General features: G+C 53.4%; 49 protein-coding genes and 1 riboswitch. Of the genes, 29 read left to right on the forward strand and 20 right to left on the reverse strand.

Annotation, left to right across the window (positions count from 1 at the left end; genetic code table 11):
- Positions 1-491: 491 nt before the first annotated feature.
- Complete coding sequence (locus tag RAC90_RS08840; RefSeq protein ID WP_006122329.1) at positions 492-710, reverse strand: YdgH/BhsA/McbA-like domain containing protein; 219 nt, start codon at positions 708-710, stop codon at positions 492-494.
- 584 nt (positions 711-1,294) lie between these two features.
- On the opposite strand from RAC90_RS08840, the gene RAC90_RS08845 reads away from it, so the two are divergent.
- From RAC90_RS08845 to aceK, 6 genes are all read left to right on the forward strand, one after another.
- A complete protein-coding gene (locus RAC90_RS08845) occupies positions 1,295-2,365 on the forward strand; it encodes an ABC transporter substrate-binding protein (RefSeq protein ID WP_110268089.1) in 1,071 nt (356 codons plus the stop codon).
- Entirely contained in the window at positions 2,334-3,092 is a 759-nt protein-coding gene (locus tag RAC90_RS08850) for a substrate-binding domain-containing protein (protein WP_263757158.1), read from the forward strand. The genes RAC90_RS08845 and RAC90_RS08850 overlap by 32 nt, the downstream gene beginning before the upstream one ends.
- A 138-nt stretch (positions 3,093-3,230) precedes the next feature.
- Positions 3,231-4,160: a homoserine O-succinyltransferase gene (metA, locus tag RAC90_RS08855; protein ID WP_033738928.1), complete on the forward strand. Its 930-nt coding sequence runs from the start codon at positions 3,231-3,233 to the stop codon at positions 4,158-4,160.
- 262 nt (positions 4,161-4,422) lie between these two features.
- Positions 4,423-6,021, forward strand: coding sequence for a malate synthase A (gene aceB / locus RAC90_RS08860; RefSeq protein WP_375124248.1), 1,599 nt, complete (start codon positions 4,423-4,425; stop codon positions 6,019-6,021).
- Between the two features lie 17 nt (positions 6,022-6,038).
- Complete coding sequence (gene aceA, locus RAC90_RS08865; RefSeq protein ID WP_058702324.1) at positions 6,039-7,340, forward strand: isocitrate lyase; 1,302 nt, start codon at positions 6,039-6,041, stop codon at positions 7,338-7,340.
- A 58-nt stretch (positions 7,341-7,398) separates the two neighbouring features.
- Complete coding sequence (gene aceK / locus RAC90_RS08870) at positions 7,399-9,219, forward strand: bifunctional isocitrate dehydrogenase kinase/phosphatase (RefSeq protein WP_375124249.1); 1,821 nt, start codon at positions 7,399-7,401, stop codon at positions 9,217-9,219.
- Here aceK and uxuR read toward each other — a convergent pair.
- The 3 genes from uxuR to RAC90_RS08885 form a co-directional block, all read right to left on the reverse strand.
- Positions 9,177-9,947 (reverse strand): Uxu operon transcriptional regulator, encoded by a 771-nt coding sequence (gene uxuR, locus RAC90_RS08875; RefSeq protein WP_375124250.1) that lies wholly within the window; start codon positions 9,945-9,947, stop codon positions 9,177-9,179. The genes aceK and uxuR overlap by 43 nt on opposite strands.
- Before the next feature lie 207 nt (positions 9,948-10,154).
- On the reverse strand, positions 10,155-11,417 hold the full coding sequence (uidC, locus tag RAC90_RS08880; RefSeq protein ID WP_375124251.1) for a glucuronide uptake porin UidC: 1,263 nt from the start codon (positions 11,415-11,417) through the stop codon (positions 10,155-10,157).
- Between the two features lie 104 nt (positions 11,418-11,521).
- Positions 11,522-13,051 carry an MFS transporter gene (locus RAC90_RS08885; protein ID WP_054634679.1) on the reverse strand — a complete coding sequence of 510 codons (1,530 nt, stop codon included), beginning with the start codon at positions 13,049-13,051 and terminating at the stop codon, positions 11,522-11,524.
- 586 nt (positions 13,052-13,637) lie between these two features.
- On the opposite strand from RAC90_RS08885, the gene RAC90_RS08890 reads away from it, so the two are divergent.
- Positions 13,638-14,816 carry a serine hydrolase domain-containing protein gene (locus RAC90_RS08890; protein ID WP_375124252.1) on the forward strand — a complete coding sequence of 393 codons (1,179 nt, stop codon included), beginning with the start codon at positions 13,638-13,640 and terminating at the stop codon, positions 14,814-14,816.
- A gap of 90 nt (positions 14,817-14,906) precedes the next feature.
- On the opposite strand, the gene iclR is transcribed toward RAC90_RS08890, so the two are convergent.
- The 6 genes from iclR to pgi form a co-directional block, all read right to left on the reverse strand.
- Positions 14,907-15,737, reverse strand: coding sequence for a glyoxylate bypass operon transcriptional repressor IclR (iclR, locus tag RAC90_RS08895; protein ID WP_039339083.1), 831 nt, complete (start codon positions 15,735-15,737; stop codon positions 14,907-14,909).
- Positions 15,738-16,096: 359 nt separating this feature from the next.
- On the reverse strand, positions 16,097-18,187 hold the full coding sequence (locus tag RAC90_RS08900) for a YjbH domain-containing protein (protein WP_006121538.1): 2,091 nt from the start codon (positions 18,185-18,187) through the stop codon (positions 16,097-16,099).
- On the reverse strand, positions 18,187-18,930 hold the full coding sequence (locus RAC90_RS08905; RefSeq protein WP_367143492.1) for a capsule biosynthesis GfcC family protein: 744 nt from the start codon (positions 18,928-18,930) through the stop codon (positions 18,187-18,189). The genes RAC90_RS08900 and RAC90_RS08905 overlap by 1 nt, the downstream gene beginning before the upstream one ends.
- Complete coding sequence (locus RAC90_RS08910) at positions 18,927-19,574, reverse strand: YjbF family lipoprotein (protein ID WP_006121542.1); 648 nt, start codon at positions 19,572-19,574, stop codon at positions 18,927-18,929. The genes RAC90_RS08905 and RAC90_RS08910 overlap by 4 nt, the downstream gene beginning before the upstream one ends.
- A gap of 192 nt (positions 19,575-19,766) precedes the next feature.
- Positions 19,767-20,012: an exopolysaccharide production protein YjbE gene (yjbE, locus tag RAC90_RS08915; protein WP_006121543.1), complete on the reverse strand. Its 246-nt coding sequence runs from the start codon at positions 20,010-20,012 to the stop codon at positions 19,767-19,769.
- A 558-nt stretch (positions 20,013-20,570) separates the two neighbouring features.
- A complete protein-coding gene (gene pgi / locus RAC90_RS08920) occupies positions 20,571-22,217 on the reverse strand; it encodes a glucose-6-phosphate isomerase (RefSeq protein WP_033738948.1) in 1,647 nt (548 codons plus the stop codon).
- A gap of 399 nt (positions 22,218-22,616) precedes the next feature.
- Positions 22,617-22,810, forward strand: a riboswitch (Lysine riboswitch).
- A gap of 110 nt (positions 22,811-22,920) precedes the next feature.
- Here pgi and lysC point away from each other — a divergent pair.
- Together lysC and panS are read left to right on the forward strand one after the other, a co-directional pair.
- The gene (gene lysC / locus RAC90_RS08925) at positions 22,921-24,273 is read left to right on the forward strand and encodes a lysine-sensitive aspartokinase 3 (RefSeq protein WP_006121545.1); all 1,353 of its coding nucleotides are present in this window, start codon (positions 22,921-22,923) and stop codon (positions 24,271-24,273) included.
- A 115-nt stretch (positions 24,274-24,388) separates the two neighbouring features.
- The gene (gene panS, locus RAC90_RS08930; RefSeq protein ID WP_375124253.1) at positions 24,389-25,321 is read left to right on the forward strand and encodes a ketopantoate/pantoate/pantothenate transporter PanS; all 933 of its coding nucleotides are present in this window, start codon (positions 24,389-24,391) and stop codon (positions 25,319-25,321) included.
- 39 nt (positions 25,322-25,360) lie between these two features.
- Here the strand turns inward: panS and RAC90_RS08935 are convergent, their stop codons facing one another.
- Together RAC90_RS08935 and RAC90_RS08940 are read right to left on the reverse strand one after the other, a co-directional pair.
- Positions 25,361-26,986 carry a Na/Pi cotransporter family protein gene (locus tag RAC90_RS08935; protein ID WP_006121547.1) on the reverse strand — a complete coding sequence of 542 codons (1,626 nt, stop codon included), beginning with the start codon at positions 26,984-26,986 and terminating at the stop codon, positions 25,361-25,363.
- Positions 26,987-27,366: 380 nt separating this feature from the next.
- Positions 27,367-28,179, reverse strand: coding sequence for an alkaline phosphatase family protein (locus RAC90_RS08940; RefSeq protein ID WP_367143488.1), 813 nt, complete (start codon positions 28,177-28,179; stop codon positions 27,367-27,369).
- A 574-nt stretch (positions 28,180-28,753) separates the two neighbouring features.
- On the opposite strand from RAC90_RS08940, the gene psiE reads away from it, so the two are divergent.
- The 3 genes from psiE to ubiA all read left to right on the forward strand — a co-directional run bounded on the left by psiE (position 28,754) and on the right by ubiA (position 30,656).
- Complete coding sequence (gene psiE / locus RAC90_RS08945; protein WP_006121549.1) at positions 28,754-29,164, forward strand: phosphate-starvation-inducible protein PsiE; 411 nt, start codon at positions 28,754-28,756, stop codon at positions 29,162-29,164.
- Between the two features lie 83 nt (positions 29,165-29,247).
- Complete coding sequence (gene ubiC / locus RAC90_RS08950; RefSeq protein WP_006121550.1) at positions 29,248-29,760, forward strand: chorismate lyase; 513 nt, start codon at positions 29,248-29,250, stop codon at positions 29,758-29,760.
- Positions 29,761-29,789: 29 nt separating this feature from the next.
- Entirely contained in the window at positions 29,790-30,656 is an 867-nt protein-coding gene (gene ubiA / locus RAC90_RS08955) for a 4-hydroxybenzoate octaprenyltransferase (RefSeq protein WP_217271717.1), read from the forward strand.
- Positions 30,657-30,757: 101 nt separating this feature from the next.
- Here the strand turns inward: ubiA and plsB are convergent, their stop codons facing one another.
- Positions 30,758-33,184 (reverse strand): glycerol-3-phosphate 1-O-acyltransferase PlsB, encoded by a 2,427-nt coding sequence (gene plsB, locus RAC90_RS08960; protein WP_039339074.1) that lies wholly within the window; start codon positions 33,182-33,184, stop codon positions 30,758-30,760.
- 128 nt (positions 33,185-33,312) lie between these two features.
- Between plsB and RAC90_RS08965 the strand changes: the two genes are divergently transcribed.
- The 4 genes from RAC90_RS08965 to RAC90_RS08980 all read left to right on the forward strand — a co-directional run bounded on the left by RAC90_RS08965 (position 33,313) and on the right by RAC90_RS08980 (position 36,218).
- Entirely contained in the window at positions 33,313-33,681 is a 369-nt protein-coding gene (locus RAC90_RS08965; RefSeq protein WP_006121553.1) for a diacylglycerol kinase, read from the forward strand.
- 106 nt (positions 33,682-33,787) lie between these two features.
- Positions 33,788-34,402 (forward strand): transcriptional repressor LexA, encoded by a 615-nt coding sequence (gene lexA, locus RAC90_RS08970; RefSeq protein ID WP_006121554.1) that lies wholly within the window; start codon positions 33,788-33,790, stop codon positions 34,400-34,402.
- A 109-nt stretch (positions 34,403-34,511) separates the two neighbouring features.
- Positions 34,512-35,834: an MATE family efflux transporter DinF gene (gene dinF, locus RAC90_RS08975; RefSeq protein WP_375124255.1), complete on the forward strand. Its 1,323-nt coding sequence runs from the start codon at positions 34,512-34,514 to the stop codon at positions 35,832-35,834.
- Positions 35,835-36,005: 171 nt separating this feature from the next.
- Complete coding sequence (locus RAC90_RS08980; RefSeq protein ID WP_006121556.1) at positions 36,006-36,218, forward strand: CsbD family protein; 213 nt, start codon at positions 36,006-36,008, stop codon at positions 36,216-36,218.
- A 71-nt stretch (positions 36,219-36,289) separates the two neighbouring features.
- Here RAC90_RS08980 and zur read toward each other — a convergent pair whose 3' ends face one another.
- Positions 36,290-36,811 carry a zinc uptake transcriptional repressor Zur gene (zur, locus tag RAC90_RS08985; protein WP_058702332.1) on the reverse strand — a complete coding sequence of 174 codons (522 nt, stop codon included), beginning with the start codon at positions 36,809-36,811 and terminating at the stop codon, positions 36,290-36,292.
- A 420-nt stretch (positions 36,812-37,231) separates the two neighbouring features.
- On the opposite strand from zur, the gene RAC90_RS08990 reads away from it, so the two are divergent.
- From RAC90_RS08990 to pspG, 3 genes are all read left to right on the forward strand, one after another.
- Positions 37,232-38,503: a conjugal transfer protein TraF gene (locus RAC90_RS08990; RefSeq protein WP_375124256.1), complete on the forward strand. Its 1,272-nt coding sequence runs from the start codon at positions 37,232-37,234 to the stop codon at positions 38,501-38,503.
- Positions 38,504-38,602: 99 nt separating this feature from the next.
- On the forward strand, positions 38,603-39,598 hold the full coding sequence (gene dusA / locus RAC90_RS08995; protein ID WP_033738964.1) for a tRNA dihydrouridine(20/20a) synthase DusA: 996 nt from the start codon (positions 38,603-38,605) through the stop codon (positions 39,596-39,598).
- 161 nt (positions 39,599-39,759) lie between these two features.
- On the forward strand, positions 39,760-40,026 hold the full coding sequence (pspG, locus tag RAC90_RS09000; protein ID WP_006121560.1) for an envelope stress response protein PspG: 267 nt from the start codon (positions 39,760-39,762) through the stop codon (positions 40,024-40,026).
- A gap of 181 nt (positions 40,027-40,207) precedes the next feature.
- Here the strand turns inward: pspG and RAC90_RS09005 are convergent, their stop codons facing one another.
- On the reverse strand, positions 40,208-41,191 hold the full coding sequence (locus RAC90_RS09005) for a quinone oxidoreductase (protein WP_375124257.1): 984 nt from the start codon (positions 41,189-41,191) through the stop codon (positions 40,208-40,210).
- 96 nt (positions 41,192-41,287) lie between these two features.
- Between RAC90_RS09005 and dnaB the strand changes: the two genes are divergently transcribed.
- The 6 genes from dnaB (at position 41,288) to RAC90_RS09035 (ending at position 46,213) form a co-directional block, all read left to right on the forward strand.
- Positions 41,288-42,694, forward strand: a complete 1,407-nt coding sequence (dnaB, locus tag RAC90_RS09010; protein WP_006121562.1) for a replicative DNA helicase — start codon at positions 41,288-41,290, stop codon at positions 42,692-42,694.
- A 126-nt stretch (positions 42,695-42,820) separates the two neighbouring features.
- The gene (locus RAC90_RS09015; protein ID WP_325991901.1) at positions 42,821-43,312 is read left to right on the forward strand and encodes an Lrp/AsnC family transcriptional regulator; all 492 of its coding nucleotides are present in this window, start codon (positions 42,821-42,823) and stop codon (positions 43,310-43,312) included.
- 183 nt (positions 43,313-43,495) lie between these two features.
- The gene (locus tag RAC90_RS09020; RefSeq protein WP_033738971.1) at positions 43,496-44,110 is read left to right on the forward strand and encodes a YitT family protein; all 615 of its coding nucleotides are present in this window, start codon (positions 43,496-43,498) and stop codon (positions 44,108-44,110) included.
- Between the two features lie 42 nt (positions 44,111-44,152).
- Positions 44,153-45,346 (forward strand): amino acid aminotransferase, encoded by a 1,194-nt coding sequence (locus RAC90_RS09025; protein WP_133745551.1) that lies wholly within the window; start codon positions 44,153-44,155, stop codon positions 45,344-45,346.
- 124 nt (positions 45,347-45,470) lie between these two features.
- Positions 45,471-45,887 (forward strand): secondary thiamine-phosphate synthase enzyme YjbQ, encoded by a 417-nt coding sequence (locus RAC90_RS09030; protein WP_033738976.1) that lies wholly within the window; start codon positions 45,471-45,473, stop codon positions 45,885-45,887.
- Between the two features lie 2 nt (positions 45,888-45,889).
- Positions 45,890-46,213 carry an MmcQ/YjbR family DNA-binding protein gene (locus tag RAC90_RS09035; RefSeq protein WP_006121520.1) on the forward strand — a complete coding sequence of 108 codons (324 nt, stop codon included), beginning with the start codon at positions 45,890-45,892 and terminating at the stop codon, positions 46,211-46,213.
- Between the two features lie 38 nt (positions 46,214-46,251).
- Here RAC90_RS09035 and RAC90_RS09040 read toward each other — a convergent pair whose 3' ends face one another.
- Together RAC90_RS09040 and uvrA are read right to left on the reverse strand one after the other, a co-directional pair.
- The gene (locus RAC90_RS09040) at positions 46,252-47,316 is read right to left on the reverse strand and encodes an NAD(P)-dependent alcohol dehydrogenase (RefSeq protein WP_033738979.1); all 1,065 of its coding nucleotides are present in this window, start codon (positions 47,314-47,316) and stop codon (positions 46,252-46,254) included.
- 227 nt (positions 47,317-47,543) lie between these two features.
- Entirely contained in the window at positions 47,544-50,372 is a 2,829-nt protein-coding gene (gene uvrA, locus RAC90_RS09045) for an excinuclease ABC subunit UvrA (RefSeq protein ID WP_033738980.1), read from the reverse strand.
- A gap of 224 nt (positions 50,373-50,596) precedes the next feature.
- Between uvrA and ssb1 the strand changes: the two genes are divergently transcribed.
- Positions 50,597-51,139 (forward strand): single-stranded DNA-binding protein SSB1, encoded by a 543-nt coding sequence (gene ssb1, locus RAC90_RS09050; RefSeq protein WP_006121517.1) that lies wholly within the window; start codon positions 50,597-50,599, stop codon positions 51,137-51,139.
- Positions 51,140-51,395: 256 nt separating this feature from the next.
- Here the strand turns inward: ssb1 and RAC90_RS09055 are convergent, their stop codons facing one another.
- Both RAC90_RS09055 and RAC90_RS09060 read right to left on the reverse strand, forming a co-directional pair.
- Positions 51,396-51,968 carry a DUF1349 domain-containing protein gene (locus RAC90_RS09055; protein WP_054634664.1) on the reverse strand — a complete coding sequence of 191 codons (573 nt, stop codon included), beginning with the start codon at positions 51,966-51,968 and terminating at the stop codon, positions 51,396-51,398.
- A 93-nt stretch (positions 51,969-52,061) separates the two neighbouring features.
- The gene (locus RAC90_RS09060) at positions 52,062-52,580 is read right to left on the reverse strand and encodes an isochorismatase family protein (RefSeq protein ID WP_033738983.1); all 519 of its coding nucleotides are present in this window, start codon (positions 52,578-52,580) and stop codon (positions 52,062-52,064) included.
- A 126-nt stretch (positions 52,581-52,706) separates the two neighbouring features.
- Here RAC90_RS09060 and RAC90_RS09065 point away from each other — a divergent pair, with 126 nt between their 5' ends.
- Entirely contained in the window at positions 52,707-53,540 is an 834-nt protein-coding gene (locus tag RAC90_RS09065; RefSeq protein ID WP_054634663.1) for an AraC family transcriptional regulator, read from the forward strand.
- A gap of 71 nt (positions 53,541-53,611) precedes the next feature.
- Positions 53,612-54,592, forward strand: a complete 981-nt coding sequence (locus RAC90_RS09070) for a DMT family transporter (protein ID WP_375124258.1) — start codon at positions 53,612-53,614, stop codon at positions 54,590-54,592.
- A 902-nt stretch (positions 54,593-55,494) separates the two neighbouring features.
- On the opposite strand, the gene RAC90_RS09075 is transcribed toward RAC90_RS09070, so the two are convergent.
- Positions 55,495-55,890 (reverse strand): transposase, encoded by a 396-nt coding sequence (locus RAC90_RS09075; protein WP_033738988.1) that lies wholly within the window; start codon positions 55,888-55,890, stop codon positions 55,495-55,497.
- A gap of 523 nt (positions 55,891-56,413) precedes the next feature.
- Between RAC90_RS09075 and RAC90_RS09080 the strand changes: the two genes are divergently transcribed.
- Positions 56,414-57,670, forward strand: coding sequence for an oligosaccharide flippase family protein (locus RAC90_RS09080; protein ID WP_033738990.1), 1,257 nt, complete (start codon positions 56,414-56,416; stop codon positions 57,668-57,670).
- The last annotated feature ends 1 nt before the right edge of the window (position 57,671 follow it).

The raw sequence follows: 57,671 nt of genomic DNA on the forward strand, positions 1-57,671 counted from the left end.
GCCTCTGCGGGCTTCACAGATCTCTGTTGCTGCCTGACCGGGCGCGCGAAACCATCATGCCGGAACCCTCCGTCGACTGTCAGCCCATTCTCATCCCGTTTATAGCAACGCGATGAAACGATGGCTTATGACGTATTTCCGCCTCCTTTCCTGAATATAAATAATGTCGTGAAACAGGGTAAGCCTGCCATCATCCCGACGTTATGACATCCGATCTCTTTCAATATCAAAACCAGTAAATCAAACGAACGCGTCACCCCTGCCGTGATCCAAGAAACGGTTATGTCTGTGCTTAACGTGACTTTGGGCGCATTCGTTTTACTGGAAGAAAAGATGGGACGTACAGGGGCTAAATACTGGTGATTTAATTACGTGTTAATGCAGGGAAATATACGTCGGCACGGTAAGATATGAATAAAAAAGTTTGAAAAGCCGGTAATTAAAGCGCCGGGAGGCGTTTTAAAACCGGCTTTTTATTTCACTTACTGACATTATTTATATAATTCAGCGGTGACGTGTGCGTAGTTATTCGTGTCAGCACTAATCACTTTAAAATGCTCGCCCTGCTGTTTAGCCTGTCTGGCGATTTTAGAAACCGCGCCATCCAGCGTTAACGAGGTGGCAGAGACCGTTTCTGCGGCGAAACAACCAAAAGACATCAGTGTCAATGCTACAGCCGCAGCGGCTGATGATACTTTATTGATTTTCATAACATTACCCCTTGATTCCGGTTGATGAAGGAGTCTGTCTGGCTCCGTTAAAATCAAATTAGCAAAAGGAACGCGATCTAAAATTAACGTCGTGTGCTCTAATTAATATCAAGCTGATAAGATTAATTGCAGTGTGTAAAAGTGAATATCATCAGGTTAACTGTGTAGGGATTTAATACGGAAATAACATATTTCAACAATGGGGACGTTATTTTGAACTGACATTTTCAGGCCCTAATCATAAGTAAATAGGTTAAATGCACCAGGATAAAGCGTATTTGCTGAGTACGCACTAATCCTGCCGATTTATTCTCATCTTTTGTAGTTTGTCTCAGCTAAAAACATGCCCTCTTAAGTGGATATCAGCATGCAGAGCGATGTCAGGGCATACGCGCATTTCAGGGTCAGCAAACCGAACCAATGGGCTGGCGCTGTCTGTCAGGCGCGTCCTGCATCGAAAATGCCACGACACCGACAGTCATCCCTGCCACTCAGACCCGTGACAACGACAGGCGCATCCACTGTTTACCTTGTCGCGGTGCATCGCTATATAATCAAATACATTACGCTACAGGGGACCTTCATTGAAAATCAGACCGAATCACCTCGTCTTTACAGGCTTACTTATCTTTACCGCATGGAACAGCTACGCCAGCCGCATCGTGACCGATCAGCTTGGTCGTAACGTTACAATCCCGGATCGGGTTGATCGCGTAGTTGTGCTTCAGCACCAGACGCTGAATCTTCTGGTGCAGTTAAATGCGACAGATAAAATTGTAGGGATACTGGCTAACTGGAAACAGCAGTTAGGGGACAATTACGCAACGCTGGTGCCTGAGCTGACGCATAAAGCAATGCTGGGTGATTTGACCCATGTTGATCTGGAAAAGCTAATTGCACTGCATCCACAGGTGGTATTCGTCACCAACTATGCGCCGAAAGAGATGATTGACCAGATCTCCGCACTGGGCATTCCTGTACTGGCGATTTCACTGCGTCACGATGACGCCGGGCAGCAGGGCGAAATTAATCCCAGTATGCAAAATGAAGATAAGGCCTACGATCTCGGGATAAAGGAAGGCATCACCCTGATAGGTGAGGTGGTGAACAGGCAGCAGCAGGCCAAAGCTCTCATCTCAGCAGCCTTTGCGGGGCGTAAAGAGGTGACTGATCGTCTCCACGATCTCCCTGAACAGCAGCGTGTACGCGCCTATATGGCCAATCCCAGTCTGACGACATACGGTGCCGGGAAATATACGGGGCTGATGATGGCCCATGCTGGCGCACTGAACGTGGCAGCATCGACTATTCAGGGTTTCAGGCAGGTCAGCATGGAACAGGTGGTGGTCTGGAATCCGCAGGTAATTTTTGTGCAGAACCGCTATCCGCAGGTTGTTCAGGCGATTCAGCACGATCCGCTCTGGCAGACCATTGATGCTGTCAAACATCACCGTGTCTGGTTGATGCCTGACTATGCCAAGGCATGGGGCTATCCGATGCCAGAAGCCATAGGGTTAGGTGAACTGTGGATGGCGAAAAAACTCTATCCTGACAAATTTCGCGATGTGGATATGCAGCAGCGGGCCGACCGCTGGTATCGCCGCTTTTACCGGACCGCCTATCATGAAACCTCTCCAGATTCTGGCGGCCGGTAGTCTGCGCGATGTGTGGCCGGTGCTGGTTGCCGCGTTCAGCGCGGAATACGGCATAACGACACAAACACACTATGGCCCGGCTGGTTTACTGCGTCAGCGCATCGAACAGGGTGAAGTCGGTGACATGTTTGTTTCGGCCAACCTGCAGCATCCCACAAGCCTGTCGCGACAAGGTCTGGCAGAGGACACCGGTCATTTCATCGATAACAGGCTGTGTCTGACTGCCAGGCGGGAGGATGTCTCTGCAGAAGACGACTGGCTGTCATTACTGCAACGTGATGATTTACGGCTGGCAACCTCAACGCCCCTGTACGATCCCTCAGGGGATTACACGTGGCAGTTATTCGAAAACATTGAGCAGCGATATCCCGGTCAGGGCAGCCGAATCCGGAACAAAGCAAACGCCCTGGTTGGTGGCCCGGACAGTCTGCCTGTTCCTGTTGGCAGACTGGCAGCCCAGTGGCTCATTGATGAAGGCTACGCTGAACTCTTTATTGGCTATGCCAGTTATGCGCTCCGCCTGAAGCATCACCAGTCCCTTCTGGTGCTTAATATTCCCCCTGCTTACAACGTACGGGCGCAATACGGCTGGGCCACTCTTTCACCCTCCGCCATGCCGCTTGCCGCCTTCCTCCATACTGATGAGGCACAGCGTATTTTGCGGCGTTACGGTTTTTTGCCGCCGTATGGTTTCAGAAAGCCCGCACAAGGTAAAGCCTGTCTCTGACCCACCAGTGCGGGCTGTAACAGTGCCTTGAAACTTTTTCACCTGTCGATATGCAGACTCGACATTTAGCAAAAGAGCCGTTATCTTTGGCTGTCTGGATGTCTAAACGTATATATGGTTACAAGAGGTGATTAAGTCATGCCAATCAGGGTTCCCGATGAATTACCGGCAGTGAATTTTTTACGTAACGAAAATGTCTTCGTGATGACGTCGTCGCGCGCCAGTGTTCAGGAGATCCGCCCACTTAAAGTTCTGGTACTTAATCTGATGCCTAAAAAGATTGAGACCGAAAACCAGTTCCTGCGCTTGCTCTCTAACTCACCTTTGCAGATTGATGTCCAGTTGCTGCGTATCGACAGCCGTGAATCGCGTAACACACCCAGCGATCACCTTAATAATTTCTACCGTAACTTTGAGGACATCCAGCACGATAACTATGATGGCTTAATTGTTACAGGTGCGCCGCTGGGCCTGGTTGAATTTAACGATGTCGCCTACTGGCCCCAGATACAGCAGGTGCTGGCGTGGGCGAAAGATCATGTTACCTCGACCCTGTTTGTCTGTTGGGCTGTACAGGCAGCACTGAATATTTTGTATGGTATTCCTAAACAAACCCGACAGACGAAACTTGCAGGCGTATTTGAACATCAGATTCTCCATCCCCATGCCTTACTGACGCGGGGATTCGATGATAATTTTCTCGCTCCGCATTCGCGTTATGCGGATTTCCCCACTCAGCTGATCACCGATTACACCGATCTGGAATTATTTGCTGAATCGGAACAAACCGGTGCCTACCTGATGGCAAGCAAGGACAAGAGGCTGGTGTTCGTTACGGGTCACCCGGAATATGATGCGTTAACACTGGCGGGAGAGTTTCAGCGCGACTATGACGCAGGGCTGAACCCTGACGTGCCGTACAATTACTTCCCCCACGATGATCCGCAGCGTCATCCACGCGCCACATGGCGTAGCCATGGAAACCTGTTGTTTTCAAACTGGCTGAACTATTACGTCTATCAAATTACGCCGTTTGATCTGCGCCATATGAATCCGACGCTGGAATAAGCGCACTTTCATTACAACTGAACCGTGTTAGCTGGCTGGCAACACGGTTTTTTTTCGTCCTTAAAAAGCTTTGAAAGGCATTACCTAAAGGAAAGTAAAAATAAAATCATAAATTTCAATGCTATAAATATAATATTTAATTAAAATGGAAATAGTTTTTGATTTTACATTTAAAATACATATGCTCTGATCCTGTAGCTCACTAATCACCCTTTTTGTGGATCGACCATGTTGATCTGCCTGTAAACAGGAGAGAGCAAGCATGACAGACTCAGTTATTACCCACGAATTACACTTCCAGAAGCCCTTTTATCATCTTGAAAAACAGCTTCTTACTGAAGAGGCCGTCGCGTTTTTACAGGATCTGGTTATCCGTTTTGCCCCCCAACGCGATACGTTATTAGCGGCGCGACAGGCACGACAAGAAAAGTACGATGCCGGGTTGTTACCTGATTTCGAAATGGAAACGGCTTCCATCAGAGAGCGAGAATGGACGATTCGCGGTATTCCCTCGGATTTACGGGATCGTCGCGTGGAGATTACCGGACCGCCTGATCGCAAAATGGTGATTAATGCCCTGAATGCGAACGTGAAAGTATTTATGGCTGACTTTGAGGATTCCCTGGCACCGACCTGGGAAAAGCTGATGGAAGGGCAGCAAACCCTGCGTGAAGCCGTGGCTGGCACATTGTCTCATACCAGCGAGACAGGCAAGATCTACCAGCTTCGCGCCGATCCGGCTGTCCTGATGTGTCGGGTACGCGGACTGCATCTGTCAGAGAAACATGTCAGCTGGCAGGGCAATGCCATTCCTGGCGGACTGTTTGATTTTGCACTCTACTTTTTTCATAACGTCACGAATCTCCTGGCGAAAGGTAGCGGTCCCTATTTTTATCTGCCTAAAACGGAAAGCTGGCAGGAAGCGGCCTGGTGGCGAGAGATCTTTAGCTTCGCTGAGGATCGTTTTGATCTGCCGCGAGGCACAATTAAAGCCACAGTCTTAATTGAAACGCTGCCCGCCGTGTTTCAGATGGACGAGATTCTGTGGAATCTGCGCGATCATATCGTAGGCCTGAACTGCGGGCGCTGGGATTACATTTTCAGCTACATCAAAACATTACGGGAACATGAAGATCGGGTTCTCCCTGATCGTCAGTCCGTGACCATGGCTCAGCCTTTTCTGGATGCTTACTCGCGGTTGCTGGTTAAAACGTGTCATCGCCGCGGTGCCTTTGCTATGGGCGGTATGTCAGCGCTTATTCCAAGTAAAGACAGCGCACGTAATCAGTGGGTGTTGCAGCGCGTCAGGGAAGACAAGCAGCGCGAAGCCAGTAACGGACATGATGGCACCTGGATCGCACATCCAGGCCTGGCCGATACCGCAATGGCGGTGTTTAACCAGGCGCTGGGCGATCACCCCAATCAGCTTCATGTTCTGCGCCACGAAGACGCTCCGGTGCAGGCCGAACAGCTTCTGGCGCCCTGCGAAGGCGATCGAACGGAAGCAGGGATGCGCGCCAATATCCGTGTGGCATTGCAATACCTCGAAGCCTGGATTAGCGGCAACGGCTGCGTTCCTATTGACGGCCTGATGGAAGATGCCGCCACCGCCGAAATCGCCCGTACCTCTATCTGGCAATGGATCCATCACAAGAAAACCCTGCGCGATGGGCAGCAGGTCACGGCGTCGCTGTTTCAGCAGTTGCTCAACGATGAGTTGCACACGCTGCAGATGAATCTGGGTGATAAGACGTTCAGTTCAGGTCGTTATGAGGAAGCAGCGCGATTAATGGCGCAAATCACTACCGAAAACGAACTGGTTCCTTTTCTTACTCTGCCGGGCTATCGCCTGCTTCCCTGACATAAGGAGTGGTTGCCATGACACGTACACAACAGATTCAGCAACTCGAACAAGACTGGCAGGAAGCACGCTGGCAGGGAATTACCCGCCCTTACAGCGCACAAGATGTTATCTCGCTGCGCGGTTCAGTTCTGCCAGCCTGTACGCTGGCCGAGCGGGGTGCCGGTAAACTCTGGTCATTACTTAATGGCAGCGCGCGCAAAGGTTACGTCAATAGCCTCGGCGCTTTAACCGGCGGTCAGGCATTGCAGCAGGCCAAAGCCGGAATAGAAGCCATATACCTCTCTGGCTGGCAGGTAGCCGCCGATGCCAATCTGGCGGGGCAAATGTATCCCGATCAGTCGCTGTATCCGGTGAACTCGGTGCCTGAGGTTGTCACCCGGATTAATCAGACCTTTCAACGTGCCGATCAGATTCAATGGGCCAACGGCATTGAACCGGGCGACAGCCGCTTTATCGACTATTTTCTGCCCATCGTGGCGGATGCCGAAGCGGGTTTTGGTGGCGTGCTGAATGCCTTTGAACTGATGAAGGCGATGATCAGCGCAGGGGCAGCAGCGGTCCACTTTGAAGATCAACTTGCGGCCGTGAAGAAATGCGGCCACATGGGAGGCAAGGTACTTGTGCCTACCCAGGAGGCCGTACAGAAACTGGTTGCTGCACGCCTGGCCGCCGATGTGATGGGTGTTCCCACCATTCTGCTGGCGCGAACGGATGCCGATGCCGCTGACCTGATCACCTCTGACTGCGATGACTATGACCGTCCGTTTATCCGTGGCGATCGTACCGCGGAAGGCTTCTACCGCACTCATGCCGGCATCGAGCAGGCTATCAGCCGCGGTCTGGCTTATGCGCCTTATGCTGACGTGCTGTGGTGTGAAACGTCGACGCCCGACCTGGCGATGGCGCAGCGCTTCGCCGAAGCCATCCATGCCCGCTTTCCCGGTAAACTGCTGGCTTACAACTGTTCGCCTTCGTTTAACTGGAAAAAGAACCTCGACGACAGCACCATCGCGGCCTTTCAGCAGGCGCTCAGTGAGATGGGCTATCGCTTCCAGTTCATTACCCTGGCCGGTATTCACAGCATGTGGTTCAACATGTTCGACCTGGCACAGGCTTATGCTCAGGGCGAAGGCATGCGTCACTATGTTGAAAAAGTCCAGCAACCAGAGTTCGCTGCCCGGGAGCGGGGGTACAGTTTTTCCTCGCATCAGCAGGAAGTGGGCACCGGCTATTTCGATCAGGTCACCACGATTATTCAGGGTGGTCAGTCCTCAGTTACGGCGCTGACCGGATCGACCGAAGAGCATCAGTTTTGAGTGAAGTCTGTGTCTTTCCCGCCCGGTAACGGTGGGCGGGCTTTTTCAGGAGTGGATTATGCCGCCACGTGAATCCCTAATCGCGCACACCATTCTGCAGGGCTTCGATGCGCAGTATGGCCGTTTTCTTGATATTACGGCGGGTGCTCAGCAGCGTTTTGAACAGGCTGAGTGGCTGGCCGTACAGCAGGCTATGAAGGCACGAATTCATCTTTATGACCACCATGTGGCGCTGGTTGCCGATCAACTGCGCGCACTGAACGGGGCGGCGCACTGGGACGATGCTTTTTGGCTGAAGATCAAAAACCACTATGAAACCCTGTTACCCGGTTATCCGCGTTATGAAATTGCTGAAAGCTTTTTCAATTCCGTTTACTGCCGGCTGCATGGTCACCATGCATTACAGCCGGAGCGGTTATTTATCTTCAGCTCGCAACCGCCTGCGCCACAACGTCAGGTTTCGCGTCCACTGGCGCGAACCTATCGGCCCGATCGGGGCTGGCAAACACTGCTGCATGAGGTGCTACGCGATGTGCCTTTGACGCTGCCCTGGCAGGATCAGGCGCGCGATGAAGCCTGGATTGTACGCCATTTGCATGAGGCGTTCTCTTCCGCGCAACTGGCACAGGGCTGGCTGGACGTCTGTTGTGAGCTGTTTTACCGCAACAAAACCGCCTGGATAGTGGCTCGCCTGCATCTGCCCGACGCTATCCTGCCATGCCTGTTGCCGGTTCAGCGCAGCGAGCAAGATGAATTGTGGATCGATACCTGCCTGACGGATGTGAACGAGGCCAGCATCGTGTTCGGCTTTGCCCGCGCGTACTTCATGGTTTATGCCCCATTACCCGGCGCGCTGGTCGCATGGCTGAAGCCTGTCTTACCGGGTAAAACGCTGGCAGAACGTTATATGGCCATCGGCTGCCAGAAACATGGCAAAACGGAAAGCTACCGGGAATATCTGCAGGCGCTGGAGCAAACGGATGCCGCCTTTGAGATTGCGCCAGGCATCCCTGGCATGGTGATGCTGGTCTTTACGCTGCCGGGCTTTGATCGGGTGTTCAAAGTCATCAAAGATCGCTTTGCTCCGCAAAAAGAGGTCACGGAAGAGCAGGTAAGGGCCTGCTATCAGCAGGTTAAAGAACATGACCGTGTGGGACGCATGGCTGACACGCAGGCCTTTGAACAGTTTGCGCTGCCGCTCGCACGCATTACGCCGGCACTGCTGGTGGCGTTCCAGAATACGATTGCCGGAAAAATGCGTATTGAAGGCGATCGCCTGATCATCAGTCATCTGTGGCTGGAACGTCGTATGCAGCCGCTTAACCTTTTTCTGGCTGAGGCCAGCGACAGCCAACGTGCTCAGGCCATTGAAGAATATGGCAACGCGATCAAACAACTGGCTGCCGCCAATATCTTTCCCGGTGATATGCTGTTTAAAAATTTTGGCATCACCCGTCATGGACGCGTGGTGTTTTATGACTACGATGAGATTCGCCCGATGCAGGAACTCCATTTCCGTGACGTGCCTGCGGCGCGTTACGAGGAGGACGAGTTAAGCGCCGAGCCCTGGTACAGCGTTGGGCCAGATGATGTTTTTCCTGAAACCTTTCGTTATGCCCTGTGCAGTGAGCCGAAAGTCGGTGCGCTGCTCCAGCAACGGCATCCCGAAATTTTTGACGCGGGCTGGTGGCGCGCCCAGCAGCGGCGCATTGCGCAGGGGCATATTGAGGATGTTATTGCCTGGCAGCCCGCCCAGCGCTTCTGTGTGCGCTATGGCAGCAGGCTTGCACCACGTTATAAAACCCCAGAGCATCCCGACCAGGAACGGGAACCGCTTCAGCCGTCACTCTTTGCCAGCGGCCAGGAGTCAAACAGATAACCATCAAAGTCGAGATCGTCCACGTTGGAAAATTCCAGTAAACGCTGCTTCACATTTTCCAGATGCTGCCACATAGCCAGCTTAGCGGCGCGGGCATCTTTTTTGATCAGCGCGGCAAGAATTTGCCGGTGATCGACCAGCCACGCTTTACGGTATTGGGTATCGCCAAGATGACTGTGCAGCTGAATCCACATAGGGTTGTTTTCGCGCCACTGCCATGACTGGCGAAATACGTCGACCAGCATACTGTTATGCGTGGCTTCAGCGATGGCCAGATGAAAGTGCATATCACCTTTTTCCGGGTTTCCTAGCGAACACGAGGTCAGCTCGCGTTCTTCCAGCAGCAAAGCCTGACGCATTTTGATGATGTCCGCCCGTGTCGCCTGCAGGGCGGCAAACTCCGCGATATTGCTTTCCAGCAACTGTCGCGCCTGAAGCTGCTCAAACGGGCCGGCATCGTTGTGAAAGGAGGGATTTGCCTCACTAATACGGCATCGAGAGTTGTGCGCTGTGACGTAAATACCGGCTCCCCGTCTGACTTCGATCAGCCCTTCGATTTCCAGCATAATGAGCGCCTCGCGAACGACGGTGCGGCTGACGTTAAGCATGCCAGCCATTTCACGCTCGGGTGGCAGGCGCCCGCCCGGGCGATAGGGCGTTTCCACAATGCGCTGCCGGATTTTTGCGGCGACTTGCTGATAAGGACGTTGCTGAGAGACAGATCTCATAGTGATGCTCCCGTCAGATACCGTTGCGGCAAAAATTTTACCACCTCACGATCGGGATAACAGGGTTCAGCGCACGTTAAGATAAGCAGGCTGACGCGTTGGCACGCTGTTTTATTCTTTATTTAACAATAAATTGCGAGAATAATTAAAAGCGGCATCAAGAGATGCCACTTTGGAAACATACAGACTACTTCATCTGATGATTTGTTACTTCAGCATGAAGTCATATTGCATACCGGCTTTCACATCCCAGTAATTGAGCCGGTCACCCAGTGAGCTACCGGGGCGCTTCTCCCTGGCTCTGTCGGCGGCAATATACATGTTCAGGCCTTTAAACGGGCCCTCTGCGACGTTGTACAGGATCGCGCCCATCAGGCCCACTCCGTTGATTCTGGTGTGACGCTGTTTGTCTTCATAACCGTGGGTAAGAATCGGGCCCAGCATAACGACGACGTTCGGGGTGAAGAAATATTGCCCGCCAAGCTGAACAGACAGCATGCCTTCTTTATTGCGATTAATACTCAGCGAGTCGGGATAGCCAATATCCGTATAGATAATGCGACCATCAATATCATGGGTAAGCTTACCCACGGCACCAAATAACCGGGCATTCGCAAACGAATAGGTTAATCGCCCGGAAATCAACGCCGTCTCGTGGTGATAACTGAGAGGCTTACTCATCCCCTCAACCTGACCATAAAAACCCATCAGCTCCCATTTGAGTGCGCGATCGTCAGCAAAGGCATAGGTTTTTTCGACGATGCTTTGCACCTGAGTCGATACATCTTGTTGATAGGAGGCACCCAGTGAATACCGCGAAGAAGCATCGTGCCAGGATCCCACCAGATAGCCGCGGCTCCGATGGGGATGGTATTTCCCTGTTGTGCTGTTAATCACGCCTTCATCACGCACGCCCGTGGCAGAGTCGACATAATAGAACGCGCGCTTACGCCACATTGACCAGAATTCCAGATTCTCCGTCGCCTCAAAGTGGGCCAGTGCACCTTCAGAAATCGTCTGTATCGTGCGTGACGAATTATCGGCGATCAACGGGATGCGCCAGGGCAGGCTGCCGTAACCATAATCCGTCCCAAACCGCCCGAGCGTCAGGCGAAGATTCTCTGCCGGTTTAAGTTTGACCGCGCCAATGGCCACACCAAAGCTGTCGTGACCGTCCAGATAATAGCGGGTGCTCCAGCCGGCGTTTGCACCCAGCTTGTACACATAATACGCTCCCGCGCTCACGCCGATGACGTCATTGTAATAGCGCGTATTCACATCAATCAGCCCACCCTGTACCCAGGCGTAAATATGACGATCTGAACCCGCGCTGGGTTTGTCGGCCCGCCGAAAATCGTTTTTCAGACGAATGCGCAGGCTGTCCTCATCGTCATTAATCGCGGCAGCATAAAGCGGAGAGGACGGGAAAAACAGGCTGACAAGCAGAATGCAAAATAGGGCAATTTTCATCACGTATCCATACCGTATGTGAACAGAGCCGGATGACGTCGGGCCGGGCGGTTATCCGCATGCCTTGCGTTTTACCTTTCCTGACCCGCGTCAACCCGACCAGATTAAGGCCGGGTGCATTTATCCTGTTGCCAGACCTGCTCGTAGTCGTAGCCCGTCAGGGCTTTCACGACCTCTTTGGTTTCGGGTGTGCAGTCGGCTTTATCGCCGCCTGCCTTGAGGCGATCAATTTCATTCACCAATACCCGATGCGTTTCGCGTGTCAGTTTAAATTTGAAGGTCATATATAAACTGATCAGTAACAGACCGCCGGTGCCGAAGACCAGGAGCCCGGTAATCGCATTGAGCGCACTTTCCGGTTGAATTAACTGGCCTTTAACAAAATGATTGTGTTCCAGTACCGCACCCACCACCATAATGGCGACGGCCACGGTACTTTTTCGCATCAACGTCATGACGCCAGCAAAAACACCTTCGCGCCGCTGACGCGTGACCATTTCATCCACATCGGGAATAAAGCTGTAAATATTCCAGGGGATAAAGTAAAGCCCCGCACGGCCAAAACCCAGCAGGACAAAAATGAGCGTGGTCAACCACCATGACGACACTGCCGAATGGCCGATAAACATTAAAATCAGATAACCCAGCACACCTAAAATACACAGGTAGGAAATACGCATGGCGTAGGCGGGCCTGACATTCAGTTTATCCAGCATAAACATGAAAAGCAGCGTGGAAGGAATGGAGACGGACGTCGCAATGGAAAGATAGGCCGACGCGTTGGCCGCATCCAGATTTAAACCGTAGACAACAAAGTAAACGAAGACAGCAATAAAAATATCCAGTGCAGTAAATGAAGAGATATAGATAATTAAATGTTGTCTGAATATTTTTATTTTGAAGGTTGTCATTAACTCGACAAACATATTTTTCAGGTGGCTCAATAATCCGAGGCTGGGACCCGTATTGCGCCGTTCAAACTCTTCCGGGTTCATATCTTTTGACTCCCAGGTACAATACCAGGTAATCAACACCACAATAAAGAACAGGCAGGAAAACATAATACCGGTGTAGGTATAGGTCAGCGCCGAATCCTGGCCAAAATACTGAATCACAATGCCCGGCACCGAAGCGGTCAGGAAGGTTCCTACCTGAGAAAATGTCAGGCGGATGGCGGCCATCCGTGTTCTTTCACCAAAATCATTGGTCATTTCTGCCGCCAGGGTTTCCCACGGTACCAGCACCATGGCAACCAGCAGTTCTACCGCCAGGTAGGTGCCAAGGTAGTACCAGTAGTTCATGTCGCTGACCCAGACCAGCGCGTAAACAAACATCATTGGCGCGCTGATGAGCAGGAAGAAGCGACGGCGACCAAAGCGCTTACCGAGCCGGGTACTGCCGAATTTATCGGTGATATATCCCATCACCGGACTCAGAATGGCATCAATAATACGGGCAATAGCAAAAATTGAGCTGGCTTCCAGCATTGAAAGCCCACAGAACGTCGTATAAAAAAACAGTAACCATGTACCGATTAAAGCCATGGACCCACCGCCAAAAATATCAGTAATGCCATAGCCAATGGCGGTGCCTGTCCCCACTTTTCTGCGCACGGGCTGTGCTAACGTTGTCATAATATTCCCTTAATAAAATCGGAGTGGCGCTCAGACGCATTCAGGTGTCGTATAAGCGTGAAAAAGTAATGCGAACTTTTAAATAAAGCTCTAAAGAATAAACAACGCGGGTGTGTGTTTGCGTTGTCAGTCTTTAATGCAGGTGAGTATTTTTTGTTAAATAAATAGTAATTTTTAACGCCGTTATTTAGCGTGGTAAATTTTGGTTGACCAGAATAATGCCCCGCTCTGTGTTCTCTAAAAGGCGCGCTGTTATTTGTACTGATGCGTTAATACGCGTATTTTCGGCGTAGAGCATGGTAATCATTCTGCCCTTTTAAAAAAAAGAGGTCGGTCACAAATACTATGGATGCCGATAAGGTAGACTCAAATTTCCTATTGGTTGACCAGTTGAAAAGGGGAGGGAGTTATTATGTAAGGCGTGTGTTATTTAATGATGAGATGTTATCTAGTTTAACCATTGTGGTTTGGTTTTTATTTTTCATTATTAAATTATCTAAGTGAATACATTCTTTAAAGATTAAATATTGCCTGAGATTGCATGTTTTATCTTTCTCACTACTTCTGATTAAAAAAGGACTTCATTATGTTTTATTTTACCTCTGGACTCTCTCCTGCCCCGGCAAAGTTCGAAGCCGCAATGGATGCGGTTATTGATCATGCGATTAATAGCCAGCGTGTTGTGGGTACCACAGTGATGGTGGCTCAGGCGGGAAAACTGATTTATCAACGGGCGGCGGGGTGGGCGGACAGAGAGCAAAATAAAGCCATGTCTGTGGATGCGATATACCGTCTTGCGTCACTCACCAAACCCATTGTCAGCCTGACCGCCATGCGCCTGATCGAGCAAGGGGATATCACACTGGACGACGATATCACCCGCTGGCTTCCGGATTTCCGTCCCTGCCTTGAGAACGGTGAGCCAGCCACTATCCGGGTGCGGCATTTGCTGAGCCATATGTCAGGTTTACGCTATCGTTATTCCGCCCCGGCGGATTCGCTTTATCACTCACGCAATGTGTCAGACGGCATCGACTATCAGCCCGGACTCACCCTGGAAGAGAATCTGCAGCGCCTTGCGGGCACCCGGTTACAGTTCCGTCCCGGCACCGGCTGGCGTTATTCCCTGGGCATCGATGTCCTCGGTGAAATCATGGTGCGGGCGACCGGTAAAAGCCTGCCAGAACTGGTGAATCACCATATAACGAGCCCACTGGGGATGGCAGACACGCTGTTTAGTGTCAGAGACGCGTCGCGACTAACCACGGTCTACACGGACGACAACCCGGTGCCTTCAATCATGCGTGATAATCAGCAGATCCCTTTCGGTGAAGGCGCCGCGATTTTTAGCCCCGGCCGTATTCTCAAACCCGATGCCTGGCCGTGCGGCGGCGGCGGTATGGCAGGAACGGCCCTCGATTTTATGCAAGTGCTGGAAACCGTCCGGCGTGAAGGCGCGCCGCTAATCACGCGTGAAAGTTTTGACTACATGACGCAGGAACACGTGACGGCAAACTGGGCTACGCAGGGGCCGGGATGGGGATTTGGTGTGGGCTGGGCACTGCTGGTGGATCCGGATGCTGCCCTGTCGCCTCAGTCAGCCGGTACGCTGTCGTGGAGTGGAGCGTATGGACACACCTGGTTCGTGGATCGTCAAAACGCGCTGTGCGTGGTCGCCATGACCAATACCACACCGGAGGGGGTGAATGGGCAGTTTCCTGTGATGGTGCGTGATGCCGTCTATAAAGGTTTACTAAGCACCTGATATGACAGGCCATCAGCCACTGGCGCGCTGGATCGCGCCAGTGATCTACGCGTCGATTTCCGGACTCGCGCACGGTGCAAAGCCCGTTCCTTAACGACCACTGTAAGCCTGGGTAACCTGGCGCGCTTCCCGAATGACCAGCGCGCCCAGTTCGGTAATGCGATCGTCAGTCATGCGGGCAATTGGACCCGAAATCGACAGCGCGGCAAAAGGCTCGCCGTGTTCGTCATAAATGGGTGCCGCCACGCAACGCAAGCCGAGCGCATGCTCTTCGTCATCGAAAGAAAATCCACGGGTACGTATTTGTGCCAGGTTAGTTTTCAGGCTCTGCGGAGACATCAGCGTATTGGGTGTGTAGTAATGCAGGCCCTTCTGGTGCAGCAGCGCGGTCACTTTGTCGTCGCTGAGATGGGCAAGAAAGGCTTTGCCCGCTCCGGAAGCATGCATGGGCAGCTTGCCGCCTATCGGTGCGGACATGCGCATGAGCTGCGTGCACTGTACCTGGTCAATAATGACCGCCTGGAAGTCGCTCAGGTCCAGCACCGCCAGATTGACCGTTTCGCCCGAACTCTCCATCAGTGAACGTAACACCGGATGCACCAGCGCCAGCAGGTTGCGGCTCTGCAAAAAACTGCTTCCAACCACAAACGCATGCGCGCCGATTGTCCAGAAACCCAGATCGCCCACCTGGCGTACAAAGCCCTGCTGCTGCATTGTGGTCAGCAGACGATGGGTGGTCGAGTTTGGTAAACCCGCCTGTTGTGCCAGTTCGGTAAGTGCCACGCTACCCTGTGAACTGGCGATCAACTCCAGCAACGTCAGCCCCCGTGTCAGTGACTGAACCTGACCGCCAGCCGGAGCGGGAGGTGCCGACGTGCTGCGAGGTTTTTTACCGCGTTTGGCGGCAACAGGCGTAGCCATAGAGTCTCTCCTTTCACATAGTGGAAACCATTTTCGTTTTAATCACCGTAAATGCAAACGCTGGTGCGCTGGTCAGACCTGCTCTCCGTCTCCGCAATCCGCCGGGCCTGACCGGATGTGAAGGCACACGCTGGAATGAAACCTGTGGGGGTAATTTGCGATGTGATCAGGCGCGTCAAGGTGAGGCAGATATTTTAGTCATCCTGCCAGCCGCTATGTTGCGGTGGCGCAAAGCCAGCGCGATCGGGTGGAAGATTATTCGGCTGTAAAAACACGTCGGTGAGCGGCGTGGCGCGCGGGCCTTTCAGCTGAGGACGACGCAGACACAAAAGAAGGCAGCCCGCAGGCTGCCCTCTTTATCAGTTGAACCGCGCATCGCGATCCGAGGTCATGTCATACAGCTGGTACTTGCGTCCCAGCATCTGACCGCCATCGCGGGTGAGCGGAACCCAGTTAATCTGCGCACGGCCACGCGTTGGTGTCACGGTAAACAGATCCATTGGGATGGAAATGTAGAAACCTTTCGTAAAGTCGCCTTCGCCGTACTGCTGAGAGGAGACATTGGTTTTGGTCGCATAGACGCCGACCATGACGCCGCTGTCGAAGCGTTTAGAGACATCCAGCGTGACGCCTTTATCCTTCGCCAGATACTGGCCGATACTGGCCTTAACCAACACATCTTCCGCAAACCACGGCCGCCAGTAACCTGTCAGGTTGCCGGTCGGGGCTTCGTAATGCGTAAACCGCATCATGTCGTTCCAGTCACGCTGGCGCACATAGTTGGCGTCTACGCCCACCGCCCAGTTGCTGTCCACCGGACGATAAAGCACTTCGCCCCCGACACCACCGTACATGGTTTCCAGATAGCCGCCATAGACCTGGCCGTAGAAACCATTGCCCAGATAATCCATGTAGTTAGCCTGCAGATCGTTGACGTAAACGTTGTTCTCAACGTAGTCACGAATATGCGTACGCACGCGGGGCAGGGTGGAATCGGCGGGGGCACCGTTGTAATTGAATTTGTTATAGTTATTTGCCACGTTAGCAAACAGGCTGCCACTGACCAGCAGATGATTGGTCAGCCAGTAATCGACGTTGCCCATGACGCCGACCTGATACAGATAAAAGCTCTCCGGGCCGCCGACAGACTGATTGAGTACCGGAGACAGACCGTAATCCAGGCGATCTTTGCGAATAAACATCCCCTGCTCGGTCTGACCCGGATCGACCGGATTTTTGCGTACCTGCTGCAGAGACTGCTCATGTCCTAACGGGTAGCCAGTCAGATCATTACGCAGGCTGGCAACGGACGTTTCTGTCGTCACCTGCGGCATATTGAAGCGCGACTCTGTGACGTTAATCGTATCGATGCCGTCCGGCAGGTTGTTCATGATGATACGATTGGCGCGGTCGACCCCTTCGCGGGTATCGCGATATTTGGTCTGCTCGCCCGATACATACAGCGTATTGCCTTTGGTCTGGATTTTCGGGCCCGCCAGGCCTGCGTCGTACTTCAGCGCAGACAGCTGATTGCCTGTCACCGTGGTCTCCAGCAATTTCGGCTGCGGATGCGGATCATAGGCCGGTTTAGGGCTGTCGATATGATCCTGATGCATATCGTTAAAGTTAGTCCGGATGGTAAAGCCGAACATAAAGGTATTGCCGCGCTCATAGCTGGCATTGATATCCGCCCAGTCAGTTACGCGGTAGATCGCACCGACGTTAACTTTACTGCGCTGCGGCAGGCGTCCGGCAAAATCATCTTTATAATCATTGCCTTCATATTCCACTTTCAGGCGCAGCGGCTGCCACGGCGTTTGGTATTCAATACCGCCGAACACGGCAGAAGGGCCGTGAAACATCTGAGAACCGTTAATCGAGCCAGCCTGTCCCACGCCCGGGCGCTGACAGAAGCTGTCGCTGTAAGAGCAGAAGGGGTTGGAAACGGTTCCGCTGTTGCCCAGATAGCCCCAGCCAAAGCCCAGCGTAAAGTCAAAGGGCCCCCAGGCTTTGGTGGCGACCAGATATTCACTGTCAAATAAGCCGGTACCGCCAAGATCGCGCGTACCGAACGAGACTTCAGGTAACCAGTATCCTTCCTGCCACAGCCGCAGTTTCAGATCGAAGGCTTTATCTTTATAGCTTTGATTACCACTGAAACTCTCTACCGCACTGTAACGTCGTGTCCGAACATCGGTGTAGCGCACAGTCGTTTCCAGCCAGGGGAAAAGCTGTAATGAGGCGGAATAGTAGCGATACTGGTCATTATCGCGGAAGTTAAGGCTGAATTCGCCTTCTCTTGCCATTCGCGCGGTCGGTACCTGCATCAGCCCTACGCCGCCGAAATCAGACTGTGACGGCGTGACGGGCGCCTCATACATTTCCGCCTGCGCCTGGCAGGCGCTTGCTACTGAAACAGCCAACAGGCTGAGAAGATAACGTTTTTTCATCAGTCTGGTATCCGGTGAGTCAGAACAGAAACAAGGCGGCTATTCAGATCGTCAAAGGCGCCTGGCAGGCTCCATGAGGAAAAGCCCACAAAAATAATGCTGCCAGGTTCAGGTTCGACATGGCGATGGTTCCAGTAAGCAATCGGGACGTTCTGCGTCGTTCCGTCTGGCGCAATCACAACCGCGAAATTGCGTTCTGCGCCGGCCAGCCGTGGATGGTCATGCAGGTATTCCCGCACGGACTTGCCCGGTTGCCAGGCTTCGCGTCCGGCTCCGGCAATCGCGCCCAGCAGCAGCACATGATGACTGGGCTGAGTGAGATAGAGATCATAACGTCCGTCCAGGCGGCGGTTGTCTGCTGAATGCAGCCGGATGCGATCAGGATCCAGCGTGACGAACTGACGGCCCGTCACCTTCATGTTGCTGAACTGCCGAATCACCGCGTCAATGGCGGCGGCTTGTTCACCACTGCTGTCGGCCCGCCAGGTACGCAGCGCGGCCAGGGCCTGCTGATACTGCTGCCGGGCCTGGGCTGTCGCTCCCTGCTCAGCAATCACGGCCCGTCGCCAGTCGGTTCGGGCCATTAATGCGGGCTGCGTCACCAACTGCGCCAGATTTTCGACCTGATTGAGCTGCACGCTGGCGGTGTCCTGCGGAGCATGGACGGTAACCTGACCTGCGGCACGGGCACCCAGACTGGTAAGCAGGCTCACGCCTGCCAACAATAGCGTTATTTTTTTCATGATTTCGCCGGTTTCAGAATGGTGATTTCAACAGGGAAGGTATCGGCAGCAAGCATCTGTCGGGATTGCACGACCTGACCGCTGCTGTTATCGATCCAGAACGTGTTTTGCCACTCACGGCCAAGGCTGTCGATACGTAACGCCTCATGCCAGACGCGGCAGGGGATGCGGTTTCCGGCAATCGTCAGAACTTCATCATCGCCACGCTCGAAAGTGGAACTGACGGTGGCGCTCTGGAATTTGCCCTGCCCGGTCCACTGCACAATCCGCGTCCAGTGCTGGCCGTTGGTCAGCGACAGGCCTTTCGCCAGCGGATCCTGTTGCAGGTTACTGACGTTCATCAGGTTGTCGGGCAGGCCCAGCGTTTTAATCAGCCTGCCGTGGGCCGTTACCAGCATCGACTGGTCGCGCGTAATCCATTTTTGCTGGCCGTTTTCGTTGTAACCCAGCACGACAAAAATGCGTGGGCCGTCATTAATGCGTGCATACAGGCTGGCGTAGGGCAGCGCATCAATTTCCTGAGGCGTGACAGTGACATCTTTTGGCCCTTCGATGGCCATTATCACCGTCTGTTCGAGTCCTTTTTGCGTTTGTGTACAGGCCTGCAGCAGCAGGCAAACGAGCAGCAGCGGAAGTTGGCGCACAATGTGTCCCTGATAAATGATGCCAAAGTAAAAATAACCACACGAATGTGTGGTTATGATTAATGCTCCCATACCTCTGTTCTTTCAGCTGCCGACACGCTGGCGTCCTCGTCGCAACACACTCACCTGCGTAAATGCATCACGACTCACACGTTCGCGGCCTTGCTGCAGCCTAAAGAATCAGGGTACCCATCAACGTGTGGTGCCCGTTGTGGTCGTGGTAGTTGTACCCGTATTTGCCCCGTCACCACCGCCAGAAGCGGCAACGCCGAGTCCTACTAACGCGCCGAGCACGCCGATACCTACAGCGGTAGTCGTACCTGCGGAGATTGTCCCCGCCTGTGCGCCTGCTGCGGCACCAGCTTCTTCCGGTGCCGCATAAGCGCTGGAAGAGACGGCGACGAGTAATGCCAGACCGGCAATCATGCGTTTTTTCATAACAACACCTACATTGGTTGAATGAAGGATTGCTATCCAACACATTCGCGAAACAGAATAAACGGTTATCGCAAACCGAAGGACAGACCCATTATGGGCGCGTCCAGTATAGGGCAACAAAATACCAGAGTTGAGTAGTCTTAAAACCTGGTAAATGACGCGTAAAAAAACGGGGCAAATTAAGCGGATTCAGCGTTAACTTATTTTAAATTGGTGGATTTACCGTGAAAGGCCGGATATTTGTCTGTGAGTAAGAGGAAAGCAAAGCGGTTTCTACTTATTTAGTATCTTTTGGTACGGAATGAGAATAATCGGAATTACCTGAATAAGCGTAAAATCCAATCACCTTATAAAACAAGAGGTAAGAAGCATTGGCTTACCGTTTTAGATCCGGTTTTTAGTAGGGTGATGCGCTCTGCGCAGCGCGAGGTTCAGAATTGCCGCAGTGCATTTTAAGAATTTTCCAGTCTGCCAGCAGGCTTTTCAGATAAAAAGCAGCGTGCCCGATCGTGATGACAAAAAAAAGGCGGCCGGCAGGCCGCCTCTGTCACTATACGATTAGCGCCATTTCTTGTAGCAGTTAATTAAGGCGTTAGTCGAACTGTCATGACTGGTAATATTACTGTCATCTTCCAGCTCCGGCAGAATACGGTTAGCCAGCTGTTTGCCTAATTCCACGCCCCACTGGTCAAAAGTGAAGATATTCAGAATTGCCCCCTGGGTGAAGATCTTATGCTCGTAGAGCGCAATCAGCGCGCCCAGGCTGAATGGCGTGATTTCGCGCAACAGAATTGAGTTGGTCGGGCGGTTCCCTTCAAACACTTTAAACGGCACGATGTGCGCGACAGATTCCGCCGATTTACCCGCATCAGTAAATTCTTTCTGCACCACTTCGCGTGACTTACCAAATGCCAGCGCTTCGGTCTGAGCAAAGAAATTCGACAGCAGCTTAGGATGGTGATCGGCCAGGGCATTGTGGCTGATGGCAGGTGCAATAAAATCGCAAGGTACCAGTTTGGTGCCCTGGTGAATCAACTGATAGAACGCATGCTGGCCGTTGGTGCCGGGTTCACCCCAGATAATCGGGCCCGTCTGATAGGTCACCGGCTGGCCTGTGCGATCAACGTACTTCCCGTTCGACTCCATATTTCCCTGTTGGAAATAGGCTGCAAAACGGTGCATGTACTGATCGTAAGGCAGGATAGCTTCGGTTTCCGCGCCAAAGAAGTTGTTATACCAGATACCAATCAGCGCCAGCAGAACGGGGATATTCTTTTCGGCTGGCGTGGTAGAGAAGTGCTTATCCATGGCATGCGCGCCACTCAGCAACTGCTCAAAGTTCTCAAAACCAATCGACAGAATAATGGACAGGCCAATGGCCGACCACAGCGAATAGCGGCCGCCGACCCAGTCCCAGAACTCGAACATATTGTCGGTATCGATACCAAATTCGCCCACGGCTTTAGCATTGGTGGAGAGCGCAGCAAAGTGCTTCGCAACGTGTTGTTGATCGCCGGCCGTTTTCAGGAACCAGTCGCGTGCGCTGTGCGCATTGGTCATGGTTTCCTGGGTGGTAAAGGTTTTTGACGCCACCAGAAACAGCGTGGTTTCGGGGCTGAGGTCTTTCAGCGTTTCGGCGATGTGCGTGCCGTCAACGTTGGACACAAAATGCATGTTCAGGTGGTTTTTGTACGGGCGCAGTGCCTCAGTCACCATAAACGGCCCCAGATCGGAACCGCCGATACCAATGTTTACCACATCGGTGATCGGTTTGCCGGTGTAACCTTTCCAGTCACCGCCAATGATGCGCTCGGAGAAGCTTTTCATTTTCGCCAGCACCGCGTTGACTTCAGGCATCACATCTTTGCCATCCACCTTGATTGGCGTATTGCTGCGGTTGCGCAGGGCGACGTGCAGGACGGCGCGATCCTCCGTCCGGTTAATTTTTTCGCCCGAGAACATGGACGCAATCGCGCCGCTTAAATCGGTTTCTTTTGCCAGGGCCAGCAGTTTATCGAGCGTCTCCTGCGTGATGCGGTTTTTCGAGAAATCTACCAGCATCTGGTCGTCAAAGGTGGCTGAGAATTTAGCAAAACGATCGGCATCCTGGGCAAACAGGTCGGCGATTTTCGCCGTTTTCATCTGTTCATAATGCTCTTGCAGCGCTTTCCAGGCTGCGGTTTGGGTCGGATTGATATTTTTCATGGCAACACTCTTGTTGATATTAAGAACCGTCATTCCATCGGGGTCGCATCGTACCCGGTTAGCATTTCAGTATGACCACAGTTGCAACTGAAAGGAAAAACTTTGTCAGTGCGATGGTGTCAGCGCACGAATACAGCCCGTTTCGCAGTGGATGATGCGGCAATCATTCGGACTGTTTCCATGGGCGAAAGGCTGAAAAGTATGGCGCAACGGCAGCCCACGAACATTGTGCCGCATCAGAATGTGACGACGTTGCTGAAGCCATTTAGCACTGTAGTCGCAGAGATTAGGCAAAATTTGTTATCCGGTGCGCTCTGCATGAAAAATTGTCCCGTGACGGTCATTGACAGCAGGGCCAGAAATCGCTAAATCTATGCGCGCTACTTGCGCACCTGTGCGCAAGCCAGAAGAGGCGCGTCGACCAGGCAGTGTGTTGGAGGAACCGTATCCAGAGATAACACATCAGGGGGAGCGACGCCGAGGTGGTCAACATCACGGTGTGTTGGCTGTCGGCTACAGGGGCTGAATCCCCTGGGTTGTCACCAGAAACGTCCACAGTCGGACGTTTCGCAAGGTGGAGCGCTTCTGGGTGACTCGTCTATTCGATTTTACCCGTTTCTGCTCTTTCCTTGTGCTTAGGCTGAATTACTGTTTCTCATCTCTTAACGGGTGAGGGCAACGTATCCTGACACGAGGTCATACAATGTCTCTGAATCTGAATGTAGCGAAATTTGGCGGTACCAGCGTTGCCGATTTCGATGCCATGAACCGTAGCGCCGATGTGGTGTTGCAGGACAGCAATACCCGGCTGGTGGTGCTTTCTGCCTCTGCAGGCATCACCAATCTGCTGGTCTCCCTTGCCGAAGGTCAGGAGACATCGCAACGCGCGGCGCAGCTCGATGATATCCGCCGCATTCAATATGCCATCATCGATCGCCTGAACAATCCAGACGTTATCCGCGATGAAATCGACCGCATTATCGACAATATAGGCATGCTGTCTGACGCCGCGGCTCTCGCCACCTCCAGCGCCTTAACCGACGAACTGGTCAGCCACGGCGAACTCATGTCGACTCTGCTGTTTGTCGAGATCCTGCGTGAGCGCGGGGTCAATGCGGAATGGTTTGACGTGCGTAAAGTCATGCGCACCAACGATCGCTTTGGCCGTGCGGAGCCTGATGTTGCCGTACTGGCCGAGCAGGTCAGTGTGCAGTTGCAGCCGCGCATTGCCGCCGCTCTGGTGGTCACGCAGGGCTTTATCGGCAGCGAAGAAAAAGGACGCACCACCACGCTGGGCCGCGGCGGCAGTGATTATACGGCCGCCCTGCTGGGTGAAGCATTAAACGCTGCGCGCGTGGATATCTGGACAGACGTGCCGGGCATTTACACCACCGATCCGCGTGTAGTCCCGGCGGCTAAACGTATTGATGAAATCACTTTTGAAGAAGCGGCTGAAATGGCCACTTTTGGTGCCAAAGTTCTGCATCCTGCCACGCTGCTGCCCGCTGTCCGTAGCGACATTCCGGTGTTCGTCGGCTCCAGTAAAGATCCTGCAGCAGGCGGTACGCGCGTGTGCAATGAGACGGCGAATCCGCCGCTGTTCAGAGCGCTGGCGCTACGTCGCAAGCAAACCCTGGTCACGTTGCACAGCCTGAATATGTTGCATACGCCGGGCTTCCTGTCTGAAGTGTTCAATATCCTGGTGCGTCACAACGTGTCAGTGGATCTGATTACCACCTCGGAAGTCAGCGTCGCGTTGACGCTGGATACGACCGGCTCGACTTCAACCGGCGACCATCTGCTGAGCCAGGCGTTGTTAACCGAGCTCTCATCCCTGTGTCGGGTGGAAGTAGAGGAAAACCTGGCGCTGGTGGCCATAATCGGCAATGAACTGTCGAAAGCCTGTGGGGTAGGTAAAGAGGTGTTTGGCGTACTTGAGCCCTTTAACCTGCGCATGATTTGCTACGGAGCCAGCAGCTATAACCTCTGCTTCCTGGTGCCAGGTGACGATGCGGAAAGTGTGGTGCGTACGCTGCACCACAACTTGTTTGAATAAGCGCCGCTGACATCAAAAGAAAGCCGGACCCTGTCCGGCTTTTTACTGACCGGCTGTGATGCCGCCGGACATCATTCCACGCACGTCGCTGATTTTGCTAAAAGGATGTTTGTTGATGCTTGCCACCTTAACCCGTCTGTTCCCCCTGTGGGCCGTCCTGTTGTCTGTCGCGGCTTACTACTCGCCCACCACCTTTCTTGGCATTGGCCCGTGGGTCGCGTATCTGCTGATGCTGATTATGTTCGGTATGGGCGTCACGCTGAATATCAATGATTTCAAACGCGTCTTAACCCGTCCGGCACCGGTGCTTATAGGTACATTCCTGCACTATCTGGTGATGCCCCTGGCGGCATGGGCGCTGGCAAAACTGTTTAACATGCCGCCCGATCTGGCTGCCGGGATGATTCTGGTGGGCAGCGTTGCCAGTGGAACCGCCTCGAACGTGATGATTTATCTGGCAAAAGGCGATGTGGCGCTCTCGGTGACCATCTCCTCGGTGTCCGCGCTGGTCGGGGTATTTGCCACGCCACTGCTGACCCGTTTTTATGTGGATACGCATATTCAGGTTGATGTTGCCGGTATGCTGCTGAGCATCATCAGGATCGTCGTGATCCCTATCGGGTTAGGGTTGATCATTCACCACACGTTTAACGGTCTGGTTCGTCGGGTAGAGCCTTATCTTCCCGCTTTTTCAATGGTGTGTATTCTGCTGATCATCAGTGCTGTGGTCGCCGGTAGCCAGAGCTTTATTGCCTCGGTTGGCGTGATGGTGATCGCCGCCGTCATGTTACATAACGCTATTGGTCTGCTCGGCGGTTACTGGGGCGGCAAGCTGTTTGGCTTTGATGAATCTACCTGCCGCACGCTGGCGCTGGAAGTGGGCATGCAGAATTCAGGGCTGGCGGCGACGCTGGGTAAACTGTATTTCTCGCCACTGGCTGCACTGCCGGGGGCGTTGTTTTCCGTCTGGCACAACCTTTCCGGTTCCCTGCTGGCGGGCTACTGGTCCGGTAAGCCCACAGATAAAAAGCCGTCATCCCGTCCCTGAGAGACACAGTGCGCAGGCCAAACGGCCTTCGCACTTTCTTTAGTCATAATCCCGCTCATCGTCAGGCTGCTCCAGAACCGTGTAAGCGACCGCGCAAAACAGCGAGTTCAGACGCTTCATATCGCCCAGCAAGCCCAGGTGCAGCGAACTGGTTTCAATGCTCTGAATGTTCTGCTGATGTAACCGATCAACATGCGAGTGTGAATAGCGGCGTATTTTCAGGCGAAAGCGGTGTTTGGCGCGGCGTAGCCGCTTAGCGCTGGTAACATCGTGAGATAAAAATACCGACAGGCTCAGCCGTAGATTCGCGATAAGCTGCTCATGCAAGGCTTCCAGCTCTTTCAGGCCCTCAGGCGAAAAGGTTCGCCGGGCAGCCAGAGATTTATCGGCGACGTCCCCGCTCATGCGCTCGATAATGTCACCGGCCTGCTCCAGATTCAGCGACATTTCTATGATTTGCCCCCAGCGGCGGGAATCCTCCTCTGATAAATCCTCTTTCGGCATGCGCGCCAGATAGAGTTTGATGGCGGTATACAGGACATCCACATCATCATCCAGCCGCCGTACCGTGCGTTCTGCCCGCGACTCGCCGCGCACCACCTGCAGAAACGTATCCAGCATCTGCTCCAGCACGTCGCCCATACGCAACGCTTCGCGCGCAGCATTCACCAGCGCCAGAGCGGGCGTATCCAGCGCGCTGCTGTCAAGGTGTCTGGGTTTTAGCGTGACGTCACTTTCGGCATCGTCCGCAATCAGTCGACGGCACAGGCGTGCCATCGCATCGGCAAAGGGCACCATGATAATGCAGCGAAACAGGTTGTAGAAAACGTGAAAGAAGATCACCAGCTCTTCGTCATTAACGGGCAGTTTATCCAGCCAGCCCGCTACGGTTTCAACAAAGGGCAGAATTATTACACAGCCCGTCAGCTTAAACAGAAAGCTGCCCATTGCAACGCGTTTCCCGGCCGCATTGGAACCGCTGCCGTTAATAACCGCCAGTAAGCCGCTGCCCAGGTTCGCGCCGATTACCAGGCACAGGGCCACCTTGAAGGCGATCACGCCTGTGGCGGTCAGTGTGGCGGTAATCAGCACGGCGGCGAGACTGGAGTAGCTGATAATGGCAAAGACCGCTCCGAGCAGAGCGTCCAGCATTACGTCACCGGTTAAACTGGAAAACAGAACCTGCACGCCAGCCGCCTGGGTAATCGGTCGGGCGGCTTCAACAATCAGCTGTAGCGCCAGCAGAATTAACCCCAGACCTATGCTGGTCCGGCCAAGCTGACCTGCCCGGCTTTGTTTGCGACTCAGGAAGAAAACCACGCCAAAAAAGATAAACAGCGGGGAAAGCCAGGAGAGATCGAATGTCAGGACGCGCGCCATAATGGCCGTACCGACGTCAGCGCCCAGTATCACTACCAGAGCGGGTGTCAGGCTGACAAGATTTTGAGCCACAAACGAGGTCACCAGCAGCGTGGTGGCATTACTGCTTTGCACCAGCATCGTTACGCCGATACCGGCAAGAAACGCCATCGGCTTCTTTTCCACGCTGCGACTGAGCACCCGGCGCAAATCGGCCCCGTAAACGCGCATAATGCCGGAGCGCGTAATGTGCGTGCCCCAGACCAGAAGCGCAACGGCAGACAGTAAGTTAAGCAGGGTTAACACGTAACGTTGCTCCTCAACCATCAGGCTTACGGCATGACAGATTGCCAGCCTGATGGAGAGCGCAATCTGCGAACATGGCTGCCGGACGTTGCGAACTTTTTTCCAGTGTTTTAAATGACCTGCGCAGCGTCGGCCCCTTTAAATGTAGACCACTCTGCGGATACCTCACGACAAATCCGGCTGGCCTCAGGCGGACCTTTCCCGCCGTGCGCGGCCGGTGCGCTTTTTTCTGTGGTCAGTGAAGGGCATGGCGACAAAGTCAGTACGGCAGGGGATCAGCGGAATAACGGCAACAGAAGGACGGGTTGTGCCGTTTGCCCAACCCGCCAGACCCGGGGCGGCAGTTTACTGTATTCCTGCCGCCAGAAGCGGGAAGAGGGTCAGAGCGAAACCTGTGCCAGCAGATCGTGATGCACCGGCTTGTCATGAGGAACGCCGAGCAGTGTACACAGCGTGCCGCAGAGATCGGTTTGTTGCAATTCCAGCCCAGGCTTTAGCGAGAACCCGTTACCAAAGACAAACAGGGGAACGGTCGTTTCCTCCGGCAGCATGCCACCATGTGAGCGGTCGTCGTTCATGCCATGGTCGGCGGTCACCATCACCTGATAGCCTTCTGCCAGCCAGCCAGGCATCCATTGCGACAGGTAACCATCCGCCATGCGTGCCCGGTTACGATACTGGGGCGAGGACAGGCCATGTTGATGACCGGCATAATCGATATTCATCGGATGGATGAGGAGGAAGTCCGGGTTGTGCCGCAACCTCAGGCTCTCGGCATCTTCAAACAGGTGCGAATCGGGGTAACTGTCGTCAACGTAAAAGTGCCCGAACTGGACAGGCAGGGCCGGCGCTTCGGTATGACGATCGCGCGCGGGCTCGAAAGGGCTGCGGTTGTAAAGTTCACTGATCCAGTGATAAGCCGCTGCGGCGGTGGTCAGGCCCGCATCACGCGCATAGTGAAATACGCTCTGTTCGTGACTCAGGCGGTTTACCCCGTTGTGGATGATTCCACTTTGCACAGGCGCAACACCGGTCAGAATGCATTCATACAGCGGACGCGACAGAGAAGGCAGTGCACAGGTGAGATGATAATAATGCCCTTTACCTTGCGCACATTCTGCGTGCAGATAACCCATCGCATGATGGGCAACGTGATGGCTCAGGCCGTCCAGAATCACCAGAATTGTTTTCATGTTGTCCTCTCTTGCTGCGGCGTCTTCACGCCACAGGGGGCGTTTGTCTGCGTCTCTGACGTCGGGCTGTTTTAACGCCGCCAACGCAACGCCGTCCGGCCGCATCTTAATAGTTGAGTAAGTGCACACTAACCTGACGTAATCCCGTAACCGTTAATGCGGGACAGATTAAGCCTGGCCGGGCCTGAACGCCGCTGTTGGCTGCGCGGAGAGCAACGCAGCGTGTTACCTCAGGACGCTTATCCATTGAGTCGGGTATGGAAGCGGGCGCTAGCTGATTGCCGGGGTTGAAAAACCGAGCCAATGTAAATGTCGGATGTGAAAACCGTATGACAGGACGGCACGACGGAGTGAGTCTGCCAGCCGATATGATCGGTCTGTCCGGTTGGCTTTCATCAAAAGACAGGTTCGTACGGTCCCGGCGGTATAACCCAGGATGCCGGGGCTGGCATTCCATCGCGCAGTCTGGTGATTTGAAAGACGCTCTTAAGTAAGCCTGACGGCTATATTGTGATTTACGTCACACTAAAGCATGATAATGCCAGAAAACATCCCTTTATTTTCGAGGCGTGAAATGAGTGATAAAAACCCGATAGCACAAAAGATAGCGCGCCTGATGCAATGGGTGCTGAATGCAGGATTGCTGATTCTGGCGTTCATTTTAATGGTCTTCCTGGGCAAAGAGACGGTCCATTTAGCTAACGTCCTGTTCAGCACGGGCGAGCAGGCGTCCTCCTATCTTCTAATCGAAGGCATCGTGATTTACTTCCTTTACTTTGAGTTTATTGCCCTCATCGTGAAGTACTTCCAGTCGGGTTACCATTTCCCGTTACGCTACTTCGTCTATATCGGCATCACGGCTATCATCAGGCTGATTATCGTCGACCACAAAAATCCCTTTGATACGCTGTGCTACTCGGCAGCTATTCTGCTGCTGGTTATCACCCTGTGGCTGGCAAACAGTAACCGGCTTAAGCGCGAATAACCTCGCGTTTGCATGATGGACGGGTGTGCCGTGAATCGCTCTGCGCTAAACTACCTGCCTGAAAATTTTTGGGGGAAAGTGTCATGACGCAAGACCCGCTCCGTTTATTACGTTCACTCAACTGGCTGGCGCTGGACGGTGCTGCTCTGTCGCCATCACTTCGTGACTGGCTGATGGAGGAGGACTCTATGACCAGGCGCTTCGAACAGCATTGCCAGAAGGTCAGGGTGGAGCCCGTTCGTGAAGGGTTTATCCACGCGGACGAATTAGGTGACGAAGGTGCGCTGTTACCCGCTGATCAGCGCTTCTGGCTGCGTGAAGTGATCCTGTACGGCGACGAACAACCCTGGCTGGCTGGACGCACGCTGGTGCCTGAAAGCACCCTAAACGGTCCCGAAGCGATGTTGCAGCAGCTCGGAACGCGACCGCTGGGACGTTACCTGTTCTCCTCTTCAACCCTGACCCGCGATTTTATCGAGCCCGGAAACGTTGAATCGCTGTGGGGACGTCGGTCGCGCCTGCGTTTATCGGGGAAGCCCCTGCTACTAACCGAATTATTTTTACCGGCGTCGCCGGTTTACCGTTACCAGGGTTAAGGATTTGACCTGTGCAAAACAGACAACAAATGACCAAATGGCAGGCTTACAGCCGCCTCATGCGAATTGATAAACCTATTGGCACGCTGCTGCTGCTGTGGCCGACGTTGTGGGCGCTGTGGCTGGCTAACAGGGCGATGCCGCCGTTACCGGTACTGATCGTGTTTGTCGCGGGCGTATTTGTCATGCGTGCAGCTGGCTGTGTGATTAACGATTATGCTGACCGCAAAGTCGACGGCCATGTGGAACGCACAAAGCTCCGGCCACTGGCCAGCGGTGCTGTCACGGCGAAAGAGGCTAAAATGCTGTTTGTGGTACTGGGGCTGATCGCGTTTGGCCTGGTACTGAGCATGAACCTGATGACGATTATGCTTTCTGTTGTCGGGCTGGCGCTCGCCTGGGTTTATCCTTTTATGAAGCGCTATACGCATTTGCCGCAGGTGGTCCTGGGCGCCGCATTTGGCTGGGCAATTCCCATGGCCTGGGCTGCGGTTAGTGAGTCCTTACCTCTGGTTTGCTGGCTGGTATTTCTCGCCAACATTTGCTGGACGGTGGCCTACGATACGCAATATGCCATGGTGGATCGCGAGGACGACCTGAAGATTGGCGTGAAGTCCACAGCCATTCTGTTTGGCCAGTACGACAAATTGATTATCGGTCTGCTGCAACTGGCGACGCTGGGGCTGATGGCGCTGGTAGGGACACGGCTGCATCTGAATGGGGCGTTTTACTGGACGCTGTTACTGGCGGGCGGTTTATTTGTTTATCAGCAAAAACTGATCGCAAAGCGCGCGCGTCAGGCCTGTTTCCAGGCGTTTCTGAATAACAATTATGTAGGGCTGGTGCTGTTTCTCGGCGTGTTAATGAATACTCCGCCGTTCTTAAACCTGTTATAGGGCAGGCACCGAACGTAGCGCCAGTGCGATGCACAGTGTGAGGTTCAGTAAGCAATAAAAAAGGCGACCAGTCAGGTCGCCTTTTTTGTCATGCCAGCACGTTAGCTGTGTGCAACGGCGCTCTCGATGGTCATACGGACGTCGCTGGTGACCAGTTCTGCCAGAATGTGCCAGGTCGCCAGCGTCTGCGCCACATCCGCATCGCCACTGTCGCTGATATAGCCTTCATCGCGCAGGGTCAGTACCAGTGTAGAGAACACCGCTTTATCGAAAAACTCAGGCGCATTGATGCCATGCAGTACGCTCAGGCGCTGGGCCAGCGTGCGGCTCTCTTTTTCCAGCGTGCCGCGGTTGATGGTGGGCTTGGCGCTGAGAATCGAGAAGGTGATGGCGTAACGTTGCAGCGTTTCACGTACACCGGCAGCCAGCAGCTGCAGCGTACGGTAACGTGCCGTATTGAACGACAGCAGACCTGCCTCAACGGTAATCAGTCCCTGGCGCGCCAGCTCCTGGCATAAGTCAGCCAGCAGCTGCGGCAGCTGGTCGTTGCCCCAGCGCAGGAACAGCTCGCTCTTCAGCATGGGGTAAATCAGGCTGACCTGGCGCAGCAGTTCGGCTTCGCTCAGGTTACGGTGCTGCTGGATGATGGCCGCAATCAGAGAGGGCATCACCAACATATGGTGGATGTTATTCCGGTAATAGGTCATCAGTACCGCCTGCTCGCGCGGCAGAATAATGATGTCGCCAATGCTGTCCTTCTCACTCTCAAACTTGTTCATACTCAGCGCGTGATCCAGCAACGCTTCCGCAGACATGTCAGGCAAAGTGGCATCCGGCGAGTAGGGCACATTACGTAATAACTGGGTATAGCACTCCAGCTGCTCAATCAGCTGTTCACGGGTCAGCGAACGCTGGCGGGAAGCGAGCAGTGCCGTTACGCACAGGTTCATGGCGTTCGCGGCACCGGCTTCATTAATACGTACCATGATGGTGGCGGCGATATCATTGGCCGTTGGCGTTAACCAGCCCGGACGTTGCGCTTCAATGGGATCGATAGACTCACGCCATTCCGGTACGCGCTTGTTCAGATAGTTGATCAGCGGCAACGGCTCACCAAAGTTCACATAACCCTGGCCCAGGTTGCGCAGCTTACGCAGGCCGCGCACCATCTGCATAAAGCCTTCTTTCTCTTTTGCCGCACCGCGTAGCTCTTTAGCGTAAGTACCCACTTCCATTACATGTTCATAACCGATGTAAATGGGCACTAACGTAATAGGTCGCGTGCCGCCGCGCAGCATGGCCTGCAGCGTCATAGAGAGGGTGCCGGTTTTCGGATCCAGCAGTCGGCCGGTACGTGAGCGTCCACCTTCCACGAAATACTCGACGGAATAGCCGCGGGTAAAGAGCTCGCCAAGGTATTCACGGAACACGGTTGAATAGAGCTTGTTGCCTTTAAAGGTACGACGAATAAAGAAGGCACCCAGACGACGGAAAATCGGCCCGGCAGGCCAGAAGTTCAGGTTAATCCCTGCGGCAATATGCGGCGGAACCAGACCCTGGTGATACAGCACATAAGACAGTAGCAGGTAGTCCATATGGCTGCGGTGGCAAGGCACATAAACAATTTCATGGCCGTCCTGCGCCAGCTGACGTACCCGCTCACCGCCGTTAACGTTGATCCCCTGATAGAGTCGGCTCCAGAGCCAGCCCATCACGCGGTCGGTGATACGAATCGCTTCGTAGGAAAAGTTGGCCGCAATTTCTTCCATCATTTCAATGGCGTTTTGCTGCGCTTTCTCATGGGAGATTTTCTTGCTACGCGCCTCGTCTTCCACAGCTTTTTCAATCGCCTTCGACTGCAACAGGCGATTGAATAAATCCTGGCGAGCCGGCAGACGCGGTCCCACCGCGGCCAGGCGCTGACGGGCAAAATGGATGCGCGCTACGCGAGCCAGCTTCTGCGCAATCGACTTGTCGGTACCGTGTTCGGTCGCCATACGACGCAGGGAGACCGTGGGCGAAAAACGCACAAAACTGTCGCGGCCATGCCAGAGAACGGCAAAGAATTTTTGAATGCCGTTAAGGAGCCGCAAATGAGGCGGATGATCGTCGCCCTGGACTTCCCGACCTGGCGCACGGCCAAACATGACTGAAACCGGTAACATCTGAACATCAAGTTCAGGATTGCTGCGGTGCAGATCAAGATACTCGTGGAAGATTTTGACCGATTCAAGGCTGGGCACGAAATAGGGGAACACACGCGGACCGTCATTAATAAAGACATGACGCGGCAACAGGGCGCCGTCTATCTCCAGCGGAATAAGCGGATCAGGCAGATCGTGCCGGATGCACTGCGCGCGTAAAGTCAGGAGATCGGCCTTTGAATCATAAGGCAGGACATACATAATAGGCCGGGTAGGATCCAGCCCATGTTCGGACACGGGATCAGCCGGAATGGCCTTACTCTTTACCAGAAATGAAAGGGGTAAGTTCAGCAATTTATAGAAAATTTTACGCCAACCTGACATAGACAACATGAAGCCTCTTGTTAGCAAAGCGGCGCAAGCATATCAGAACGCGCAGCAAAAATCTGTGACAGCGACAATTGTGCGCTGCCCGGTATTGACGTCAATCCTTTGAAAAGAGTTCCTTTATCATGACAAATAATGTCACCGGCATTACCCGGATTGTGAAAGCGGCTGGCTACTCATGGCAAGGTCTTCGCGCCGCCTGGCAGCATGAAGCTGCCTTCCGCCAGGAAGCCGTAATTTCACTGGCGGCAATTATCCTGGCCTGCTGGCTGGATGTCGATACTATTTCGCGCATCCTGATGATTGGCGCGGTCATGCTGGTGATGATTGTTGAAGTTCTGAACAGCGCCATCGAAGCGGTGGTGGACCGCACAGGGCAGGAACGTCATCCTCTTGCCGGCCGAGCCAAAGATATGGGATCGGCCGCTGTTTTGCTGGCAATAGTACTGGCCCTGTTCGTTTGGGGAACGCTACTTTGGTCGCATTTGCGATAAGCATTCCATCTCCCGTCAAATTACTGATTTTGGCCTGACTTTTGGTTTCCATTTCACCAATACCTGTATATACTCACAGCGACTGTATAAACAACCAGGGGGCGGGATGAAAGCATTAACCAGCAGGCAGCAACAGGTCTACGACTTGATTCGCGACCACATTAATCAAACGGGCATGCCGCCTACGCGTGCAGAAATTGCTGCGCAACTGGGCTTCCGCTCACCTAACGCGGCAGAAGAGCATCTGAAAGCGCTGTCGCGTAAAGGCGTGATTGAAATCGTCTCTGGTGCGTCCCGCGGTATCCGTTTGTTAATGGAAGAAGAACCTTCAGATGGCCTGCCACTTATTGGGCGCGTTGCGGCGGGTGAGCCGTTGCTGGCCCAGGAACATATCGAAACCCACTACAAAGTGGATCCAGACATGTTCAAGCCCTCTGCCGATTTCCTGCTGCGCGTTAGCGGCATGTCAATGAAAGACATTGGCATCATGGATGGTGATTTGCTGGCCGTGCATAAAACGCAGGAAGTGCGTAATGGTCAGGTGGTGGTAGCGCGCATTGATGACGAAGTCACCGTGAAGCGCTGGAAAAAGCAGGGATCAGTGGTGCATCTGTTACCTGAAAATACGGATTTTGAGCCTATCATTGTCGATACGCGTGCGCAGTCGCTGACGGTTGAAGGTCTGGCGGTTGGCATCGTACGTAACGGTGAGTGGTTATAACTCTTCTTAAGGTTGGCTCTTTACGTCAACCTTGACGTTACCCAGTCTGCCCCTGTTTTGCCGCTGTGGGTTCATCTGTAACACCAGCGGCGCATTGCACGGACGTTACATGCGCTTCCTGACAGCTACCGATAAAAAACTGTGGCGGCTGGCGCTGCCCATGATCCTGTCAAATATCACCGTTCCTCTGCTCGGCTTAGTCGATACAGCCGTTATTGGCCATCTCGACAGCCCGGTTTATCTGGGCGGCGTTGCGGTCGGGACGACCGTTACCAGTTTCATCTTCATGCTGCTGCTTTTTCTGCGGATGAGTACGACAGGCCTGACGGCTCAGGCGTTTGGCGCGGGTGATAAAACGGCGCTGGCGCGCGCATTGGCACAGCCCCTGATCATTGCCTTACTGGCCGGCAGCCTGTTTATTGCCCTGCGTCATCCTGTTACGGCATTAGCAATCCGCTTTATCGGCGGAGAGGCCGCCGTGCTTGAGCAGGCTGCGCTGTTTATCCATATTCGCTGGCTCAGTGCGCCCGCCATGCTGGCTAACCTGGTGATTCTGGGCTGGCTGCTGGGCGTACAGTATGCCAGAGCGCCGGTCATCCTGCTGGTGGTGGGCAACGTTATCAATATTCTGCTGGACCTCTGGCTGGTGCTGGGGCTGCACTGGGGCGTAGCCGGGGCTGCAGCCGCGACGGCCATCGCGGAGTATGCGACGTTGCTGGTTGGGGCACTTATGGTCTGGCGCGTGCTGGCGCTGCGCGGCATCACGCTGCACAGTCTGGTCCATAGCTGGCGTGGCGATATCCACCGCCTGCTTCGCCTGAATCGCGATATCCTGCTGCGTACCTTACTGTTACAGCTTTGCTTTGCCTCTCTGACCGTGCTGGGAACGCGTATCGGACCTGATGTGGTGGCGGTAAATGCCATCCTGCTGATGTTCATGACGTTTACCGCCTATGCGCTGGATGGCTTTGCTTACGCCGTCGAAGCCTTTGCTGGTGAGGCACACGGCGCAAAGGACGGCAGCAGGTTGCAACTGGTATGGATTGCTGCCTGCCGTCAGGCACTGTCAGTCGCGCTGTTTTTCTCCGTGGTCTATGCTGTTTGTGGCTATCAGATCGTGGCTTTCCTGACATCGATTCCCGCACTTCAACAGGCGGCTGACCGCTTTCTGCCGTGGCAGGTTGTCATGCCGCTGGTTGGCGTCTGGTGCTATCTGCTGGATGGCATGTTTATTGGTGCGACCCGCGGAAGAGAAATGCGCAACAGTATGGCGATTGCCGCACTGGGCTATTTCCTGACGCTGTTAACCGTGCCTTTTGTCGGTAATCACGGTTTATGGCTGGCGATAGCCGTTTTTCTGGCGCTTCGCGGCCTGTCACTTTGGCTGGTCTGGCGCAGGCACTGGCGCAATGGCACCTGGTTTAGCGCCTGAGCAAGTTGCCTGAAATATGACGCAGGATACATAAAATTTTCATTTTTTCCGGCAAAACTGGAATCAGCTACTACAATTATCTTTGAATGGCGCTATTAAACAGCGCTTTATATCGTGATTTTGCCTGATGGCAAAATAAAACGAAACCGAAGGATGACGTGGAGGTCTGCAATGAATAAAGACGAAGCGAGTGGTAACTGGAAACAGTTCAAAGGAAAAATGAAAGAGAAATGGGGCAAGCTGACCGATGATGACATGCAAGTCATTGAAGGTAAACGCGATCAGCTGGTCGGCAAAATTCAGGAACGTTACGGCTACGCGAAAGACCAGGCAGAGAAAGAAGTAACGGACTGGGAAGGTCACAACAAGGATTACCGGTGGTAATCACGTTATTCAGGGATGCTCCTACCCGGGCCGGTACGCTCATGCCGGCCAGACCGCACAAGGATGTGCAATTAACTTCGTTTAGTGCGTTTCTTCCCGTCAGCCTGATGGTCATGATCACAATGTTCATGCTGTTCACAGGCTTCAACTTCCGCACAGTTTTCACATAACCCGTGCGCCTCTATCACGCTATGCCGTAGGACAAAGCTTGCCTCTTGCGCCAGCGATGCGATGATTTTTTCTGCGCCCTGCGCCTGCTTTTCCGTGACCACTGCACAGCGATCGCAGACCAGCATCACCGATGTATGGGCGGGTGCGTCGAAATGGTGACACATCACATAGCTGTTATTGGACTCGACGCGGTGGATAAAACCCTGCTCAAGAAGAAAATCCAGCGCACGGTAGACGGTAGGAGGCTTGGCCTGGGGCTCACTGACACGCAACTGATCAAGCAGGTCATAAGCACTGATCGATCCTGGCTGTCCGGCCATCAACCGCAGGACCTCTGCGCGCTGGGTCGTCAGGCGTACACCGCGCTGTAAACACAGTTTCTCAGCCTGGGTCATGATTTGCTCTGGCGTCATGGTTGACATGGAATTTCTCCGTTTGACAGGTGATGTTATCTTATCACATTAATGATACGTACGATGCACCTTGCCTGTCTGCACCTCCCTTTACCCGTGCTTATCTGTTCCTTACGACTTTGCGCCCGTCTGCGATGCCAATATATGTCAGAATGTTTGTAAATATTTTTTCCTTTTGCTTTACATCTCACTGAGTTAAGAACTAATGTTTAAAAGTTCTTAATAAAGTGCTGGTCCCGACCTCCTTCTGTTAACGCTTTTTGGACGGTAACCAGACATAACGGATCGAAAAATAATCAATCAATGGAATTGCGCCACTATTTACTCTGAATTCACAGCAATAAAGCGTTAGCCATCCTCCACAATGGGGCTAACAAACTATTCGGTCGTTAATGTTTTAACGGCAATTTTTCAGGTGATGATAAGCAAATGGCAAAATTAACCGTCCCACGTTCCGTTCTGGTTTTCCCTGCAGTGTTTAATGCTCTGGTTTTTTCATCATCCGCGCTGGCCGCGGGAACCTGGTACGATGCCCGTAACGATGCAATGGGGGGAACGGGCGTGGCGTCCTCTACCTACGGGTCTGCCGTTTTAGCTAACCCGGCGTTAATGACCAAAGCGAAGCCCGATGACAACGTCAGCATCATTTTTCCCAGTGCGGGCGCGCAAATTACTGATAAAGACAAGATGGTCGATAAGATCGATAACATTACTGACACGGTAAATCGCTATCAGGATCTGTTTGATAATGCCTCGACGTTAGAGCTGCTGCGCCGTATTCCTGAGATTCAGGCTGCGTCAGGGGATCTGGCCAATACGCTCAGAGATTTACGCGGTAACAAAGCCAACGCGACAGCAGGTGTCGCGATTGCAGTCACCGTTCCGAATGAAACGCTGCCTTTTGCCTTTGTCACCAAAGCCTATGGTACGGCGCATGTCCGCGCGAATGTAAAAGAAGGCGATATCGTTATTTTACAAGGCGTGGCTGACGGAACGTTTGCCGGTATTCCTGGCGGTGTATTTGGTCTGCCTAGTGTACAAAACTTGCTGGGCTCCAGCGCGAACGGGCTGGCTGCGCTAAATACCGATTATGGTATCGCCGTTGCCCATGAGTTCACGATTGCCGGCCATCCGGTGTCGATTGGTGTGACGCCTAAGCTGCAAAAGACCTGGCTGTATAACTATTCCGCCAGCGTGTATAACTACGATAAAAACGATTTACGGGATGGCCGCTACCGCAGCACCGAAAGCGGGTTCAACGTTGACGCCGGCCTGGCGACGGTATTCGCAGAAAACTGGACATTAGGCGTGACCGGACAGAACCTGGTATCACGTGACCTGCAAACCAAAGAGGTGAATGGCTATCAGGATACCTATGAAATCCGTCCATTAGTGACGGCGGGTTTAGCCTGGGATAAAGGGCCGGTAACGCTGACAGGCGATGTTGACCTGACCGAAACGCACCGTTTCAAATCTCAGGAAAACAGCCAGTATGCAGGCGTGGGCGCGGAATATCGCGTACTGGACTGGTTACAGTTACGCGCCGGTTATCGCGCAGATATGCGTTCCAACGACGAAAATGTGGCGACCGCAGGCTTTGGGCTGTCACCGTTCAACAATTCTGTGCATCTGGATCTGGCAGGCTCGGTGGGGCAAAACAATACCTGGGGTGCCATGGCGCAACTCGGATTTAACTTCTGATTCCGTGCCATTAACGGGCGGGCGATACCTTGTCGCCCGCCCTTATGCTATCCTTGCGCAGAATATCATCACTGTTAACCACCGGATCGACTGCGCTTCATGACCGACACTTTTTCCTCCCAACGCTTCTCTGTTGCCCCCATGCTCGACTGGACGGATCGTCACTGTCGCTATTTCCATCGTCTGCTGACCGGCGATACGCTTCTGTATACCGAAATGGTCACCACGGGTGCCATTATTCACGGTAAAGGCGATTATCTGGCCTTTAGTGAAGAGGAGCACCCGGTCGCGTTACAACTGGGCGGCAGCGATCCGGCTGCACTGGCGCAGTGTGCAGCGCTGGCTGAACAGCGCGGTTACGATGAAGTTAACCTCAATGTGGGTTGCCCGTCAGATCGTGTTCAGAATGGCCGCTTTGGTGCCTGCCTGATGGCGGAAGCCGGGCTGGTCGCTGACGGCATTAAAGCGATGCGTGATGTGGTGGATATTCCGGTCACGGTCAAAACCCGTATCGGTATCGATGAACAGGACAGCTATGCCTTCCTGACCGATTTTATCGGCACTGTGGCAGAGCGCGGTGGCTGCGACACCTTTATCATTCATGCGCGCAAGGCATGGCTTTCGGGTCTGAGTCCGAAAGAAAACCGCGAGATTCCACCGCTTGATTACCCCCGGGTTTATCAGTTAAAGCGTGATTTTCCACAACTGACGATTGCCATTAACGGCGGCGTGAAAACGCTGGAAGAGGCTAAAACGCATCTTCAGCACCTGGATGGTGTCATGATGGGCCGCGAGGCCTATCAAAACCCCGGCATCCTGGCGCATGTCGATCGGGAAGTGTTTGGCCGGGAACAGCCTGCCGCTGATCCGGTGGCGGTGGTGCGCGCCATGTACCCTTATATTGAAGCCGAGCTGGCAAAAGGCACTTACCTTGGCCATGTGACGCGGCATATGCTGGGGCTGTTCCAGGGGATCCCTGGCGCGCGCCAGTGGCGTCGTCACCTTAGCGAGAATGCCCATAAGCCCGGTGCCGATGTGCGGGTACTGGAGGCTGCATTAGCACTGGTCGCCGATAAGATCCCTCAGGAAGCCTGATACAGTTAAACCAGCCAGCCGGCTGGTTTTTTTTCACCATAATCTGGTGAATCTCGCCAGGTTGATTTTCCATACTTCATACTTAACTCATCACTATCAACAGGTTACTTGTTGGCATGGTTCTTGTAATACGTAACGTATTCATCGTGAGGAGTGAACAAATGGACATTATTTTTGTATTCGGTTTCTTCCTGATGCTGTTGCTGACTGGCGTGTCCTTAATCGGCGTCATTGCTGCCCTGGTCGTGGCCACGATCGTGATGTTTGTCGGCGGTATGGTGATGCTGATTGTGAAGGTGCTGCCCTGGCTACTGCTGGCCGTGGCCGCAGTATGGCTCTATCGGCGCTTTTTCACTGACGAAGACACTCGCCAGCGCGTCCTGTACAGGCGCAGGATCCGCAGGCTGGAGCGGAATGGCAGGGGATAAATGTGTGCGTGATCACACAGTGAAAAATTGGTGCTCAGAATATTAACAACAATCATACTTTTTACTTATGTTTTCTGTCAGGATAGCTGTCGTTGATTCATAACATATTCATCGCTTCTGCCCCTACATCAGTGCGAATGAAAAATAAAAGAAGGGCTTCCTGCGGGAAGCCCTTTTTACATCAGGGAATCAGCAGGCTCGATCCCTGCGTCGCGCGGCTCTCCAGTAACTGGTGAGCGCGGCTGGCCTCTTTCAGTGCAAATTTTTGCTGCTCGGGCACATCGACCTTAATGGCGCCACTTGCCAGTAAAGAGAATAATTCTGCACTGGCCGTTTCCAGCTCCTGACGATTGGTGATGTAGCCGAACAGGGAAGGACGGGTAACAAACAGCGAGCCTTTCTTAATTAAAATGCTGAGATCAACATTGGTCACCGGCCCTGAAGCATTCCCGAAGCTCACCATCAGTCCCTGACGACGCAGGCAGTCCAGCGAGGCTTCCCAGGTCGCTTTCCCCACAGAGTCGTACACCACACCAACCTTGTTGCCGCCGGTCAGCTCACTGACCCGTTGTGCAATGTCCTCTTGCTGATAATTAATGGTGGCCCAGGCTCCCGCGTTTTTGGCCAGTGTCGCCTTTTCGGCGGAGCCGACGGTGCCGATCAGATGGGCGCCGAGCGCTTTTGCCCACTGGCAGGCAATCAACCCCACGCCACCCGCCGCGGCATGAAACAGAAAAATTTCGTCGGCTTTGAGCTTATAGGTCTGTCGTAACAGGTACTGCGTCGTCAGGCCTTTCAAAAAACTGGCGGCAGCCTGCTCGAAACTGATGGCGTCGGGTAACAGCATCAGACGGTCTTCCGCCACGTTATGCAGCTCGCTGTAAGCCCCGAGTGCGGCCTGACAGTACACGACGCGATCGCCGGGTTTGAAACGCGTGACCGCCGATCCCACGCGGGTAATCACGCCCGCCGCCTCGGTGCCCAGACCAGAGGGAAAATGACCTGTCGGATACAGCCCGCTGCGCACGTAAGTATCAATATAGTTAATGCCAATCGCGCGGTTTTCGACCTGGATTTCATTATCGGCGGGATCGGCAGGCTCAAAATCAACCCAGGTCAGGACATCCGGGCCACCGTGTGCGTTGAACTGAATACGCTTTGCCATGCTTACTCCTGTGATTGTTTCATCATGAAGGTGAGGCACGCCCCTTAACTGAGGTATACTTGCGCGTCCCCACAGAAGATCGGTAATGCATTCACTATGGCAGGAAATAAACCCACCAACAAATCGAACGAAACGCAGGATCGCCAGTTAGAAGGCGTGAAAATGCCCCCGCATTCGCTGGAAGCGGAGCAGTCGGTGCTGGGTGGGTTAATGCTGGATAACGAGCGCTGGGACAACGTGTCCGAACGCGTCGTGGCAAATGATTTTTTCAATCGCTCGCACCGTCTTATTTTCTCCGAGATGCAGCGTCTGCTGGAAAACAGCAAACCTATCGACCTGATTACGCTGTCAGAATCGCTGGAAACGCGCGGCGAACTGGAGATGGCCGGCGGATTTGCTTACCTGGCTGAGCTGGCGAAAAACACGCCCAGTGCGGCGAACATCGGCGCTTACGCGGATATCGTGCGTGAACGTGCGGTCGTGCGCGAAATGATCGCCGTGGCGAATCAGATAGCCGATGCCGGTTATGATCCCCAGGGGCGCAGCAGTGAAGACCTGCTGGATTTTGCCGAGTCGAACGTATTTAAAATCGCTGAGGCGCGGGCTAACAAAGACGATGGCCCCAAAAACATCGAACAAATTCTGGAAGCGACGGTTTCACGGATTGAGTCGCTGTTTCAGACGCCGCACGATGGCGTCACGGGCATCGATACCGGTTATCAGGATCTGAATAAGAAAACGGCCGGGCTGCAACGCTCAGACTTAATTATCGTGGCCGCACGTCCCTCAATGGGTAAAACCACGTTCGCCATGAACCTGTGTGAAAACGCGGCGATGCTGCAGGACAAACCGGTACTGATTTTCAGTCTGGAGATGCCCAGCGAACAGATCATGATGCGTATGCTGGCCTCCTTGTCGCGGGTTGACCAAACCCGTATTCGTACCGGTCAACTTGACGATGAAGACTGGGCGCGCATTTCCGGCACGATGGGCATTTTGCTGGAAAAGAAGAATATGTATATCGATGATTCTTCTGGCCTGACGCCGACCGAGGTCCGTTCCCGCGCGCGTCGCATCTATCGTGAAAACGGTGGCCTCAGTCTGATCATGATCGACTACCTGCAGTTGATGCGCGTGCCCGCATTGTCAGATAACCGTACGCTGGAAATCGCCGAGATTTCCCGTTCATTAAAAGCGCTGGCAAAAGAGCTTAACGTGCCCGTGGTGGCGTTATCTCAGCTGAACCGCTCACTGGAGCAACGTGCCGATAAACGTCCCGTAAACTCGGATCTGCGTGAATCGGGTTCGATCGAGCAGGATGCTGACCTGATCATGTTTATTTACCGTGACGAGGTTTATCACGAAAACAGCGACCTGAAAGGGATCGCAGAGATCATTCTGGGTAAGCAGCGTAACGGCCCGATCGGTACCGTACGCCTGACATTTAACGGTCAGTGGTCACGCTTTGATAACTATGCAGGCCCGCAGTACGACGACGAATAATCCGTCACTGGCCTGCCATGCACGATCTGTGCATGGCAGGCAGGACCGTGCAAAATAGTGTTGGACAACGTTGCAGTGAATCGGGTTATCTGTAGCAAAGCGACACTGACACGCGACGGAAACAGCATGACGCACGTAGACGATTACGATCTAAAAATCCTTACTCTGCTCCAATCTAATGGCCGTTTGACCAATCAGGAACTCAGCGATTTGGTCGGTCTTTCTGCTTCACAATGTTCACGTCGGCGTATCAATCTTGAACAGGCCAACCTGATTCTTGGCTATCACGCACGGCTGTCGCCGGACGCGGTGGGGCTGGGCATTGTCGGACTCATTGAAGTGCGGCTCATTAACCATACCGCCGACTATGTCGACAGCTTCCATCGCATGGTGGAACAGGAAGACGCAATTATTGATGCCTATAAAACCACCGGTGATGCCGACTACCTGCTGAAAGTCGCCGTGGCCGATTTGGCCTCACTGAGCGCGGTAATCAGCCAGCTGTTAGCCGGTCACCAGAGCGTTTCCCATGTCAAAACATCGGTGGTACTGGGCAGACTCAAAGAGAACGGATTAATGATGAGCGAGCAGCAGGCTGTGCGCCAAAAAAGGGCATAATGCGCGCAGGTGGTGCATGATGTGGCGGAATGATGCGTTTTTTATGCGTATTTGAGTCGGACAATGCACAATCGACCTCCCCGGCGGGGCAGTAAAATTCGGTAAGACGCTTATGCCTGAGCGCCTGCACAGGCTGGCGCAGTTATTGCATTGGTGCTGCATCATCCGCACTGAGACTGCTTTATGGACAACATTGTACAACCCGCCGATATTCCTCACTCTCGCCTTGAAGATGCGCTGGCTATCCTGCTCGGCACCTTAATGGTCTCGTTTGGTGTGCTCATGCTGAAGCAGGCAGGCGCATTGACCGGCAGCACGGCTGGACTGGCATTCCTCATCAGCTATCTGTCGCCCCTGTCATTTGGCAGCGTTTTCTTTGTAATCAACCTGCCGTTCTACTGGCTGGCTGTGAAGCGAATGGGCTGGGAATTTACGCTAAAAACCTTTTGTGCCGTGGGGCTGGTGTCGCTTTTTACCCATCTTCATCCCCTGTTTATGCATTTTTCCACACTGAATCCTTTTTATGCGGCATTGTTCGGTAACGTCATCATGGGGATTGGGTTTATAGTGTTGTTTCGCCATAAAGCCAGCCTGGGCGGGATCAATATCCTGGCGCTCTGGCTGCAAGACCGTTTCGGCATTCGCGCCGGTAAACTGCAAATGGCGGTCGATACCTGCGTGGTGCTGGCCTCGCTGTTTGTCGTCAGCCTGCCGATGTTGCTTGCGTCCATTGCGGGCGCGGTGGTACTGAATATGATCATCGCAATGAACCATCGTCCCGGGCGGTACAGGGTTTAATCGCCCTTTTTTATTTCAAGAACAATCATGGAGATCTGCACCGTGTTCCAGAACGTTGATGCCTATGCTGGCGACCCGATTTTGTCGCTAATGGAAGCCTTTAAACAGGATCCGCGCGAGCATAAAGTGAACCTGAGTATTGGGCTTTATTACAACGAGCAAGGCATCATCCCTCAGCTGCAGGCGGTGGCTGATGCTGAAGAGCAGTTACGTGCCGAACCACAGCAGGCTTCGCTCTATCTGCCTATGGAAGGATTAAATACCTACCGCAACGCGATAGCGCCACTGCTGTTCGGGGCCGATCATCCCGTATTAAAAGCGGGCCAGATCGCCTCGATTCAGACCCTGGGCGGCTCAGGTGCGTTGAAAGTCGGTGCGGATTTCCTGAAGCGTTATTTCCCGCAGTCCAATGTCTGGGTCAGCGATCCGACCTGGGAAAACCATATCGCTATCTTTAACGGTGCCGGTTTCGAGGTGAAGACCTATCCGTGGTATGACCCGGAAACCAACGGCGTACGTTTTGATGCCTTCCTGAGCACGCTTAAAACCCTGCCAAAGCAAAGCATCGTGCTGCTGCATCCGTGCTGTCATAACCCAACCGGGGCCGACCTGACCAATGCGCAGTGGGACGAAACTGTTGCCGTGCTGAAAGCACAGGAGCTGATCCCGTTCCTGGATATCGCTTATCAGGGCTTTGGTGCTGGCATGGAAGAGGATGCGTACGCGATGCGTGCGGTTGCTGCGGCAGGTCTGCCTGCGCTGGTCAGCAACTCCTTTTCAAAAATCTTCTCGCTGTATGGCGAGCGCGTCGGCGGCCTGTCTGTGGTATGTGACAGCGCTGAAGAGGCCAGCCGCGTATTAGGCCAACTCAAAGCGACCGTCCGCCGTAACTATTCCAGCCCGCCAAACTTCGGCGCACAGGTTGTGGCCCGCGTGTTAAACGACGCTACGCTGAAAGCTAACTGGCTGGCCGAGGTCGAAGCCATGCGGTTGCGCATTATCGACATGCGCCAGGCGCTGGTACAGGTGATGAGTACGGCGCTACCCGGTAAGAACGTCGACTACCTGTTGAAGCAGCGCGGGATGTTCAGCTACACCGGCCTGAGTGCGCAGCAGGTGGACCGCCTGCGTGAAGAGTTTGGGATCTACCTCGTCGGCAGCGGCCGTATGTGTGTGGCAGGTCTGAACAGCAAAAACGTGCATCAGGTCGCGGAAGCCTTTGCGGCAGTAATGTAATTCCGCACACAATCTTCCCCGGGCCGCCAACCTTGTTGGCGGCTTTTTTATTTTTACGGATCGGGTTTACCTTTGCGCCACATTCTGCACACTTAACTGTGTCTCACAGATTCAGGAAAAAAGTATGTGGTATCAACAAACGTTGACCTTAAGCGCAAAATCGCGAGGTTTTCACCTCGTCACGGAAGAGATTGTGCAACAGTTGCCCGCACTCCGTGATATCCACACCGGATTACTCCATTTGCTGTTGCAGCATACGTCGGCCTCACTGACGCTGAATGAAAACTGCGATCCGACAGTGCGGAGCGACATGGAACAACACTTTATGCGCCATGTCCCGGAAGCGGCTCCTTATCAACACGATTACGAAGGCCGTGACGACATGCCCGCCCACATTAAGTCGTCCACGCTGGGCGTTTCACTGATGCTACCGGTGCAGCGTGGACAGCTGGTACTGGGCACCTGGCAGGGCATTTGGCTGGGGGAACATCGTATTCATGGCGGAGCCCGACGTATTGTGGCGACCTTACAAGGGGAATGAGTATGAATAATTCGGACTTACTGACGTACTGCATGAGCAAACCCGGCGCAGAGCAGAGCGTTCACAGCGACTGGAAAGCTACGCAGATCAAGAGCAACGGCGTGCTGTTTGCCATGGTGCATGAAGTCAAAGGGCGTCCGGCGGTGTCGCTCAAATCCTCGCCCGCGCTGGCTGAACTGATGCGGGATGAGCACAGCGATGTGTTTCCCAGTGAACATCTGAATAAATCACACTGGAACACGCTGTTTTTAGACGGCACGCTGAAAGATTCGCAAATTTACTATCTGGTGGATGCCTCTTTTCAGCAGGCAGATACCGGGCGGTAACGGCCCTTTCCCGGCGTGGGAAAGGGCACAGGACAGGATTACGCCGCCGCGTTTTTACGCAGCGTATCGATATCAATGACAAAGCGATATTTTACATCGCTCTTCAGCATACGTTCGTAAGCCTCGTTGATCTGATCCATGGCGATCAGCTCAATATCTGACGTGATGCCGTGTTTGCCACAGAAATCCAGCATCTCCTGGGTTTCAGCGATACCGCCAATCAGCGAGCCAGCGATGCTGCGGCGTTTAAAGATCAAATTGAAAACCTGTGGCGCGGGATGATCGTGTTCAGGCGCGCCGACCAGAGTCATATTGCCGTCACGCTTCAGCAAGGTGATAAACGGATTAAGGTCGTGTTGCGCCGCCACTGTGTTAAGAATGAAGTCAAAACTGTTGGCATGTTGCGCCATCTGGTCGGCATCTTTCGAAATGACCACTTCGTCTGCGCCCAGACGTTTTCCGTCTTCGATTTTTGACGGCGAGGTGGTGAATAACACGACATGCGCGCCCATCGCGTGAGCAATTTTTACACCCATGTGGCCCAGGCCACCCAGCCCCACGATCCCGACTTTTTTACCCGGGCCGACATTCCAGTGACGCAGCGGTGAATAGGTGGTGATACCGGCACACAGCAGCGGTGCCACACCGGCCAGCTCCAGGTTTTCTGGAACACGCAGCACAAAGCTTTCATCCACTACCATAGAGGTGGAGTATCCACCGTAGGTGATAGCCCCTGTCTGGCGATCCTGACCGTTATACGTGCCGACAAAGCCATTTTCACAGTACTGCTCCAGACCTTCCTGACAACTTGGGCAGCTGCGGCAGGAATCAACCATACAGCCAACGCCGACCAGGTCGCCGACTTTGTACTTCTGCGTCTCGGGGCCGACTGCGGTCACGCGGCCAACAATCTCGTGTCCCGGAACCACAGGAAAAATGGTGTTTTTCCACTCATTGCGCGCCTGATGCAAGTCAGAATGACAAACGCCACAAAACAGCACGTCAAGCTGTACGTCATGAGCACGAAGCTCACGCGGTTTGAAATCAAACGGTGCCAGTTTGGACTTTGCATCCTGAGCAGCATACGCATGGGTAATGTTCATGGTGTCTCCAGTTAAAGTGTGTCGTGATTTTTCGATCAACGCCGCAGCATAACGCGCGCAGCAAGAAGGTGACGCCAGGGGCGTACCAAAGGGGAACGAATTAAGGATAGTCAGGGGAGGGAAAAGCGTATATGCCTATATGTGTCTGAATCTTGCCTGATCCTGCATTTTTCAGGGTAAATTGTGCAATCCCTGTAAGAAGGCCCGCGTGATGCGGGCCTGCAATTTTATTTTTTCAACAAGGGCTTAAGGAAGCGGGCCGTATGTGATTTTTCACATTCGGACACGGTTTCTGGCGTGCCTGCCACCAGAATTTCACCGCCGCCACTGCCGCCTTCCGGCCCCAGGTCGACAATCCAGTCCGCCGTTTTCACGACGTCGAGGTTGTGCTCAATGACCACGATGGTGTTGCCCTGATCGCGCAGTTGATGCAGCACTTCGAGCAGTTGCTGGATATCGGCAAAATGTAACCCGGTGGTGGGCTCATCCAGAATATACAACGTCTGTCCCGTGCCGCGCTTCGACAGCTCACGCGCCAGCTTGACGCGCTGCGCTTCACCACCGGACAGGGTGGTGGCCGACTGACCCAGGCGGATATAGGACAATCCAACGTCCATCAGCGTTTGCAGCTTACGCGCCAGGGCAGGAACGGCATCAAAGAACTCACGCGCTTCCTCAATCGTCATTTCCAGCACTTCGTGAATGCTTTTGCCTTTGTATTTAATCTCCAGCGTTTCACGGTTATAGCGTTTGCCTTTGCACTGATCGCACGGCACATAAATATCCGGCAGGAAGTGCATTTCCACTTTCAGCACGCCGTCGCCCTGACAGGCCTCACAACGTCCGCCACGCACGTTAAAGCTGAAACGGCCTGGGTTATAACCGCGTGAACGTGATTCAGGCACGCCGGCAAAAAGCTCACGAACCGGCGTAAAAATACCGGTGTAGGTGGCCGGGTTAGAGCGCGGCGTGCGGCCGATGGGGCTCTGGTCGATATCGATGACTTTATCGAAGTGCTCCAGACCGGCGACATCGCGATACGGTGCTGGCTCAGCAATGGTGGCCCCGTTCAGCGCGCGCTGGGCAATCGGGAACAGCGTATCGTTGATCAGCGTCGACTTCCCTGACCCGGAGACGCCGGTGATGCAGGTAAACAGGCCAACAGGCAGCGTTAAGGTGACGTCCTTCAGGTTGTTACCGCGCGCGCCCGTAATTTTCAGGACCTTCGAGGGATCGCCTTTCACACGCGTTTCAGGCACGGCGATTGCGCGTTTGCCGCTAAGGAACTGACCGGTCAGCGAAGCCTCTTCCGCCATAATCTGCTCAACCGTACCTTCCGCGACGATAGCGCCGCCGTGCACGCCCGCGCCGGGACCGATATCGATCACGTGGTCGGCGGCGCGAATCGCGTCTTCATCGTGCTCGACCACAATCACGGTATTACCCAGATCGCGCAGGTGAATCAGCGTGCCCAGCAGGCGCTCGTTATCGCGCTGGTGCAGGCCGATTGACGGTTCATCCAGTACGTACATCACGCCGACCAGACCGGCACCAATCTGGCTTGCCAGACGGATGCGCTGGGCTTCACCGCCCGACAATGTTTCTGCAGAACGCGACATCGACAGGTAGTTCAGGCCAACATTGACCAGAAAACTCAGGCGATCGCCGATCTCTTTCAGCACTTTTTCCGCGATTTTAGCCCGCTGACCACTAAGTTTCAGATTTTCAAAAAACGCCATGGCATGACCGATGCTCATGTCTGAAATGGTCGGCAGCGTGGTGTTTTCTACATAGACGTGGCGCGCTTCACGACGCAGACGCGTGCCTTCACAGCTGGCGCAGGCGCGATTGCTGATAAATTTCGCCAGTTCTTCGCGTACCGCTGAGGATTCCGTCTCTTTATAACGGCGCTCCATATTGTTCAGCACGCCTTCGAACGGATGGCGGCGCACAGACGTGTCGCCACGGTCATTAATATATTTAAATTCAATCGTTTCTTTGCCGGAACCGTACAGAATGACTTTCTGCACGCTGTCCTTGAGGCTGTTAAACGGCGCTTCTATATCGAAGTCGAGATGATCGGCGAGTGAGCGCAGCATCTGGAAGTAATAGAAGTTACGACGGTCCCAGCCACGGATGGCGCCGCCTGCCAGCGACAGCTCTGCATTTTGCACTACGCGATCGGGATCGAAATATTGCTGCACACCCAGACCGTCACAGGTCGGGCAGGCACCGGCGGGGTTGTTAAACGAAAACAGGCGCGGTTCCAGCTCACTCATGCTGTATCCGCAAACCGGACAGGCAAAGTTCGCGGAGAAGAGCAACTCTTCTGCCGCGCTGTCGTCCATATCGGCCACAATCGCGGTACCGCCAGAGAGTTCCAGCGCCGTTTCAAAGGATTCCGCCAGGCGTGTCGCCAGATCATCGCGGACTTTAAAGCGATCGATAACCACTTCAATGGTGTGTTTTTTCTGCAGTTCCAGCTTAGGGGGATCGGAAAGATCGCACACTTCGCCGTCGATCCGGGCGCGGATGTAGCCCTGCGTCGCCAGGTTTTCCAGCGTTTTGGTATGTTCACCTTTGCGATCTTTCACGACCGGTGCCAGCAGCATCAGACGGCGACCTTCGGGCTGTTCAAGCACCTGATCGACCATCTGGCTCACTGTCTGAGCAGCCAGCGGGACATCATGGTCCGGGCAGCGCGGTTCACCCACGCGGGCAAACAGCAGGCGCAGATAATCGTGAATCTCCGTAATCGTGCCTACCGTCGATCGCGGGTTATGCGAGGTCGACTTTTGCTCAATGGAGATGGCCGGCGACAAACCCTCAATATGATCGACGTCCGGCTTCTCCATTAAAGACAGAAACTGGCGCGCATAGGCAGAGAGCGACTCCACATAGCGGCGTTGACCTTCCGCATACAGCGTATCAAACGCCAAAGAGGATTTACCGGACCCGGAAAGGCCAGTAACCACAATGAGTTTGTCGCGAGGGATGGTCAGGTTGATGTTTTTCAAATTATGGGTGCGGGCACCACGAACTTCGATCTTATCCATTCACCTTTCCCGGATTAGCTGCACTCACCGCGCCCTGTGACACGGCCAGAATAAACGCATCATTATGGCACAAAAAATAGACTGAATAAATATCCAGTAGTTTTTTGCTTTTTTCCGGCGGATGATTAAAAATGGAACACCGCTCGAAACTGGGAAACCAGGCGCGGGACGTGTTAGAATTGATCGTTTAGAGTTGACGTAATCATTCATCGGGAGACAGCAACATGGCCAGTCGTGGCGTTAACAAAGTGATTCTTGTCGGGAATCTGGGTCAGGATCCGGAAGTACGTTACATGCCAAATGGTGGCGCTGTCGCCAACATTACGCTGGCTACCTCTGAGAGCTGGCGCGACAAGCAGACCGGTGAAAACAAAGAGATCACCGAATGGCACCGTGTCGTGCTGTTTGGCAAACTGGCGGAAGTGGCGGGGGAATACCTGCGTAAAGGTTCTCAGGTGTATATTGAAGGCCAGCTGCGCACCCGTAAATGGCAGGATCAGGGCGGTCAGGAACGTTACACCACGGAGGTGGTTGTCAACGTGGGCGGCACCATGCAGATGCTGGGTGGACGTCAGCAGGGCGGTAACGCGCCAGCAGGCGGCGGTCAGGGCAACAACAACGGTTGGGGCCAGCCTCAGCAACCGCAGCAGGGCAATAACAACCAGTTCAGCGGCGGCGCACAGTCTCGTCCGCAGCAGCAGCCCAGCGCTCCGGCCAGCAACAATAACGAACCGCCGATGGATTTTGACGACGACATTCCGTTCTAAGCCGTCTGTCAGTCTCTGTTGCAGAAAGCCCCATTACCGGGGCTTTTTTGTTTTGTTGGGGATGTCTGGTTTAACTCTGCACCACTTCCCGCCTTTCACGCACACCGTGGCGTGGTTTATCCAGCGCCGGGACTGGAGGCGCGATGACCCGGCATGACCTGGCCGAAATAGATGGCCTGTATCCTGAAAGCCCGGGCAAGATCGGGCACGGGCGACAAAAAACATGTCATCACATCTCTGGACGACGCGCCCGCCGTTAACTTAAATCATGCAGTGCTTTATCCAGCGGCGGCGTCAGAAGCATGTCGCGGAAGGTGACCGCCAGACCGGCACGCTCCGGCGTGCAACACATAGCACCTATCCTGAGCGGACCGGGTGGAAAATAGCTCAGACGTAATAAAGGCCACGTCTGTCCGTCTGCCGAATACTGCAGTCTCAGGCTGTCACCTTTGCGCGTCAGCCGGAGCCAGAACGCTCGCGGATCGCCAGGAAATATCCCCGTTGCCCAGTCGGAATGGCCGAGCGTCAGCACGCTGCCAATGGCGGGCGCACCATCGTTATATTCAATTCCTGCTTTTAGCCAGTGCTGTGCGTCGCGTATCAGCATCAGTCCGGCCTGATCGTACAGCGTGGTAAAGTCTGCGCAGATTTTGAGCTGAAAAGTCATGTCGCCGTCCACCTCCGTGGCAAAGACATGGCCGGAAAAGCGCTCAAACCCGTACCAGGTCTTGTGCCAGAAATCGGTCTTATCATCGGTGGTGACCTGTAGCGTACCGTTCTGGCACTGCCACGTTGCAGGCTCATTGATCCAGGCAAACGACTCAAACATAGCGCCTCCAAAATCGGCCATGACTGGCCGGGCTGATGCGACTCAGGATGAAGAAAGAGTCAGATGGTCTGACACGGATGAAAGCGTGGTCGCTTAACGCCACCCGGCCAGCACGGTATCGGTATCGATCACGCGCGGTACGTTACCCGGAAGACTTAAGCCCGCCCAGACTTCATTATGCTGGCCAATTAACTGTTCCGCACTGGCACAGGTCCGGTCGGCGGTGGTATGGGCGTCAGCGGCGACGGTGATGCGATAGCCCAGTCCTGCGCCGACCTTGATGGTGGTGTCGACGCAGTAATCAGTGGCACACCCACAAATAACAAACTCATGAATAGCCAGCTCACTCAGCAGTGAGGCCAGAGACGTCCGCCAGAAACTGTCGCAGGCTGTCTTGGTAATAAAGTGCGCATTCCGGGGTTGAGCCATCTCGGGTAACAGCGCAAAGGCCTGGCTGCCTGGCACCATGTCGCCTTCGCTATGCTGAATAAACAGCGTAAGATCAGCCTGTTCGATGAGGCGGTTAATCTGCCTGACCCGGCCAGCCCGATCGAAACGCGGCGTGGTAAATACGCCATTTTGCATATCAACTACCATTACAACACGCTGCATGATGTTTCCTCGTCAATACACCTGTTACGCAGTGTCATGTATTCAACCGGGGATGACAATCTTTGCATTTCATCCCCTTTTAACGGCATGCTTGCACATTCTGCCAACCGGATAAGGAGCGATAACGTGGAAGGCGTTCCAGCTGTTTTTCCCTGTGAAAAAGATCGTGCGCTGTTTCGGCAGTTGCCTGAACTGCCGGGCGTGGAACTTTACCAGGCGCATATTTCCCGTTATGCCTTTGCTCCGCATACGCACGAAGCCTTTGGCATCGGCACCATCGAGGCCGGGGCACAGCGCTTCCGTTACCGCGGTACGCACTACACTGCCCCTGTACATTCTCTGGTCATGATGAATCCTGATGAGCTGCACACCGGGGAATCGGCCTGCGAAACGGGCTGGCGTTATCAAATGATCTACATCCAGCCCGACTGTATGGATGAGCTGAGTGGCGACCGTGGCTGGTGGTTCGGGGATGCACTGCGAACGGACGTGCGACTTGCGCAGCCTGTGTCGCAGTGTCTGGCGGCGCTATGGCAGGCCGATACGGCCCTGGCGCGTTATAGCCTGCTGTCAGACCTGCTGGTGCGCATCCGTCCACAGGCCCGTATGGCCTCAGCGCGTAAAGTCGATGCCAGACACCGTTTTGATGACGTGCGCGACTACCTGCGCGCCCATCTTGGGGAGCCGGTCAGGCTGGACACACTGGCGGCATTAGCGTCGTTATCACCGTGGCATTTTTTACGCGCCTTCCGCGATCATTTCCATGTCACGCCCCAGCAAATGTTAATGGCTTACCGGCTTTATGAAGCCAAACAGATGCTCGCCAGGGGTGAGGCCATAGCCAGCGTCGCGGCAGCGGTAGGCTTGACCGATCAGGCGCATCTGACCCGTGCGTTTACCCAACGTTACGGCATTACACCGGGCCGCTATCAAAAGCAGATCGCGCCACACAGGTCCTGACCGCAATTTGCTACAAGGCATGCTTACCTGTTTGGTTCACACTGAAGCAAAAAGACAGACAGGAAAAAGCCATGTTGACAGGAATAATGTTTGCCCTTGCCGCAGGCATGATGTGGGGGCTGATTTTTGTTGGACCGGTCATCGTCCCGGATTATCCGGGCGCGTTGCAGTCAGCCGGGCGCTATGTCGCGTTTGGCCTGGTTGCGTTGCCGCTTGCCTGGCACGATCGTTTCCGACTGCGCCAACTGAGCGCCGCCCACTGGCGGGAAGCATTAAAGCTGTCGCTGGTTGGCAATCTCTTCTATTACGCGTTTCTCGCCAATGCGATTCAGCGAACGGGGGCTCCGGTCTCCACGATGATCATTGGTACCTTACCGATCGTCATCGCTGTCACTGCAAACCTCTGTTATGGCCATCTTGAAGGACGGCTCTCATGGCGACGGCTTATCCCGGCACTGCTGGTGACGGGCGCAGGCCTGGTTTGCGTTAATGCGGCGGAATGGCAACTCCAGGGGGCAACGCCCAACGGCCAGCGTTATCTGACCGGCATTGCCCTGGCGGTGATGGCGGTGGTGTGCTGGACCTGGTATCCGTTGCGCAATGCGCGCTGGTTACGCAACCATCCTCAGCTCAAGGCCGCGACCTGGGCCACCGCGCAGGGCATTGTGACCTTACCGCTGGCACTTATCATGTATGCGCTGGTCAGCATACAGCTGGCGTGGCAACAGCCTGATTTTGCGCTGCCTTTCGGCCCCCGGCCTTTGGTGTTTATTGCATTAATGCTGACGATTGGCCTGCTGTGCTCATGGGCCGGAACGTTATGCTGGAATGCGGCCAGCCAGCGACTGCCTACCGTATTGATGGGGCCACTCATCGTCTTTGAGATTCTCTTTGGCTTGCTATGGACGTTTATCTGGTATCAACACTGGCCACCTGTTCTGACAATGATCGGTATTGTTTGCCTGATCGTTGGCGTGATTTGGGCGATGCGCATCAAGCCACAACCCCGCGTGACCGCCCTGAACAGGAAATCATCTGAACGTCCCGGATAATGAATAATTACTGGGAGTGATATTCACGCTTTTTCGGATTATACCGAGGTGTAAAACGGCGAAATAAAGCCGCCTCGGTAATCTGCCGGGTTTAAATCTTCCTCAAAACCGCCACTCAGCCATGCCGTATTTATCCACACAGGCGGCTTCCGCCCCCTTAACAGCAAGATAATCGCACATATTGTTCAATAAATAGCCAGAAAATGGCTGGGTAAAGCGCGTTTATTCCTCAAAAAGCGGACAGATGAAGGTAAAGCGCTAACCCGCACCCAGCTTTTATGTTTAAAAAACGGGGAAAACATACCGTTTGGCTAAGAGAAATCCTTATCAGAAACCACCTTTTACTTCAGGCAGCCTTAATTTCAGCAGAATCAGACTGCGCTTCGCTTATATTTACTGTTTAACAGCAGACATCAATAGCAGGCAGAAATAGTTATCAATTGTGTGCTACCGGATGAAAGTGTTAAGTATCAATAAACTGTTAATCTGAGATTATTCTGGGCCATTTTTATCTTTTTATGCGATTACGCATAATCCGACGATCGGCAAAACATTTCTCAGGACCAGTCGGTGCTAAGGAAATGTACGGAGAAATCAAAATATGATTACTGGGATTAAACGAAAAAGTGGAACAGCGGCAGTTTCTTTTAGACGAGCTAATGAAAAAAAAGGAAGGTCCAGTCTCACCGAAATGAGACTGGGGGGATAAAAGTGGTGTAGATTGAGAGACTTTTGCTGTTGTAAATCAATTTTACCGCAAAAAAGGAAGCGTAACCGCAAATCCATTCATTAATTACGGACTGGGCGAGGCGCGCCATCCTAATGTCCTGTTAAATGCTCTTCATCTCTTCTGGTAAGAACAAATCTCAGCGAGGTAGCTATCAAAAGCAATGCTCTCAGTATTAACGGTTTTCTGATCCCGTTGGGTAATGGTAAACACTACGGCTAATATCCAGCAAACGGCAGCTGCGGCGGGTGCCGACATCGAATGTGTCCTGCAGGAAGTTGACGGCCTGACGCTTCTCGTGCGTAGTAAAGAAGTTCTTCAGAACGCTTTGCAGCATCTCCTTGTCGGAATGAAGTGCGTGCAGTTCGCGCGTCAGTAACTGAACCTTTTCTTCCAGCTCCTTGATTTTTCTGCCTTCTTCCGAGGCTAACCCAGAAAACTTCTTCTTCCAGCTATAGAAGGTTGCCTCAGAGATGCCAAGCTCTTCACAAATCTCTTTAACCTTAACGCCCGATTCAGAAGCTTTAATGGCATTTGTGATTTGATCTTCGCTATATCGTGACTTTCTCATAAATGCTCTTACCTTTCTTATCAATTAATGGATGAGGATTACTTTATTAACCTTTGGTACTGTAAAAGTGTGTGGAATGCCGTGTTTAAATACGGACGTTAAATTACGTGGGTTAAATTAAGATATTTAGAATAAATATCATCATGGGATAAATCTTATTTTATTCTGATCGGGATGCCGCGCCTTCCTGGTATGGGTTTTTTGATATAAATTCATCGCACCCCAAAGATAAAAAATGACTGTAACTTGGCTGGTTGACGCCTCCGCATCCGTTTTATTCAGGAATGACGGTTTTTGTTAACATTAATGATTTCATTTTGAAATCGTTTCCAGTAGTCGGCATTCGTGCCAGATATAATCAGAATTCTCCTGAATTCTTTCATTAAAATATAATCGGATTCTCATTTTCGAGCCGGGTTGGCTTGATGATTATCATTTCGCTTTGAAATTTAAGCGCTTATTAATTCGCCCACGGATGGGCGTGCCGAAGCGGTAGATGTTGAGTATTACTAAGGAACAGTCGATGAAATTTAGCGTAATGTCTAATGCCGCCTGGATGATGTCTGAAAAGATTATCTCCGTTTTTGGCGTCATTTTCGTGACGTCTTACGTGGCTAAATCCTTTGGCCCAACCCTATTTGGGCAGATGGCGTTTTCAACATCGTTATTTGCCATGGTGCAAACCATAGCCCTATTTGGCACTGAAACTATTTTGTTTAAACGTGTCAGCAAAAATGCCACCAAAGGTTTGCGCTTAATGCGTATTGCACGTACTTTGCGTATGGTTTTATTACTTATTACCTCGGCACCAGTGTTAATTTGGGTCTGGTACAACATGCAGGAAAATTTCCTGGCATTTGCGCTGGCTTCATTTGTTGCCTCTGTTTTTGTCACGCAGGATACGTTTAGCGTTTATAACAATGCACGTCTTGCATCAAAGCTGAATACCGTGGCGAATGCCGTCGGCATGCTGGTGAGTTTTGCGTTGAGTTTCACTATTGCCTGGCTACGCCTGAATCCGCTGTGGCTGACATTGTCAGTTATCACGGTAACGCTGGTGCCGTATGTCATTAAACGCTACTGCTTTTACCAACAGCATCAGGAGCAATTTCCCCCGCGGGAAACACGCACCCTGTATTTGCGTTATCTGCTGTATGCGGGCTTGCCATTGGCCATTTCCAGCATTTTTATTTCTGTCCAGGTCAAAACCGCGCAGATGTTTTTGGCCGGCATCGCCTCGGCGCGCGAGCTGGGTTTATTTGCTGCTGCCAATACGATTGCCGCGTCCTGGATTTTTATTCCCGTGGCGCTGATTACCTCCTGTTTCAGCGAGATTTTTCGTGCGCGTGGAGACGAAGCCGTCAGGCTGACGGCCCGGCTCAATGGCTACGTGATGGCCGTGTCGCTGTTGATGTTGTTTATCGTCGCGTTGTGGGGTGAGCACATTATTGTGGCGTTATATGGCCCGGCCTACAGGCAGTCAGGCAACCTCATCACGCTGTTATCCCTGGCGACCAGTTTTTCGGCAATGGGAACCGTCGCGTACCGTTTTATGGTGAAAGAAGGGGGCTTTGATTATTTACTGAAGAAAATCATTTGTCTGGTGCTCATCAGCATCCCGCTTTCCTGGTGGCTAATTCAGGGCTACGGCATCATGGGGGCCGCCTGGAGCGTTTTTCTGTCTGAGCTCCTGTCCCTCACCGTCATGAATTACTTCTTTAAACGCGGCGTGATTCAAAAAATTCAGGTTTCCTCACTTAACTACAAAACCTACAAATGAG

Origin of the sequence: Pantoea sp. CS_6, assembly GCF_041954745.1 — a bacterium.
Classification (GTDB): domain Bacteria; phylum Pseudomonadota; class Gammaproteobacteria; order Enterobacterales; family Enterobacteriaceae; genus Pantoea; species Pantoea stewartii.

Bases quoted from the DNA above. Each gene is read 5' to 3' on its own strand.
- RAC90_RS08840 (WP_006122329.1), bottom strand. From the start codon at position 710: ATGAAAATCAATAAAGTATCATCAGCCGCTGCGGCTGTAGCATTGACA.
- RAC90_RS08850 (WP_263757158.1), top strand. From the start codon at position 2,334: ATGAAACCTCTCCAGATTCTGGCGGCCGGTAGTCTGCGCGATGTGTGG.
- metA (WP_033738928.1), top strand. From the start codon at position 3,231: ATGCCAATCAGGGTTCCCGATGAATTACCGGCAGTGAATTTTTTACGT.
- aceB (WP_375124248.1), top strand. From the start codon at position 4,423: ATGACAGACTCAGTTATTACCCACGAATTACACTTCCAGAAGCCCTTT.
- aceA (WP_058702324.1), top strand. From the start codon at position 6,039: ATGACACGTACACAACAGATTCAGCAACTCGAACAAGACTGGCAGGAA.
- aceK (WP_375124249.1), top strand. From the start codon at position 7,399: ATGCCGCCACGTGAATCCCTAATCGCGCACACCATTCTGCAGGGCTTC.
- uxuR (WP_375124250.1), bottom strand. From the start codon at position 9,947: ATGAGATCTGTCTCTCAGCAACGTCCTTATCAGCAAGTCGCCGCAAAA.
- uidC (WP_375124251.1), bottom strand. From the start codon at position 11,417: ATGAAAATTGCCCTATTTTGCATTCTGCTTGTCAGCCTGTTTTTCCCG.
- RAC90_RS08885 (WP_054634679.1), bottom strand. From the start codon at position 13,051: ATGACAACGTTAGCACAGCCCGTGCGCAGAAAAGTGGGGACAGGCACC.
- RAC90_RS08890 (WP_375124252.1), top strand. From the start codon at position 13,638: ATGTTTTATTTTACCTCTGGACTCTCTCCTGCCCCGGCAAAGTTCGAA.
- iclR (WP_039339083.1), bottom strand. From the start codon at position 15,737: ATGGCTACGCCTGTTGCCGCCAAACGCGGTAAAAAACCTCGCAGCACG.
- RAC90_RS08900 (WP_006121538.1), bottom strand. From the start codon at position 18,187: ATGAAAAAACGTTATCTTCTCAGCCTGTTGGCTGTTTCAGTAGCAAGC.
- RAC90_RS08905 (WP_367143492.1), bottom strand. From the start codon at position 18,930: ATGAAAAAAATAACGCTATTGTTGGCAGGCGTGAGCCTGCTTACCAGT.
- yjbE (WP_006121543.1), bottom strand. From the start codon at position 20,012: ATGAAAAAACGCATGATTGCCGGTCTGGCATTACTCGTCGCCGTCTCT.
- pgi (WP_033738948.1), bottom strand. From the start codon at position 22,217: ATGAAAAATATCAATCCGACCCAAACCGCAGCCTGGAAAGCGCTGCAA.
- lysC (WP_006121545.1), top strand. From the start codon at position 22,921: ATGTCTCTGAATCTGAATGTAGCGAAATTTGGCGGTACCAGCGTTGCC.
- panS (WP_375124253.1), top strand. From the start codon at position 24,389: ATGCTTGCCACCTTAACCCGTCTGTTCCCCCTGTGGGCCGTCCTGTTG.
- RAC90_RS08940 (WP_367143488.1), bottom strand. From the start codon at position 28,179: ATGAAAACAATTCTGGTGATTCTGGACGGCCTGAGCCATCACGTTGCC.
- psiE (WP_006121549.1), top strand. From the start codon at position 28,754: ATGAGTGATAAAAACCCGATAGCACAAAAGATAGCGCGCCTGATGCAA.
- ubiC (WP_006121550.1), top strand. From the start codon at position 29,248: ATGACGCAAGACCCGCTCCGTTTATTACGTTCACTCAACTGGCTGGCG.
- ubiA (WP_217271717.1), top strand. From the start codon at position 29,790: ATGACCAAATGGCAGGCTTACAGCCGCCTCATGCGAATTGATAAACCT.
- plsB (WP_039339074.1), bottom strand. From the start codon at position 33,184: ATGTCAGGTTGGCGTAAAATTTTCTATAAATTGCTGAACTTACCCCTT.
- RAC90_RS08965 (WP_006121553.1), top strand. From the start codon at position 33,313: ATGACAAATAATGTCACCGGCATTACCCGGATTGTGAAAGCGGCTGGC.
- lexA (WP_006121554.1), top strand. From the start codon at position 33,788: ATGAAAGCATTAACCAGCAGGCAGCAACAGGTCTACGACTTGATTCGC.
- dinF (WP_375124255.1), top strand. From the start codon at position 34,512: ATGCGCTTCCTGACAGCTACCGATAAAAAACTGTGGCGGCTGGCGCTG.
- RAC90_RS08980 (WP_006121556.1), top strand. From the start codon at position 36,006: ATGAATAAAGACGAAGCGAGTGGTAACTGGAAACAGTTCAAAGGAAAA.
- zur (WP_058702332.1), bottom strand. From the start codon at position 36,811: ATGTCAACCATGACGCCAGAGCAAATCATGACCCAGGCTGAGAAACTG.
- RAC90_RS08990 (WP_375124256.1), top strand. From the start codon at position 37,232: ATGGCAAAATTAACCGTCCCACGTTCCGTTCTGGTTTTCCCTGCAGTG.
- dusA (WP_033738964.1), top strand. From the start codon at position 38,603: ATGACCGACACTTTTTCCTCCCAACGCTTCTCTGTTGCCCCCATGCTC.
- pspG (WP_006121560.1), top strand. From the start codon at position 39,760: ATGGACATTATTTTTGTATTCGGTTTCTTCCTGATGCTGTTGCTGACT.
- RAC90_RS09005 (WP_375124257.1), bottom strand. From the start codon at position 41,191: ATGGCAAAGCGTATTCAGTTCAACGCACACGGTGGCCCGGATGTCCTG.
- dnaB (WP_006121562.1), top strand. From the start codon at position 41,288: ATGGCAGGAAATAAACCCACCAACAAATCGAACGAAACGCAGGATCGC.
- RAC90_RS09015 (WP_325991901.1), top strand. From the start codon at position 42,821: ATGACGCACGTAGACGATTACGATCTAAAAATCCTTACTCTGCTCCAA.
- RAC90_RS09020 (WP_033738971.1), top strand. From the start codon at position 43,496: ATGGACAACATTGTACAACCCGCCGATATTCCTCACTCTCGCCTTGAA.
- RAC90_RS09030 (WP_033738976.1), top strand. From the start codon at position 45,471: ATGTGGTATCAACAAACGTTGACCTTAAGCGCAAAATCGCGAGGTTTT.
- RAC90_RS09035 (WP_006121520.1), top strand. From the start codon at position 45,890: ATGAATAATTCGGACTTACTGACGTACTGCATGAGCAAACCCGGCGCA.
- RAC90_RS09040 (WP_033738979.1), bottom strand. From the start codon at position 47,316: ATGAACATTACCCATGCGTATGCTGCTCAGGATGCAAAGTCCAAACTG.
- uvrA (WP_033738980.1), bottom strand. From the start codon at position 50,372: ATGGATAAGATCGAAGTTCGTGGTGCCCGCACCCATAATTTGAAAAAC.
- ssb1 (WP_006121517.1), top strand. From the start codon at position 50,597: ATGGCCAGTCGTGGCGTTAACAAAGTGATTCTTGTCGGGAATCTGGGT.
- RAC90_RS09055 (WP_054634664.1), bottom strand. From the start codon at position 51,968: ATGTTTGAGTCGTTTGCCTGGATCAATGAGCCTGCAACGTGGCAGTGC.
- RAC90_RS09060 (WP_033738983.1), bottom strand. From the start codon at position 52,580: ATGCAGCGTGTTGTAATGGTAGTTGATATGCAAAATGGCGTATTTACC.
- RAC90_RS09070 (WP_375124258.1), top strand. From the start codon at position 53,612: ATGTTGACAGGAATAATGTTTGCCCTTGCCGCAGGCATGATGTGGGGG.
- RAC90_RS09075 (WP_033738988.1), bottom strand. From the start codon at position 55,890: ATGAGAAAGTCACGATATAGCGAAGATCAAATCACAAATGCCATTAAA.
- RAC90_RS09080 (WP_033738990.1), top strand. From the start codon at position 56,414: ATGAAATTTAGCGTAATGTCTAATGCCGCCTGGATGATGTCTGAAAAG.